Source organism: Sphingobacterium sp. ML3W (genome assembly GCF_029542085.1).
Classification (GTDB): domain Bacteria; phylum Bacteroidota; class Bacteroidia; order Sphingobacteriales; family Sphingobacteriaceae; genus Sphingobacterium.
Map to the genome: position 1 here is coordinate 287,625 of NZ_CP107036.1, position 57,671 is coordinate 345,295.

Below are 57,671 nucleotides of genomic sequence, written 5' to 3' on the forward strand. Positions count from 1 at the left end.
TTAGATGCTGCAGGAATATCTGTCACTCGGATAGGTAATCCGGTTAAAGTATCTGAACATCTACAGGAGTTGACCCTTGATAGCAGAATAGATCGCCATAGCGCGAATAAGGATATAAAGGCCTTGCAAAAGCAAGTTCGAACCTATACGGATATGGCCCAGAAATATAAACGCAATTTTGGCAAGGCCGAGCGCGAACAAAGGAAAGCATTGTTCGACGAAGCTTACAGAATTCGAAAAGATGTTGATAAGATTCAGGATTTTATCGTAGCGGATATTCTCGATTGCTCTCAGGTGATAACCGCGACGCTAGTAGGAGCAAATCAAGATGTTATACGAAACCGAAGATATGAGACGGTTGTTATTGACGAGGCTGCTCAAGCACTGGAGCCTGCCTGTTGGATTCCGATATTAAAGGCAGACAAATTGGTATTGGCTGGGGATCATTGTCAACTCTCACCAACAGTGAAATCAAATAAAGGTATATACAATAAACTTAGTAATACGCTGTTTGAAAAACTCATCGATCTTTATCCCGAAGCGGTTTCGTTGCTTGATATCCAATATCGAATGAACGAACAGATTATGAATTATCCTTCCTCAGCTTTATATGGAGGTCTCTTGAAAGCTGATCGTTCTGTTGCGCATTGGACAATAGCAAACGATACGGAACCGATTGTATATATTGACACAGCTGGGGCAGGTTTTGAGGAAACCGAAAGTGATGGTGCGATCTATAATCTCGGGGAGGCCAGTTTTCTGAAATCTCATTTAAAGACAGCCATCGCAACTTGGGTACGATCTTCTCCAATCGAACAATGGCCTAGTATTGGGATAATAGCACCTTACCGTAAACAAGTGTCTGTATTAAAGGAAATGTTGGAGCAGGATGAGGAATTACGGCCGTATGCTGCTATTATCAAAGTACAAACCATTGATAGTTTTCAGGGGCAGGAGAAAGATATTATTTATATCAGTTTGACGCGAAGTAATAACGAACAACAGATTGGGTTTTTATCCGATGTGCGACGGATGAATGTCGCCATGACAAGGGCCAAAAAGAAGTTGGTCGTCATTGGTGATAGTGCAACGATAGGGATTCATTCATTCTACCAGAAATTTATTGTTTACGCAGAAAATCTTGGTCACTACCATAGTGTTTGGGAATGGGATATTGCGGAGATGTAATCGGAAAAGGGACTGCGATGAAGTTCTTTACGCAGTCCCTCTCAATTTTTATAAAGAGGTGAAATTCATCCAATCGGCCTTTTCGTCATAGTGCATAAGCGGTTCGGCATTATTGTTATTGGAGAGTTGACCGACCAACATGTACAGATCCATACTAACATGCTGACGGGCAATTTCTGTCATTTTATTATTAAAACCAGCATTATTGATTTGAAGGACATATTGGAAGCAAACAACACGTGCAATTATTTTCCCTAAAGTGACCATCTCGCGTTGCTTAGGTTGAAGCGGGAAGTCGAAATTCAAAATAGAAGAGAAAAATGGAGCCGCAAGTTCGGTTGCCGGATTTATTTTCAGGAATGAAAGCAGATTGCTTTCTTTGCTTTTGCGCATCAGTTTAGCAATTGCCTCTGCTACTTGTGAATAGAGCATCTCGTTTGACCCTTCAAAAATTTGGAAGGGTCTACTATCTACTAAACCACGACCAGCAACATGATCCAATCTATAACCATTTGCTCCAGATAATTGTACGCAGATCTGTGCAGATTCATGCATCAGGTCAGTCACGAGTGCCTTGACACTATTGGCATCTACACTGTGGCCAGAAAGATCATTTTGAATTGAGCTGATTGAACTACTGTACGCACACATCGCTGAACATATCGTAAAAGCAGCCTGCAAACGCGATAACTGAAACTTAACCGAATCGAGTTCGTTTAATGGAATTCCACTAACACGTCTTTCGGTACAATGCTTCATGGCTTCATCCAACATACGTTTTATGAATCCCATTCCCATGCCCGGAAACTGAAGTCTGCTCCGGTGTAAGGTATCCAACATCAGTTTTATACCAGTGCTCTCTGGTGTTAACCTATTGTCAATGGGTACTTCGATGTCTATTTTATTGATACCATAAGGAATCGCATATAATCCTAAGCTATTGTATTTTTTTGTTACTTCAATCTTTTGTTCTTCGATGGAATTGTCAGTAACAAAGAAATCAATATCACGCACAAGTTCACCATTCTCATTTTTCTTTCGCGCAGTAACGAGCCAAAAGTCAGCAGCACCTGTTAAACCTTGCCAATGTTTTTCTCCGTTAATACGGTATTTATCTCCATCTTGTTGGTAGGAGGTACGCATATTGAGGGCATCACTACCATAGGCCTGCTCGGTAATCATCAGCCCACCCATGGCTTTATTTTCTAGAAATTGGTGGAAAACTTTTTCCTGAAGTAAGGTATTGCCGTATTTAGCAAAAGGCTCCAAGAATAAAGCGATATTGATCCCGAAGATCAAAGACAGTGACAGTGATTCATAAGATGCCGCGGCAAGCACTCCTAAACATTCTTTTACATGTAGGCCACGGCCACCGTGATGCTCGGGAATAGCAACAGACAATGGTCTCATTGCCATGATTTCGCTTAAAAACTGAGGGGGCAAACCACGTGTTAAACTCAGGTTATTATAGTCATATTCCGTATGGAATAAATTTGACAATCGCTCTTTGAATTTTCCGATATATAAATCGAAATCTTCGATCTGTTTTTTTTGTCCTAAAACGTTAGACATCGCTAGATATTGATTAAATGATAAAACATTTGCAATAGTAGATGTATACGATATATCCCTTATTTAAGATAGCTGTGATTTACTCCTAACATCCCATCGCTATACAAAAATAATTCATATAGCTGTGATTATTCTGTCCACTTCTGTATAAAAGATAGGACAAATCGTGCATGTCTGAAAATATTAAGTTGCCTTGTTTCGATAAGAAGTAGGGGAAATTCCTACGATTTTTTTGAATAAACGGGAGAAATAGGAAGGATCAGAAAAATCCAGCTCATAACAGATATCGGCAATACTTTTATTTGATTCAAAAAGAAGAAATTGACTATGCATGATAAGTACTTCTAATATTAGTTCTTTGGAAGACTTTTTGAACACCGAAAATACGCAGCGGTTTAGGTAATTGGTTGACACCGCGAGCCGGTCAGCATAAAAGCCGATATGTTTTTGTTTTTTGAAGTTTTTGTGCACAAGCTGTTTGAACATCATTGCAATTTCCTGCCTTCGGTTGAGTGCTTGATTGGAAGATGATAGTTTGATAATCTTTAGTAAGAGGGATTTTAGTAAACTTTCGAAGAGTTCTTTATAAGGTGATTCAGAAAGTAATTCATTGTACAGCAATTTGAATAGCTCGTTAAGGTCGGTACTATCCTGTGAAGCTAAGTTGAGCAGCGGTGAAATGTTAAAGATATTCAGGATTTCCTGTTCCCGAAATATCGAAGTCATCGCGTTATCGTTGATCAGTACACAATGTCCTTTTGCCGATTTGTCAACAGATTTGATCGTCGAAATATTACCATAGTTGCTAATCAGAATCGCTGGTGCTTTTACCACATATTCTTTTGCACCGATCTTGTGTTTAAAATGGCCCTCTGTTATATGTACAAGGAGATTGTATCCCAAGAAAATGGGCGGTGTAGGGAATTTAATATATGGAGCGATTTCACTGAGCTGAAAGATCTTGACGGGAGATTGCTGGTACCTCAGGTGTTCCAGACTACCCGTCATAAATCGATCTACAAATTCACCCGCATTTACCTGCTTTTCCATTATTGTCCATTATGTTTTTGCAAAACATCAAATTCTCCTATTTTCCGATTAATACTACGCGTTGCAAACCGATTTAACGTAATATCAGGATAATATTTCAAAGGTAATGGGATAAAATAGCTTTGTCAATATAAAATGTATGATGATTTTCAAAAATAGGTACGATATGCTGCCATTGTTGCCAATAGCTACACTCCATGATCATCTCTATGCAAGGGTAAAAAACTAATCGGATTTTCTAACCATTTAAGGCCTGGGCGATAGTTATGATCGATAAAAAATGATTTTGGAAAACGAAGGTTTATCATTAGCTTTAATCTTTAGTAAAATCTGAATCGTTTGTTTCTCAACGACTTTTTTATTATAAACCGAGCGAGTATGAAAATTGTATCTGTTTTTATTTTATTATTTTTTTCTTTTATAGCGGTATGGGCACAAGACCGGATAAAATACTGCAATGATTACATCCAAACCGGTGCAGAGCGAACAGAGCAATATATACCTTACCTCAATGGTAAGCGTGTCGCTATTTTGGGTAATCCATCTACCGTGATCAAGAAAAAACATCTTGTAGATAGTCTACTCGCCAGGGAAATTAAAATCGTAAAAATATTTGGACCTGAACATGGATTTCGCGGAAATGCCAGCAACGGAACGAAAGTGGGGGATGAAGTAGATCCAACAACCAAAATTCCGGTGATCTCACTCTATGGAAATAAAAAGAAGCCTTCGGCGAAAGATCTAAAAGATATTGATGTGTTTATCTTTGATGTGCAAGATATGGGGGTGAGGTTTTACACGAATATTAATACACTTCGGGACATCATGGAAGCCTGTGCCGAAAATGAGAAGGAACTCTTGATTTTAGATCGCCCAAATCCAAATGCGTATTTAGTTGATGGCCCTATATTGGATATGAAACATAAATCGGGTATTGGTCAGTTTCCGGTTCCGATTGCTCATGGGATGACAATCGCTGAGTTTGCCCAGATGATTAACGGCGAGGGCTGGATGGCAACGACAAAAAAATGTAAGCTAAAGATCATACCCGTAGCGGGATATAATCATCAAATGTTATACAAGCTTCCGGTTAATCCTTCTCCAAATTTAAACACCGAACAGAGTATTCTACTCTATCCAAGTACTTGTCTTTTTGAAGGTGTAAAGATCAATCATGGAAGGGGGACTGATTATCCCTTTACAGTTTTTGGGAGTCCAGTCTATAAAGGCGCATATCGTTTTTCGTTTACACCAGTGAGTAAAAAAGGAATGAGTGAAACACCACTTTTTATGGATGAAGAATGCTTTGGCTTAGATCTACGTGAATATGATTTGCAGAAGCTGGTGGACAGTAAGAAAATCAATCTCTCCTGGATGCAGGAGCTCTATCGGAATTCTCCTGAAAAAGATAAATTCTTTGATCAGTCATTTTCCAAGCAGATTGGCAGTATAGAAAAATTGGTTGGTGTTGATTCCTTTCGGCGACAGATAGCAGAAGGTATTTCAGAGGAAGAAATTCGAAAAAGCTGGGAGCCTGGATTAACGCATTATAAGGAAATGAGAAAGAAGTATCTTATTTATCCGTAATCTATTTATCCGCACCGGAAGCAGTTGCATGGAATTGCGATTATTCTTACAAATGTGATAGTTGCCAATAACTAGTTTATCGGAACCTTACTCTTTAACCTGAAAAGTAAATGATGTCTGATCGAAAATATTATTGTTGTTATGTAGCTTTTTTATGGGGGCTCATCGCAAATCTAAACCAACTCTATGGGCGACAGTTAGCGCGGAGCCCAGATCGACAGAATTATATCCCCGCTGCTGGTAGTATACTTTATTTTGGAGCTGCAGATGGCGCTGTTTATGCCATTGAATAGCAGCTGTGGGCTTTATTCGAACGTTGATTTATTTTCTTAAAATTTTTTCCATTGATTTGCCTTTCGCCAGTTCATCAATCAGTTTATCTAAATAACGGACTTTTTGAACGAGAGGATCTTCAATATCTTCTATACGATAGCCGCAAATGACACCGGTAATCTTTGTTGCATTGGTGTTGAAATGCGGTGCCTGGCTGAAAAAATGTTCAAAATCGGTTTTGTCGGCGATGATCTGTTGCAGGTCCCGGGTATTATAACCTGTTAACCAAAATATGATTTCATTGACTTCTTCTTTTGTGCGACCTTTTTTTTCTGCTTTTTGTATATAATGTGGATATACTCCAGCAAATGACATGCGATATATTCTAGTATTGTCCATTTTTCTACTGATGATGGTTTGTGGTTTTTGCTAATTTACCATTTTTTTGAATGTAAAATTTCTTTACAATATCATTTTACCTGTTGTTTTATCAAAAGTAATGGTTTTGTTGGCACCTCCATAAAAGAGTGTAATGCGAAGCGTTTTATCCGTTTCCGAACTGAAAATGATGTCTTTTGCACTCCCTATTCTTATGGTTGTCCCGTCATTATTTAATGCATTGTCGGTACAGCTAAAAACCCTTTTTTCAATTATTCCTTTTTTCTCAATTATTTCTAACCAAGGTGGGGATAAAACACTATATCCGACGATTTGTGCACGATAATTTTCGTTTAAATCTTTCGTCATCCGTAGACCGAAAGAAGACATGGACAATACCAATGTGTAAAAGGGTAGCATCATTGGCAAGATGCTACAAATTAACCCCAATATTAATCCAGACAACATAATCTTTGCCAGGATCTTTTTCCAGAAGATTACGATTACAATTATAGTCAGTCCTAGCCACATCCAGAAAAGTATGACGTCACTATAATAGCCGATTAAACTTATCTTTTCCAGGTAGTAAGCGAGCATATCTATACTCAGTAATAGCGTAATGATAATATATAGTATTTGTATTTTACTTTTCATTGTAGTGATTTGTCGTTTAAAATAGGATTTTTTTTGCATAGATTTTAATGGGCTTGTCAAATGATACCATCCGATTACGATACTAAATATCACAATCGGAGAGCTTATGGTCGCGCCTAGTTCTTGAACTGTTTTTGGACATAGTCTTTAAGATTAATCGGTAAAGACAACATAATAATTTTAAAATTATAGCCTTACCTTTATAGGATACAAAATTGTCTTAAAAAATGAGTTTGAGATACAAACGTAACATCATTCATGTAAAGGAAGAAGAGCAACAAGTTATAAAGGATTTTCCGATACTGATTGGGGGCTGCGGTATTGGTAGCTATATTGCTGAGTGTCTGTTGCGGATGGGATTTGAAAATTTGATCATTATCGATGGTGATCTTGTGGAACTGACCAATCTTAATCGCCAGAATTATGTAGCGGGAGATATCGGTGTAAATAAAGCTATCGCTTTAAAAGAACGATTGGTGGCCATTAATCCCGATGCAAAGATTACAGCTTATCCTGAATTTCTAAATAAGGGTAATTTGTATAGTCTTGATTTAAATTGTAAAGTGGCTATTAACGCCCTGGATTTTTCCTCCGATATCCCTTTTTTATTTGATGAATACATGGCACAGAAAAATATCCCTGTTATTCATCCTTACAATTTGGGTTGGGCGGGGTTTTTAACTGTCATTACACCTGATAGTCGTAATTTACGATCTTTAAATGTTGAACATCAAGCGTTTGATGTGAACGTTGGGAAATATATTGTTGATAGACTACAAGAAAAAAGTATTGATACAGAATGGCTTGAGGATTTTCTTTTAGAATATGGTAAAATAGCAATGGATTCGCCACCTCCACAGTTGTCATTGGGGTTATATCTATTATCTGGAATGGTCTGCCATATTGTGTTTAACATCGCTACAGATAAAGTAATAAAAGTATTTCCTGAATCCTACTATTTGTCTCTAAAATAATAACAGCAGACATATATAAATTCTTCTTATTTCACACTACATGTTGTTGATTTAATAATTTAAAATAAAAGTCCTTATTTTTATAATTCTTGATTTATATCTACATGAATTGGACGTCTGAAGATTATTACTTTACTAAACTTGAGAAAAAAGAGCTTTCAGAGTTTATTCATTTTTATCTAAGTACGACAAGAGAATACTTTAATCTGGATAGTTCTCCTGATGAAGAATACTTTCGCCAATATGAGAATCTGATTCGAGAAGACTTGATCTTTTTTGATAAATCAATTTATTACGTTTTACGCGACAAAGAAAAACATGCTATCCAAGCCTCCATTCGTATTACTTATTGGGATAGGGAAACTATATTGCCAATTCAACAGTTATTTGCAATAAAAAAAGAAGATCTATTGATTCCAGATATTGATCATTTTTGGCATATAGGTCGTTTCATTATTTCACAAAAAATTACTGGACAGCGCATCAGTGTGCTTAAAAAGATGCTTTTTGATGCATTTTTCCCTCCATTTTACTTTGAAAATGGATTAATTATTGCAGAATGTGATAAGAAATTGGTTCGTACATTATTTAATTTAGGTATACCTTCTTACCAACTAGGCATACCAATTATTTATTTATATTCGGAAACACTACCTATTTATATAAAAACAACATGGCTGGAGTCTTTTATAGAAAAGAACAAATTGGCACAGTATTGTTTTAGTAATACGATAGACGCTCACAAAATCCTTGACACAGGGAAAAAAATACCTATACATAAGAATACTAAAGATGAAGATATAGAGTCTTATTAAAATAAAGACTGCTCAATTGCTAAAGCTGTGGCCTCAGTGATACTTTTTACTTTTAGTTTGGAAAATATTTGTTTTTTGTGAAATTTTATCGTGTCTATAGAAACGTAAAGTTTATCTGCTATCTGATCCATAGTTAACCCTTGCGCAGAAAATAGAAGAATATCTTTTTCTCGGGGCTTAAGTTTAACATGCGGTGCTTCGACCCAACGATCTTTTTCCAAATTGTACTCAAATTGTTTTCCGTTCTCATCGGACTTGAATTTAATATTTCCTGCATTAGCGTGTGAAGAAATAGAAACAACACAAAGCGCTATCCAAGGATTTGAAGATTTATCTAAAAGTATTGGCTTAAGTTTGTGATTTATCAATAAGGGTTTTCCATTCGATTGTTTCAAATGGAAATCGTAGGATATGGAATGTTTTAATCTCTCTTCTTTCGAAAGATTTTCAAAAAAATCGAATCCGACATCGTTTATTTTTTTTAATAGATGTATGTCCTGTTCTGGTACATTATCAAAATAATGTTGATAACCTTTCTTTAAAACTTCGGCAGGGGAGTTTCCACATAGGAAGATGGGGTTGTCAGACACAAACAAAAAGCTCTTTTTAGAGTAGTCGATTAAATATATACTTTGATAGGTTAATCTGCTTAAAGATTTCGCGAAATTAATAAAAGCATCTATGATCTCATAATCATCTTTGCTAAAGGTATCTTTAACGTGTACAGGCTTAAAAAAATCTTCAATCTCAATCTTCATAGTATTAATGGCAAAAATGATCTATTATCGCTTTGAAATTTCCAATTAAACTAATATTATTTCTGCTCGCAAATTACAAAAATAACAATCCAGTCTAAAGTAATTAACGAAAAATAGGCTTTTCTGACCTTTCTACGTCTATTTAGAACGTTGGTTAAAAGAGCATCTAATTTTTTCATTAAACCCTTATGACATAATGGGATAATATCCTACACAAATGGGTAGAATATCATTCCCCTTGATAAAATGTAGTATTTTAGTTTCTATCTTTAATATTGTCAAAGCAATTTAAAATTATATAAATATAGTCTATTGGATTCAAAATACCCAATGGTATGTCTTGCTTTATGTAGGATTTTAGTAAAGATCGTAATGCAATGACACCTTCGAAAAAAACTTATTCCTAATATCTCTCCTAATTATTTCAATTTTTGATTCAACCTGACTGCGCTAAGTGATCCTTAATTCGATTGTGTTATGAAGTATTACAAATACTTTAAATAGAATTCTTGGGTATAATAATATGTATGTACATTTATATTCTATTGCTTGGTATTTATTGTTTTTTATAGTAATATTGTATGCTTAATCTAATTTTTTGTGCTTTTACTTCTGTCTTTAAGCTGCTTTATTGTTTTTTTATAATGTATATACAATATTGCAATTATTGATAGTTTGAATAATTTTGAGATGGTTTTTCTTTATGCATTTTAATTTGGATGTGGGATGATAAATTTAAACATGTAAAAGAACTGAATACTTGGATAGGCATTTATAGCATACTTTTTATTATAAAATCCATCAATTATGAAAATGCATTTCCCCATTTCCGTTTTCACCAGCTTATTGCTAATGACAGGACAGCTTGTTTCGGGGCAAGAAAATACCATTTGGCAACTGGGCAGTTCCGATGGCTCCAACAGAGAATTCGCCCTGGCTCCACATGATTACAAGAAATTTCTGGAACATGATTTTGGCTACGAAGACAATTACTTTGTAGTCGGGCAATCTTCGTTGTCAAGAGATTTGCCTTATGTGTTACCCGGACCTGCCAATGGATGGGGTGGGACTGGCGGAACCTCTGGCCTAAGAACCCATTTTTTGAATTTATACAGCGTATTAAGTGGTCAAGTTGAAAATGGGAAATGGGCTCTGGAAGTAAAATTAGCAAATAGTGATCCTCAAAATAAACCGACCTTACAAATCGCAATCAATGGTAGATCTTATAATTACGAACTGAAGAATGGGGACGGATCCGTTGATCCTGTAGGTACAGGTTCAAAGTCTGGGGCTTCTACGATACGGATAACATTACCCGAACATGTTATTGCAGAGGGGTTTAACCAGTTTACGCTTACTGTAATAAAGGGAGGGTGGGTTGAGTTTGACTCCTTTAAACTATTGGGTCCCCAACAGGTGAAATTGTTGAGAGATTACACTTCAATAATTAAAGGGGTACGGCAGTCGGATTTTGAATTGAAAAATGGAAACGAGCGCATACAGTATATGCTCGTTGATCTATTGAAATTGAAAGATGATGAACGTATAAAAGTGTTGCTGGATGGAAGAAAAATCTATGATAAAACTCATGAGAAGGGCTTATCTCGACTTGAGATTCCAATGCCTTATGCATCGAAAGAGGTACGGAGTAAATATGCAATATATATCAACGATAAACTAATTCAAACATCTTCTATAAAACGATCTCCAAAAAGATTGGGTGGGGTTTCGGATTATGTCAACACCATGATAGGGGCTGCGCATTCTAGATGGATGCTGGCACCGGGACCGTGGATGCCATTTGGAATGGTAAAGATTAGTCCCGATAATCAGAATATTGGCTGGCAGGCTGGTTATGAACCTTCAATAGAATCTATTGGTACATTTAGCCATATACACGAATGGACAATGGCTGGACTGGGCACATTTCCAACAGCAGGCCAATTGAAGACTAGTGTCGGAGACCAATATAGTACGCATTCAGGTTACCGTTCGGCAATAGATAAGGCAAGTGAACAGGCTCCATTGGGGTACTATTCCGTTCATCTTCTTGACCAGGATATTGACGCAAAGCTAACCGCAGGAACACGGTCCAGTTTCCAGAAATATACTTATCATAAATCAGATACTGGACGTATTATGATTGATCTTAAAGTGAACGGAGAATATGATTATAAGATCAAAGATCTCTCACTCAAAAAGGTCTCTGATTATAAGGTTATTGGCTACAGTAACCAATTGTCCGAAAATGTCTGGTCTACCGATGCGAAACAAGATTATGTTGTCTATTTTGTCATGGAATTTGATAAGCCGATTATCAATTTCGGAACTTGGCATAATGGTCGCATAACAGATCAGTCTGATCTGGTTGCCGATAGTGCTCAATCCGCTGGTATGTATGTAGAATTCGATGTTCGTAAAAACAAGGAAGTGCAGCTGCGGACTGGGATTTCCTATGTCAGTATAGCCAATGCTGCAGAAAATTTGAAAACAGAACTTTCAGATCCATTTGGATGGTCTTTTGAACGTGTGGTCGCCAACCAACATCGGGTGTGGAATGAATTATTGGGGCGCCTGGAGATAAAGAGTAATGACTATTTGGAAAAAGAGAAGTTTTATACAAATATGTATCGTACCCTGGCCAGCCGTAATACTTTTAGCGACGTCAATGGGCAATGGCGGTCTTCTGATGAGACGATCAGAACGATGAAACATCCGGGGGACCTTGCCCTTGGCTGTGATGCATTTTGGAATACCTTCTGGAATTTAAATCAATTCTGGAATCTGGTTACACCGGAATGGTCGAATAAATGGGTGCGGTCGCAATTGGCTATGTATGATGCCGACGGTTGGTTGGCAAAAGGTCCTGCTGGGATGGAATATATTCCAGTGATGGTTGCTGAACACGAGATTCCTTTGATTGTAGGGGCCTATCAGATGGGAATACGTGATTACGATGTCACAAAGGCATTTGAAGCGATCAAGAAAATGCAGACAACAAGTCCGCTGAAATTTGAAGGTGGCTTTGCCGGTAACCGGGATCTGGATGTTTATCTGAAGTATAAGTATGTGCCTTATGACCTTGGTCGTTTCTCAAATTCCCTGGAGTATAGTTTTGATGATTGGACTGTAGGACAATTTGCAAAGTCCTTGGGAAAGGAAAAGGAATACAATTATTTTAATGATAGAGGTAGCTGGTGGAAGAATGCGATAGATGTTAAAAGTGGTTATGCGAGGATGAAAGATGCCAAGGGGGAATGGTACCGGGACTTTGATCCATTTAAATCTGGAGCCAATCATCATTATGTTGAAGGAAATGCATGGCAGTTGACATTCTTTGTACCTCAGGATATCCCAGCATTAGCTAAAATGATTGGTGAGGATGTGTTTCTAAAGCGTTTGGAATGGGGATTCGGAGAAAGTGAAAAATGGCGGTATAATGGACCAAATGATCAATACTGGGATTATCCGGTTGTTCAGGGAAATCAACAGTCTATGCATTTTGCTTATATTTTTAACTGGTTGAACAAACCATGGCTTACACAAAAATGGAGCCGGTCTATCGGTGAACGCTATTACGGACAGGGTATTTCTAACGCTTACCTGGGTGATGAGGATCAAGGACAGATGAGCGCTTGGTATATCATGAATGCAATAGGATTATTTCAGCTAGACGGAGGGACGCGAACAAAGCCAATTTATGAAATTGGTAGTCCATCTTTTGAAGAAATTAAAATTAAGTTGGGACGGCAATATGGTCGAGGAGATCAATTCACTATTAAAGCTAAAAATGCGAGCAAAAAGAATATGTATGTGCAGGGCGCAACTTTAAACGGTAAACCTCTGCAGACATTCTATTTTGACGCTGCGGAATTGCTAAAAGGAGGTGAATTAGTTTTGGAAATGGGGGATAAGCCGAATATGCAATGGGGCGTGTCGCATTAATCATGTATCACTGAGATGGACTTTAATGGGATATGATATCTTCAGATTGCAGCTTTCCGCATCGAACAGTACTGTTTGTTAAAGTTTGGTTAAACATAGAAGGACAGAATAACAAAGCTCGGGGAATGGCGTTATCAATGTAGTTTTCATAATTTAGGTTAATAATTGGTTAGTTAGTAAAAATCCTGAAGTTCCCCGCTTCAGGATTTTTTGTTGAATGATCTTTCTTCTTGGATATAACAAGCATTAGCGGCTGTATTTTGATATTATTACCTTACTTTAAGATACCTAGGGGCCTGATGAATTTGCGTCTGTTTTTAGTCTTGCTAAATCCTATTAACATTGTAAAATGATAGATATAACTGCTGTCGATATTTGTAAATCTTTGGTATTATCTGTAGTATTGTGACTACACTTAAAAATGTGCAATCTACTGCTCACTGTATCAGAAAAAAGTAGATTGTCTTTATCAAGATGATATGATCAAGTTTATCCGTTATTTTATTTTGGGATTATTTGTTTGGGAGCAAGCGTCTGCGCAAAAACTACCGACCGACTATGTCAATCCTTTTATTGGTACCAGTAACTATGGTACGACCAATCCCGGTGCTCAGGTACCCCATGGTTTAATGAATGTGTCTCCCTTTAATGTGATGGGGTCATCACTTAATGCCTTCGATAAGGATGCACGTTGGTGGTCTACACCTTACGAACATAGCAATAGCTATTTTACCGGTTTTTCACATGTCAATCTGAGTGGTGTGGGCTGTCCTGATATGGGAAGCTTGTTACTGATGCCAACCGCTGGGAAACTAGAAGTTGACTACCACCAATATGGAAGTACTTATACACAGGAAGAGGCTCATCCGGGTTATTATAGTAATGTGTTAAAAAAATACGGTATCAAAACAGAGACATCCGCAACTGCTCGTGTGGGTGTATCTAAATTTACTTTCCCTAAAGGGCAGGCTAATATTCTACTCAATTTAGGCGAGGGGTTGACGAATGAAACTGGTGCCACAGTTCGTTATGTCAGTGATACGGAACTTGAAGGTTCGAAATTATTAGGTTCGTTCTGTTATACCAACAATCAGGCTGTATATCCGATTTTCTTCGTGATGCGAGTGAATAAAAAGCCCGCAAAGAAAGGTTATTGGAAATTTCAGCGTGCCGGTGAAAAATGGGAGAATGATTGGAATAAAGATGCTGGCAAATACAAGATTTTTACCGATTATTCGAGCCAATTGTCTGGAGACGATCTTGGGGCATTCTTGAGTTTCGACGTTCAGGAAAATGAGAGCTTAGAAGTACAGTTGGCGGTATCTTTCGTAAGCGTTGAAAATGCACGAAAAAATCTGGAGGCCGAGCAACCTAGTTTTGGATTTGAGCGGATCAGAACGCAAGCTTCATCTTTGTGGAATAATGAATTATCAAGAATTCAGGTTGAAGGAGGTACCGAAGATCAAAAAACGGTATTTTATACGGCTATGTATCATGCCATGATTCATCCAAATATTTTACAGGATGTTAACGGCGAATATCCGGCTATGGGAAATAGAAAGACCCTTGTCGCGGATCATAATCGTTATACCGTATTCTCTTTATGGGATACGTACAGAAATGTACAGCCGCTCATGTCGTTGGTCTATCCAGATAAACAGATTGGAATGATTCGTTCCATGATTGATATTTATAAAGAAAATGGATGGATGCCTAAGTGGGAGCTTTATAGCCGTGAAAGTTATACCATGGACGGTGATCCAGCAGTACCTGTGATCGTAGATGCTTGGATGAAAGGCATTCGGGACTATGATATCAATACGGCTTATGAGGCTTTTTTGAAGTCGGCGACAACGACGGATTCTACGAATCGAATCCGTCCGGACAATGCCGATTATGTCAAGTACGGTTATGTTCCTCTTCGCGATTCTTTTGACAATTCAGTTTCCCATGCGATTGAGTACTATGTTGCTGATTGGAATTTAGCGCAGTTGGCCAACTCGTTGGGAAAAACTAAAGATGCACAAACTTTTGGTAAGAGAGCACAAGGGTACAAGCATTATTATTCTCCAGAATATGGAACATTTAGACCTATTCTTCCCAATGGATCGTTTTTGACACCTTTCAATCCATTGATGGGGGCTAATTTTGAACCTAACCATGGATTCCATGAAGGGAATGCCTGGAATTATAGTTTTGCGATACCATTTGATATCCCTGGTTTAGTTCAACTGATGGGCGGTAAGAAAAAATTTGTGGACAAATTGCAGGCCACCTTTGATAAGGGTTATTTTGATGTTACCAACGAACCTGACATGCTTTATCCACATGTTTTTTCGGAAATAAAAGGTGAGGAATGGCGTACACAAAAATTGGTTAAGCAAATTCTGGATAAACATTTTACGAATAGTCCCGGTGGGATCCCAGGCAATGATGATACGGGAACAATGTCGACTTGGGCTTTAATGAATATGATGGGGATTTATCCTTTTTGTCCCGGCAGACCAGATTATACGATCGTGACTCCGGTATTTGACAAGGTAACTATTCAACTTGATAAAAAGTATTATCCTAAGTCTGATCGTGTGACCATTAGACGCCAAAAAGAGGGCAATGGAGAATTTATCAAAAAAATTATCGTCGATGGAAAGCCATTAGGAGGTTTTAAGATAAGCCATCAAGTTTTGGTCAATAGTAAAGATATACTGATTGTTACCGGAGACAGATAAATCACACAGATTAAAAGAAGCTATCTACACTATGAAATATATGAAATACCTGGCATGCGCAGGTTTATTGGGAATACTGAGCTGTGCCTCACAGCAGGATTCGGCTGAAGGTTCCTATGCAAAATCGGTCAATCCTTTTATAGGGACAGATTTTACGGGTAACACCTATCCCGGAGCACAATCGCCCTTTGGTATGGTACAATTGAGTCCGGATAATGGATTGCCCGGTTGGGATCGTATTTCGGGTTATTTTTATCCCGATAGCACGATTTCGGGCTTTAGTCATACCCATTTAAGTGGGACGGGAGCTGGGGATCTATATGATATATCGTTTATGCCAGTTACATTGCCTTATCATGAAGCCGCGGCACCTTTGGGTATTCATTCCAAGTTTTCGCATCAAAACGAACAGGCATATGCGGGGTACTATAAAGTAAAGCTGACAGACTATAATATCGATGTAGAACTAACGGCAACCCCACGTTGTGGTATCCAACGTTATACATTCCCTGACGCTCAATCGGCTATTTTTTTGGATTTAAAAAAAGCAATGAACTGGGATGCCACGACAGATTCATACATCGAGGTGGTCGATTCAGTCACTGTACGCGGCTACCGGTTTTCAGAAGGTTGGGCCAGAGGGCAACGTGTCTATTTTGAAACCCGATTTTCAAAGCCGTTTACTGCAGTTCATATAGACAGCTCGGCAATACAGTCAAGTGTTGATAGCATAACAAAAACGACCAAACGTATTGGTACGGCTTTTAAAGCACGTTTTGATTTTAAAACATCTACTGGTGAACAAGTAACGCTCAGTACAGCCCTTTCGGGGGTAAGTATGGATGGCGCTTCCAAAAACCTGAAAGCTGAGGTGCCAACAGATGATTTTGATCACTATTTAAAACAAGCTGAAAGTAGCTGGAATAAAGAGCTTGGTAAGATTGCTATTCAGACTGTAGATAAAGAAGCTAAAGTAAAGTTCTATACAGCATTGTACCATTCGATGTTGGCTCCAACTATATTTGGAGATGTAGATGGCGCTTATTTTGGCGCGGATAGAAAAATACATCAGGCCGAAGGTTGGACCAATTACAGTACTTTTTCGCTTTGGGATACCTACCGTGCTTCACATCCTCTATTTACTTATCTTGATCCAAATCGGGTAAATGATATGGTGAAATCATTTATTGCATTTTACGAACAGCATGGTCGCTTGCCGGTATGGAATATCTATGGCAGTGAAACCGATATGATGATTGGCAATCATGCAATCCCAGTTATTGTGGATGCTTATCTGAAAGGAATAGGTGATTTTGATGTCAATAAAGCACTGGAAGCTTGTGTAGCAACAGCAAACATAGACAACTACAGAGGTATTGGATTGTATAAAAAGCTGGGTTATGTACCTTATGATGTTGCGGATAAACACAATGCAGAGAACTGGTCTTTGTCACGCACACTCGAATATGCATTTGATGATCATTGTATTGCGGTTATGGCGGATAAGATGGGGAACAAGGCGGTGGCAACTACGTTTTTTGCAAGAGCAAAAAATTATAAAAATGTCTATAATTCCGCAACATCATTTATGCAACCCCGTGACAGTCATGGTGCTTTTGTAAAGCCATTTGATCCAGAAGAATACAGTGCACATATCTGTGAAAGCAATGCTTGGCAATACTTCTGGTCTGTTCAACATGATATCCCGGGATTGATTGATCTCGTTGGCGGAAATGAGCGCTTTGGGCAGAAATTGGATAGTATGTTTACCTTCCATCCATCAGACACCAGTAAACTGCCTATCTTCAGTACGGGCATGATCGGACAATATGCGCATGGAAATGAACCAAGTCATCACGCTATATATTTGTTTAATGCGATTGGGCAACCATGGAAAACACAGCAATATGCTGCTGAAGTGATGGAAAAACTCTATCTAAATAATCCGTCAGGGTTAAGTGGGAATGACGATTGCGGACAGATGTCTGCTTGGTATGTATTCAGTGCGCTGGGTTTTTATCCAGTAGATCCAGTGAGCGGAAGGTATGAAATCGGTACACCATTGTTTGAACATAGCGAATTTAAACTTGCGAATGGGAAAAAATTTACTATTAAGGCAAATCACGTAAATAAAACCAATATTTACATACAGTCGGTTACTTTGGATGGAAAGCCTCTTGAAACAAGTTATATCACACATGAGCAGATCATGTCTGGAGCTACCCTTGTTTTCCAAATGGGAAGCAAACCTGGTCCGGTGTGGTACAAAAAATAGTCAGAAGCGATATCATTGTTTTTGTCGAGAGAACCTCCAATAAGTTAACAGTTATTGGAGGTTTTTAGCGAATAGCAATACTATTCAAGGTTTTTATAAAAGTAGGTTGTACTACAGGGGGCACCATTAGGAAAAAGTGCATAATTTGGAATGTTTCCCACGACCTTCCAGCCACGTTTTAAATACAAAGCATAAGCAGGGCTATCTGTTACAGTATCTAACACCAGTAGTGATTTTCTCATTTTTTTCGCAATTAATTCAAGATGTTGCAATAGATTTTCCGCTATACCAAGACGTCGAAAAGCGGAATGCACCAACATTTTTGCCACGTCCGCCCGATGAGGCTGATTTTGTGGAAGGTCTATTTGTAATTGCACGGTTCCAACGATCTGGTCCGACGAGGCGTCTTTTGCAACAAGAAGCACTGTTTTTTCTTGCTGGACCTTTGCCAGGACATTGTTCCAGAATTCACTTGCTTTTTCTTCGCTTAAGGCCTGCATAAATCCCACTGAGGCCCCTCCTTGGACAACATCCAATGTTAATGCCACCAAGTCAGAAACGACTGTGTTATTTACTTCCTTTAATTCTTCAATGTGGATACTTCTCTTATCAGAGATATGCATAGTTATTTTATGGTTTTTATTGGCGTGAAATAATTGCTTTTTAATTGAGAAATAGGATTACTGCTTCATGATGCAGGGCGGCCATCTGATAAAATGTTTTTAGGTCTTCGAAGTATTGAAGAAGATAATCTAATGCATTTTCATCATCCCAGATATCTGGGTATATATCTTTTTCAAGCATGGTGGCCGAGTCAAAACGTTGCGTTAATTCATATATAGAAATTTCCTGTAACGCTAAATCAATCTGTCTAGTTTGTTCTATATCTGTATAGGTTGCTGGACCATATCCCATGTCCTGATTGCGATCGATGTCATTGGGACCAACTAATAGCCAGCATAACGGTGGAGCGGCTTGATCGTATGTGCCGATTGATTCTCCTGTCAATAAAAAGAAAATACCTTCCCAAGCTTTATCAATATCTATTAAATTGTCCAAATGTATAGCTTCTTTGCTATATACCATTTTTCTTAATGAATGACTATCAGTGAGAAAACTATTCAATGTTTCCAAATTGACCCGCAGGAAATTTTGTATCATGCTCATGATCTTTCGATTTTGGTTGACTGCTTTTTATTTTCTGTTTTACAGAAGGATGTAACACTGTTGATTGTATTGAAAATATGACCTGGAGAAATATTAATTATTGCTCCGTGTAAATGCAAAATAAATAACATATAGCCAGCCTAAGATGCCATGAATCAGCGCCCAGAGAATAGACTTGTTGCGATCCCAAGAAGTAACGACGGCAATTACAGAACCAAGTCCAATTCCGGATTGCGTAATTGTTTGGGTCGTTGAACGGCTAATTTCTTGTCCGAAAACCATGCTCGACATTCCGACGAACATGATCAATAAAGCTAGTTGTTTCATAGTGTTTTATTCAGTTCTTTTCGTTTTTGATTCCTCATCGATTTTCTTGATTCGTCTAAAATTAACGGTCTTCTAATCTAGTCTATATTCTTTTTCTAAGTTCCGTAATTCTTCCTTAAGAAACAAGCTGTTGCCCTTGACTAGTTTTACAGTATTTGCTAATCGGGTAATTATCGGTGCTATTGTTTGGGGTAAAATTGTACCCAAATGATAGCGAATCTTAAAAAACATGCAACGAATATTAACTGTCTTAAAGAGCCTGTTTTGAAAATACGTTATTTGTTAAAAAATAGAGATATGAGAATTATTATTTTGACATTAATCATCAGTACATTCGCATTGACATCCTGTGGTGGTAATTTGGACTTCGGATATAATGAGAAGATTGCCGGTCTTTTCTATAGTTGTAAAGAAAAGTTGGATGAAAGCTACAATAAATTGTTGGAAGGAGAATATGATGCGGATAAAACGGATGAATTATCCTACGAAATGAAGCTAAAAGAGGTACAGGCGCTGAGCAGCTATGTCAAAGGAATAAAGAGTGAAGTCAATGCATTAAAGCCTAGTGAAGCGGCTACAGGCTTCCATTTGACTACAATAGCTTACATGACGAGAATTGCGGATGGTTATGGTACGTTGTTGGTCAAATATGTGGATGAGCAGAAAAAAGGTGCTAGACAGGCCTTATTACGAGATATTACGGATGAAAAAGCTAAAATAGCAGTCTTGGCAGATACTTGTTTGGAGAAACAGGTTGAGTTTTTAAATAAGGTGGGGATAAAGGCTGCTGCTGCGCAATAAGATAATCAATGAAACATAATTTTTAGCCAATGAGAACGTGCTTAACAATTGATAAGTTTTATTTAATGTTGGTTTTACTTTTACTTGTTGTATCCTGTAAAAGTAAAGCCATAAAACAAGCTATCAAGCATCCCAATCAACAGGAAACTGTACGACCCGATTGGCTAGCGCATAAGTATGATCGAGTAATGAAGATTGAGGATCGTCAGGTGACACGATTAGAAGGCAATTATCTATTGGATCTGCCATTGCAGTTTAACGCAGATTCAATAGATGTGTTTTATTTGAGCGCAAAGATCCCAATAGAACTTTTCAAGAAGTCTTCGGCGTTTTATCCTGAATTGCAAAAATTCATTCTTATTGTCCCTGATTGGAATTTTTACAGTGAAGTCAGTAAAATGGCTTCAAAAAGTGGAATGTGCGTGGAAGCAGAAACGACAAATTTTTATTACTATATCAGACGGGAAGAGGATAATGTAAAAGTTGATAGCGTCCGGCTTGGGGGACTAGAAAATCCAACGATTGATTTTGCTAAACCTATAGTGCCTGAAAACCTATTAACAGTATATTGGAAGGAAAGCTATGGTTCTGTCTGCTGCCCTCGTGATCCGATGTGGGATGTCGCCGATCAGGATAGCTCTTTTATCCGAGGTTTTGAGGAAAGAAATAAATTCAAGGTAACTATAGGGCGATATATTCAAATGCAAGGAAAAGAGGGTGAAAATAGTATATATTATACATTGCCGGGATTGACAACAGCACAGCGATTGCAATTTTTGCTTGAGAAGCGTGCACAATGGAGATTAAATAGAGAAGCCAAGAAAATGCCACTTTCAACCAAATTGTTTACACCTCAATTGCAGCAGATGATAACAACAGGTTTTAACAAGCTTGAGGAAATGCCGTAGCAGATAAGAAAATAATGTTGAGTCGAAGATTTCCGTTTTTAAAATGTATCTGTTCAAAGTATAGGGTTTATATAACATTTGATAAATAAGCATAATTTTGAAATAGTATGAGAATAAACAATCCATATAAAATTGTAGGCTTAGTGGCAACAATTGTACTTATAGGCGGCTCTTGTCAGGGACAGGAGGCAACCAAAGCTGCTAAAGGAGGTGTTGAAGACACTGTTTTACCTATCGGTCAATTACAGGGAAAGTATAATGCGATAGAAGACATTTGGGAAAATCCAGATACTGCTTACGAACAATTTATACGATTTGATGGCGAAATTCTTGCGACTTTCCATCGGACGGATGCTAATGGAGATTTAGGAACTATTGGCATCATTGATAAGACAGGAAAGGTTATTGTACAACCCAACTATTTCAGTACTACAACAAAACCACATTTTGGCTTTTTTGAAGTACAAGATAGTAAACAACGTGTAGGGTTGGTCAATGAGAAAGGTGTGGTGATCGTTTCGCCAGAATATGAGTCTATCTTTCTGGATGACACTCTTATGGCGATTGATAGTACGATCATCAAAGTAGCGAAAGATGGAAAGCAAGGATTTATTGATTATAACGGCGCTATTGTGGTTCCTTTTAAATATCAGGTTTTGGATGTTGTGGGTAAAAATAGAATCATGTATATGGAATCACCACAGCATTGGGGATTGATGGATTACAACAGCAAAATATTAACCGATCCTGTTTTTACCTTTAGTAATATTTTTGTCGACGGAAAAACGGTGTTGCCACAGGCCGATGGCGAAGAGTATACACTTTATGAAGATGGGAAAATCGTTAAGAAATAATTGTTGTCCTGAAGTAAGAAAGTGCTATTTCCAGAGCGGGAATAGCACTTTAATGAATAAACTGTCTTTATGATTGTGTACATCATAAGCTAACGAGAGATTAATTAATCCAGTAGCTGTATTTCAAATATTTTGTCCCAATTTTTTCCTGTGAGAAAAAAGGTGTTTGATTTTTTATTGTAGGCAATTCCGTTTAATACATCCAGATCAACATGTTGTGTCACATTTTCTCGTAATTTGGAAAGATTTACTAACCCCTCTATAGCACCTGTTTTTGGGTCTATGATACCCATGACATCTTCCATAAAGAAATTAACATAAATCTTTCCTTTTACCCATTCCATTTCGTTTATCTGGTTAACGATTTTCTCATTTGTGGCAACACGGATATAACCAATTTTGGAAAAATCATTAGGATTGAGTATATAGATATTTTCTGAACCATCTGACATATACAAATTTTTACCATCCGAGGTCAACCCCCATCCTTCCATGTTTTTGAAATATGGTAGTGTTTTTATTGTCTTTAATGTTGCCACATCATAGACATAGGCAAGATTGCTTTTGTAGGTCAATTGATATAATTTCCCATTTAATATGGTGGCACCTTCGCCAAATATTGAATCGGCTAATTCGATCTTTTTGATTGGCTTTCCTGTGGTGGGATTGACAATGCGGATACTTGACTTACCTTTATTTCCACTTAACCCAACGCCATTGCCCGTACTTTCCATCAAGTTTTCTCCAAAGAACTCTAACCCTTGTGTGAAAGCTTTGATATCATGTGGGTAAGTATTAACAATTCGGTACTTTAAAATTCGAGGTGGGTTTGATGGCAAATAGTCTATGTTTACTGTGTTTTCTTCGGATTTTCCAGCATTAAATACAACCGCCTTAATGATTTGCTTGCCAAATTTCTCTCGTGATAATCTATATGTTACTTTATTGTTTTCTGTGACTTTAGCAATCGGGTAATCATTGATATAATAAAGGATGGAATCAATTTTTACATTAGGTGTATTTGTAATCTGAAACGATAATTCTTCATTTGTTGTATAATCTTGTTTAATCCCCTCGAAGCTAAAGCTTGGATTATTTTTTGGTAAGTTATCTGGAGACGGCAATGTTGTTTTTTTACCGTTTTCTCCGCATCCTATAAAAAGAGATGCTACTGTTAGCAAAAATAGTGAAGAAGTTGTTTTCATTTTTGTAGAGCTTGAAGATAGTGGGATTTGTTTTATACTTAAAGAAAGATAAAAATAATTTCAAAAGAAACCTAAATCATTGCTGAAAAAGATTCATTGCGAAAAACAATTAAGCTGTTTTGCTCTAAAATAGTCTTGAAGACCTTGTTGCTGGAATTAGCTATACCAAATATGTGGGGAATAGAATCTGGAGCAGCAGTATTTTGGTAATTAGGTTTGAGCGACACGAAATTATTTCGTGTGCTCAAACCTTTATTGTTGTTTTTATTGTTTTTTATCCCACCATACTTTGGACAAAAAGGAATCTCCGTTCTGCATTCTAGAAACAGCGTCTTTGAGATTTGTTTGATTTAATTCAGCCTCCTCGCTGGAGTAAATAGCTCGACGCGGTATCTGTCCATTGGTGGATCCCGGATTTGGACCAGGTGTCAATTTTGGATAACCAGTACGTCGCCATTCGGCAAATGCTTCCATATCTCTGCCAAATAAGCTAATCCATTTTTGAGTAGCGATTTTCTCCATCTTTTGTTCGTCTGTCAATCCATTTAGGTTGATGACATTTTGCTCATAAGATGAAGGGATGGAAGTTAAATTGTACGGAGGAAGGGCAAAGGCAGCTTTGACACCATCTGTAAAGAATGATTGCGCATTTGTACTTGTCGCACCCCAACCTAATAATGCTGCCTCGGCTTTGTAAAAACATATGTCTGAGTAGGTCATTGCATAACTTGGTATTGGAGCAAAATTCAAGCTAAACCATGTTGACTTGTTGGCCGTAGAGTAATTTGCTCTGATCAGTTGAGAAAGTTCGTTATCGGTTAATGCTACTCCAATTCCTTGGTAGGTGATAGCACCGCCTATAGTGACTGGTTCTGCAAGTAGACCTAAACGGGGATCATTATAATCCTTCAATTTATTTACCAATGTGTTGGCTAAGTATCGTAAGTCTGCGCTTCCAGTAGTCATCTGCCGTAATATAGGGTTTTGATTCTCGGCTTGGGCGTTATTGAATGTAGGAACTGCAGCATTATCGCTGTTACTTGAGATTAGCCCAACTGGAGAAGTCATTGCTTCTGTAACGGTTTTTTGCGCTAATGAGAGGTTAGCATAACGCATTCTCATGCCCAATTTTAGTTTTAAGGAGTTTCCGAATTTTTTCCATTTATCAATATTACCGCCATAGAAAAAATCGGAGGAGCCATAAGATTGATCGCCAACGGTGAGACGTGCTAAAGCTGCATCAACTTTTATGACCAGTGCGGGATAGATATCCTCTTGTTTGTCAAACTTAGGGGTTCGGTTGATCTCTCTGCTGTCTTTTGTAATTTCCGAATAGGGGATGTCTCCAAATAGATCGGTTAACCGTTGGTATAGGTAAACTTCATAAAGTTCGGTTATTGCCAGTTTACTTCTACCTTCGGGACTTTCTTCTTTGCCACTGAGCTCCTTTTTTATCTGAATGATGTTTCTGAGCAGAGTAAAATGCTGCGACCATATCAAGTTTTCTGGTCCTTCAAAATAACGCGATACAGGTACTACAGGTCCACCCGCCCAATGCTGGATCCAAGAGCCAAATTTATTGTTTGGAAGTTCTCCCGACTCCTGAAACGTACCATCCCGGAGGATTCTAGCCATAAGCAATGCGGGATCTATTGCTGTCACTGATGTTGGTGGTGTATTTATTTTTTCAAAGTCTTTCGTGCATGCGCTAAATGCTGCAATGGAGACAAGAGCGATAACAAATCTGTTTTTTATCATTTTCGTTTTCATAATTCAGTGTTTTAAAGACCAACGGTAAGGTTAATGCCAAAGGTTCTCATCATAGGTAGGGAAGTGGATTCAATCCCTATGGAGCTATTGTTTACATTGAAAGCAGAAGCTTCTGGAGAAAAACCATCTGTTTTTCGTTGGAAATAGAATAAGTTTCTACCGTATAGACCCAATTTCAATGAATTGATCACGCGATGTGGCATCAGATTTTTCGGGAATGAATAGGAGAGACTGATTTCGCGCATTGCAATATAACTCATATCATTAATCATTTCCTCAGATACCATGACTTCTTTGTCACTAGCTACCATATTCCAATAATCCTGAGCATTCACCTGTTTGCTGTTTTTTGTTCCTGTGCTTGTCCAATTGCCTGCGCCATCTTGTTGTGCAACCATCCCATCAGCGACATAACTACCCTCACGTCCCTGTAACGTTTTTTTGCTCGTACCATAAATTATTTGTTCTCGATTGGACTGTGAGAAGATCACTCCCCCTTGACGAATATCAACAAGCGCGTATAAGTTGAACCCTTTGTATTTTAATGTGTTGCCGAAACCGCCTATCCAATTTGGCTGCGCATTTCCAAGATCTGTTTCCACCCTTCCGGCGGTACGTAAAGGGAGCCCTGTAGTTGGATCAATTAATCGATTTCCATTTTCATCCTTAATCCATGCAAATTGGGTCCCAATAAGCTGACCGAATGGCTTTCCTACTTCGGCGACAACGTTGATTCCTCTATCCGTTGCCAAAAGGAAACTTTCTACACCGGGGTAAAGCGATTCAACCTTGTTGCGGTTTCTATTAAAGTTAAACGTTGTATTCCATTCAAATCCTGATTCGGTTTTGAAGGGAGTGGCCCCTAGTACAAATTCGATCCCTCTGTTACTGATTTCTCCGGCATTGATGCGATTTTTCACGTAAAGACTTGATGGCGCAATCGGTACATCTAGAATCTGATTTTTTGTTTTCGCCTGATAGTAAGTAAAGGATAGCGAAAGTCTATTCTTTAAAAACCTGAGATCTGCACCAGCCTCTATAGACGTGGTCAATTCATTCTTTAAGTTGGGATCAGGGATAATTTCAGTATATGAAGCCATCGGTACACCGCCGTGTGTATATTGATTAAGACTATACGCACCCGTTAATTGGTAGGGGTTTCCGGAGCTACCTGCCTGTGCCCAAGAAGCTCGGATCTTGGCGAAAGACAGCGCATCTGACTGCCATTTGAATGCATCAGATAGCACAAAACTGGAACTTATCGAAGGGTAGAAAAACGAATTGTTATTTTTGGATAATGTAGAAGACCAGTCATTGCGCGCCGAAAAGTCGACAAACCAATAATTTTTATAGCTAAATTGGCCTGAGAGGTATACCGAATTGATTTTTGACTCGATAAGATCGAATATATAGGTATTCGTAGTGGTATTATTGATGACAAAGAGATTAGGTACGATAAACTGATTACCAGCGTTTCCTGTCATTCGCAGATATCGACTTTGATGACTTGCCCCCATATTGGCGCTGAGCTTAATGTTATCCGATAAAGTGAAATTAGAGCTGGCAAGGATATCAAAATTATCTTCACGGGATCGGATAACTTCTTCTCTGATATCGCCTTTTCTGTTTAAGCTCTGATAGGTATTGATCGGTCTATATCGGAATCGCTGATCGGTATAGAAATCAGTTCCTCCTGTCGCTGCTACTTTGAGCCAGGGAGCGAAGTCATAGCTTAGGCGGAGTAATCCAATGATGCGATCGCGGCGATCTTCGTTGTGATTTTCGTGGATTGTCCAAAATGGATTGGCCGTGGAACTATTCGTTGCGTAAGTTTTTTCCAGACCCTCCGTTAAGCCGGAAAAACCAAGCTGCCTGCTTATTTCCTGTGCCGTCCACTTATATTGGGACATGATATCATTCCCTAGGCTTCGTGGTTGACTAATAAATAAATAGGCAGGATTATCGGCTGCATCAGCTAATGTTGGTCTATTGTTTCCTTTTTGAGCGATGTAATTTGCTTTTACATCAATATGAAGTTTGTCCGTAATTTTTGCCTGTGTGCGTAAACCAAAATTATTCCTTTTTAAAGTATTGGTGGGGATATATCCGTTCACATCTGTATTGGCAAAAGAAAAACGATAGTTTATTTTTTCATTTCCGCCGTCTATGCTTAAGTTATTGACAAATTGTTTTTCGGTTTGAAAAAAAGATGCATAGGTATCAGGTTTAGGTGTTAGTTGCAGTACATTTCCATAGGCATCTTCATACGTTTGCCCCTCCATTTTGGCTCCCCAGCTGGAACGTGTTGTACGGTCCCGGCCTGCACTCATTTTTGGGATACCACTGTAACCATTTTTTATGGCATCACTCATGGAAACGATGGTTCCGTCGTCTTTTCGGAAGTGAGTAAATGTGCCGTTAAGTCCTTGACCATATTCATTTTGAAAATCGGGGAGTACTAAACCATTTCCAAAGGAATAGTCTGTACCATAGCTGAAACGTGTTTTACCGGCTTTTCCCGATTTTGTTGTAATCAGAATGACACCGTTGCTGCCTCTTTGACCGTATAGTGCTGCGGCATTGGGCCCTTTTAGGACGGACATGGTCTCAATATCTTCGGGGTTAATATTACCAATACCGTCGCCATAATCTGTTCCACCGGATTGGTTTGGTGCTGAAATGTTTTGATTATCAATCGGTACACCATCGACTACGTAAAGCGGTTGACTATTACCAACAAGTGAGTTGTTACCACGAATAACGACTTTTGAAGATCCTCCAGCACCGGAAGCGGCACGGCTTACTTGCACACCTGCAACCTTTCCCGAAAGTGCATTCGCAACATTTGTTTCTTTACCTTGTGTCAATTCATCTCCTTTTAACTCCGCAACAGTATAGCCAAGGGCTTTTTTCTCCTTTTTAATACCTAGTGCAGTCACAACTACTTCCTGTAGGTTTTCCGATACCGATTCCAGACTGACATTGATGGCAAGCTTATCTCTTTCAGAGATGTTGTAGTCTGTCAGTTCCTTGGTTTTAAATCCGATGGAGGAAATGGTAATCTGGTATCCTTGACCAGCTGGGATCTGATCAAAAGAAAAGGTACCATCTGCAGCGCTAGTCGTTGCCCTTTTGAATTTGTTACCCGCATTCTGGATAGTAACTGTTGCGGAGTATATGGGCTTACCCGCTTCGTCGCGAATGACGCCGTTGATCGCTGCCTGCTGTTGTGCATTAACGATTTGATAACTAGTTGCCAAAAGGCCCATTAGTCCAAGACGTAAACCCCAGTTTACATCAGCACGGATATTGGTTCTTAGCATAAACATGGTTAGTAGGCCATGTTTGGAAGGTAAATAATTGTGCATAATTTATGGATTAAATAAGTAATATATATTTTAATTCTGTACAGTTATAGTAATGTGGTGGAGTTCTTGTATATCTGATAGTATTTTTCGGAAGACGGATGGATCATTTTCATAGGTGCCACTGTAATATTTGTCTTCGATAGCTTCGGAATCAAATTCAAGTTTGATATTATAGTTTTGACTTATAATATGTAGTAGATCTTTAAGGGCTAAATTTTTGAAGATTAGTGTGTTTTGTTTTTCGGAATAAAAACCTCTTCTGTTGAATTTGGAAAAATTCATCCGTTCTTCGGCGATAATTTGAAGTTGTCTATGATCGATGGTTATTTCTTCATTTGGTATAAATTCAAGGAGCAGAGGAGGGGATCCTGTTTTATTTTTTAGACTCTTTAATTGGATACGTCCTTCAAATAATTTGACTTTTGTTTGTGAAGATTTTAGCTCATCTACGCTGAATATTGTACCTAATGCGGTTGTTGTTAAACCAGCGGTATGCACACTAAACGGTCTTGACTTATCTTTGGCAACAACAAACTTTGCCTTTCCTTTTAAATGAATATCACGGGTAGACAGCGAAGAAAAATTATCTGCAAATTTAACTTCCGAATTAGGATAAAGTTCAATTTCTGATCCATCAGGAACATCTATCTGCATCGGCGAATTGCCAGAATTAATATAATAGAAGTTGCTTGGGGATTCCAATTTCGGAGTTTGTTTTTTTGGGGCAGAAGTAATCGTAGGGATATTTGTTGTTGTCTTCCAATATTGAAAAGATTCCCAGCCTAGTGTTCCGACAAGTAAAAGTATCGCAGCATACTTCAGTAGGGCATAGATTTGTTGTTTTGTATCCCTTATCATAATTTTTTTGATCAGGGATTGTTTGATTGAGTCATGCTGTTCAAAAGCTGCATGTTCTTCTATATTGTGCCATTCACTTGCTGGAAGCCAATCATCCAAATTTAGTTGGTTATTATCCAGTGCATTTTGAACCGCTTTAACTTCTTCGGTATTTGCTTCTCCGCGGAGATATTTTTCAACGAGTTCTTTCGTAATCTTCATACATATTGATTACGATTGAAAATAGGATATCCCCCAAAGGAAAATTAAAAAAGATTTAGCATCAGTATGGAGAGCAATAATGCTTTTCTGATCGCTTTTAAGGCAAGGGTAATTTGGTTTTCTACTGTCTTGGATGATATCGAGAGTTTATCCGCTATTTGTTTATGGGATAGATTGGAATAGCGGCTCAACATAAAGATCTGTTTTCGCTTTTCGGGGAATTGATTAATTATATGTTGTAATGTAGTTTCAAGCTGTTTGGCATAGTAATCATCTTGTGGGGAATAGCGCTGAATGAGCTCATTTTCTGTTTGAAGAAGTTTCTTTCTATTATATTCTTCTTTGATTAGATCCAAAATTGTTGTCCTTGCAATACAAAAGATCTGAGATTCTACAGTAGCGTCAATATTCTTTTCATTTAAGTTTTTCCAAAGCTTAATAAATACACGCTGTACAGTTTCTTCGGCTAAATAAGAGGATCTGGTTTTATTGAACGCATATTGGTATACTTTGGTACTCCATTGATCATAGTATCCTTCAAATGTTTGGATATGTAGCAAATAATTGATTCCCATAGTGTAGACTTGGAATCTCTAATATAGCTAAACTAAATGATTTAAGATAAATTTGGACAGCGTTTTTCTAATAGCCAAAACGTTAGTGTGATGAGACTTGTTTCTAAAGAAATCTGCAGTATAACATTTTTACATTTCTCATCATGTTGAAATATTATTTGAAGGCTGAACTATTGCCCTAGTTTCAATTGTTATAGCGTTATGAAGGTTCTATATTTTTCAGGTACAAGCGGAATTCTGTTGCCCTACAGGAACAAAAGCTATTATCCCAAAGATTTAAAGGATAGGAGCAGGCTTGCTGTATATAGTCTGTTGTTCAATTCTTTGGAGGTAAATAGCACGTTTTACAAGATACCCCGCAAGGAGACTGTCGAACGATGGTCTCAGGAAACAAACGATAGCTTTCGTTTTACTTTTAAGCTTTGGAAGGGAATTACTCATCAAAAGGATTTAATTTTTGAACCAAGCGATGTTATTAAATTTTTGGATATTATTAATAGTGTTGATAAGAAGAAGGGGTGTTTGTTGATACAATTACCTCCATCAACCAAATTTTCCTCATTGACCAATTTAGATAAGCTTTTAAGATGTATGGCAACTGATAAACGAAGTTTGGATTGGCAAGTATGCATTGAGTTTCGTCATCAGTCCTGGTATCGCATGGAAACAATGACACTGTTAAATTCTTATGGTATGAATTTGGTATTACACGATAAAGATGGTGGCGGAATAAACATACAGTACACCGGTAGTGATATGATTTATATACGTTTTCATGGACCAAAAGGTGATTATAAGGGGAGCTATGAAGATGCCGTATTATATGAATATAGTGGTTATATCAAAGAATGGCTAGCTGAAGGAAAAGAAGTTTATGTTTATTTTAACAATACCATCGGCGCTGCTATTGCCAATCTCAGAACATTAGAAGAATATATTAAAAGATTATAATATATGGATTGTTTAAAAGATACTCCCACGAATATATTCTTTCCCCATATAACCATCCCAGTTTTCATGGTCACGCATAATGTGGTGATAGACTGTGGCTAGAGCCTGCATCTTAGTGAATAAAGGAATGCCTTTTCGGATACAGTCATAGTCTGTGTAAATCCCGTTGCAATCATTCCATTGAAGCCACTGGAGCAATTCTTGTCGTTCCATAAGTGAGAGTCTATCAAAAAGTGTTTTATCTTTTAAATCTAGCAGCTGATAGCGCCAATCCTTTCGTTGCGACTCCATTGCGATGATTTTGGGTAATTGATAACCGATAATCTGTTTGATGAAAGATTCCATAGTTTGAGCAATTAATTGTTAAACATAAGTTGTATTGGACCATTCGAAATGCTATTAAACTGCTTTTTTGTATGATTGCGCAATATCTCTCTATAGGTATACTCTACGGCTTTTGATTTGCAAAGAGGTTTTACACTATTTTCCATACATTTACTGTCAGTGTAGTTGCCTTTTGGGTTATGCCATTGCAGCCAATCAACGAGTACCTCCCGATCCATCACTTCAAGTCGTTGAAGTAAACCATTTATTTCACTTTCTTTAAGTTGTTCACGCCAATCGGACCATATAGATCGTGATGTGAATTCTCTGTTTGCTTTGAATTTATTTTCCATCGTGTTTTTATACCTTTTTGTCGGACTTTATGTAGACTATCAACTTTATTTAAACTACCAGCTTACTTATAATCGCGTTACCAAGTTTACTTTTCATAAATAACGCAATCTGTTGAAGTAGTTCAGGGCTAACTTCGGGGACTCTTTCCAAGTCTCGAATAAACCATTTTTGAATCACAGGATAATGCTTAAGAACTGGATCAAATTTTACGACTTCAGCCCTAGATGATTTACCTTCAGGATCGTAATATGACCAAAGTACAATAAAGATTGTATGGGGATCCTCATCCGGATAGGGGGTGTGGAAGCGAACAATATCGCCAACATGTAATTCCTTATTGTCAAATCCTTTTGCCTGTTCCATAAAGACCTTGTCTAAAATTGATATTCAAATATACTAAAAATATTAGTTTTATAAAATTTTGTTGAAATTTTTTGCTAAATATATTGTTGGTTAGGGTTAGAGCGATCTAGCTTTATTTCTATTGGCGGGAAACTTAATGATAAAAAAAGAATTTTCTTATCTATTTGATCGGTAGTTGTTTGTGTTTTTAAATGGACAATAAGCAGTTTTTGCAACTGCTTGTCTTTCGTAGAACGTATGACATCTTGTAGCAAAAGTGTTTGAAATGATAATGTTTGGCGGGAATACTTCTCATTATTCAACAAGAATATACAGAAGATTTTTTTGTTGAGTCCCCTTAGACGGAGGAAATGATGCTATCAGTCTTTCAGAAATGAAACAAGGGGTGTGATAAATCGGTCGAAAGCTTCAATATGGGGCAGATGTCCAACGTTGTCGAGTTCGACGAGTTTTGAACCTTTGATTTTTTGTCGTGTTTCCTTTCCTAAATATTGATACAGTCCCATTTTTGCGGCTACTTTAGGATCTTTTACGTTGGCTTTACCGATCGCAGTTCTATCTCGCGTACCGATGATGAGCAGGGTGGGTGTTTTTATATACTGAAATTCATAAACAACAGGTTGAGTAAAGATCATGTCTGATGTTTTGGCATTTACCATGGCAACGATGGAATAATCCTTAGCTTTTGTCCAGCCTGTAAGTAGGTACACCCATTCATCGTATTCCGGCTTCCATTTGTTGTCGTAATAGAATCCGCTTTGGTACTTTTTTGCAGATTCATATCCCGTTTTTAATTCCGTTTGAAAATTTTGGTCGATGGAAGTATAAGGTGCGACAAGTTTCCAGTCTTCCAGCCCAATGGGATTTTCTAAAACAAGTTTTTCCACAGTTTCGGGATACATTAATGTAAATCTCGTTGCAAGCATCCCGCCCATAGAGTGCCCAAGTAAGGCGACCTTATCAAGTCCCAACTTGTCTAAAAGCAATTTTGTATTTTGCGCTAGCTGCTGAAAAGTAAACTGATAAGCTGTGGGTTTCGAAGATTTACCAAATCCAATCTGATCAGGTATTATAACGCGATACCCAGCCGAATTTAGCGCCTGAATGGTTGTTTTCCAGTATGCTCCGTTGAAATTTTTGCCGTGGAGTAGTAACACGGTGTGACCATTCGGTTGTTGCGAGCTGACATCCATATAGGCCATTTTTATTTCTTCACCCTGACTCTTTAAATTTAAGTAATGTACTTCATAAGGGTATTGATAATTATTGAGCATAATATCCAGTACAGGGCGATCTGTCTGTGCGTTTGATAACGAATAGACGAGACTGAGCAGTACAAGAGCAAGCTGTTTTATCAATGATTTCATTTATGTGTTTTTTTAAGTATACATCATCACTTTGGCAACTTTATTTTATAAACCTGATAGGGTAATTCAACTCGGTCTATGCCATTGTTCCATTGCGGATCTCTGGATAGTTGTGCGCATGAAAAGTAAAGATAACCATTACCATCTATACCCAAAGAATCTGGCCATAACAATCTGGGGTCCTGTGTCAATAAATGAATTTGTCCATCTGGACTCAAGTATTTAATACTGTAATCCATTGAGGTCGTCAGATAAATATTACCGTTCCGATCGGCAAGTAAGCCATGTGTGACGCCTACATTTCCCATGTCTTCTACTTTGCCTTGCAGGGCTGATTGGGATAGTGTATCATCAGCAAGGTACTTTGTAGCAATGCGGTATAAGTTCTTTTTATTAATTGGTTTAAAATAGAAATAATTAAAGTCATGACTTAGCGCTATCCCGTTAACGTGAGAGAGAAAGGGGTTACCGTCCTTATAGCGCATGTCTATGCCGGAATAGGAAATGACAACTTGCGGATCAGCTAATGTGAAGGAGCTTTTTTCCAGTACTTTTCTACTATTTCCTGATTGAAGATCAAGAACAATTATTGCGGCCTGACCAGGATCGGAAAGATAAGCTAGATTTTTTTCGAGGTCAATGCGTACATCGTTCAAACCTGATTTCGCTTTGTCAAGATCTTCAAATGTATAGATACGTGCTATTTGATTAATTTTTGTATCGATTTTAAGGAGTTTGAATTGTCCGGTAGGAGATGCACCATCTGGGCCGAAAATAGACCCAGAGGTTGATGGTTTAGAGTCTAATACCCATAAGTTGTCCTGTGCATCCACAAAGATGTCCTGAACGTTTACAAAATGTGAGCGCTCGTCTCCTTGACTATTCCAAGCTTCATTAGGATAGGGGGTGCTTTTACCATCAATGATTTCAGTAAGGGCGTACCGGTAATCTTTGTTTTGTTTAGGAAATGATACGAATAATCTATTTGTCGAAGTTGCGCTGACGCCTATGGGACGGTGGGCCCCAAAAGATGCCGCGACTTCTAGTTTCGGATCTAGAGCGAGTTTTTCTTGTGCTTGCATTGTAGAGCATAATAGATGAGCGAATAGGAAATAAAATAAAAGTCTTTTGAACATATTTGGTATTTATTTGAGATCTGATGACGGTGCTGAATGAATTGTGAAAACCAGTATTCTATTTTATAACTTCTTTTTTACTGTTATTGTTTTATAAGATATTATTATATAAGGGGAGGATAGTCCCGTTAGTTCAGATAGAATGGATCAGATTTTTCATCCTGATCAGGCGTTAACAGTTGGGTATTGGAAAGACGAGGGTATCGGTTCGCCGCGAGGGATAAGGAAAGGCGCGAATTCTATTGCGGGGATAGCTATTGGTGAAAATGGTATTGCTACGTTGGGATCCTCTGCTAGTTACGGTCTCTTGGTAAAAGAAATACTTGATTTTTTTAATACGGGGAGAAGGCCGGTGCAAGCGGCGGCATTAGAGATATTCCGCTTTATGGCGGCTGTACAATGTAGTAAGAAGTCAAATCAGTACGAATCCTCAATGATATATAGTTTTTAACATGCCCCGCTATTTTCTACAGCGGGGCATATTTTCATTATTTGGTTAATTTGACGCCAAATACGGATTCAAGTTTTTCCTCCATCGGTCCACCGCCATTTTCGTCGGATCCTACGCTACTAAACACAATTTTTCCGTCCGGATCAATTAGATATGCGGTAGGAATTCCGCTGACAAAAAAAGCCGATTTTGATAAATTTGTTTTGTCGTGTAGTTGTGGCCATGGATTATTTTCTTCTTTTACCGCTTTCTTCCAGTCGTCAAGCTTTGCGTCAATGGAGATATTGATAATTTCGAAGTTCTGACCCTTTAGCTGTTGATAAACCGATCTGAGCCTAGGAAATGAGATTCGACATGGACCGCACCAAGAAGCCCAAAAGTCAATCAATACATATTTTCCTTTGAGCTTATTGAACGAAAAATCATTTCCGGTGGTATCGGGAAGAACGAAGTTCGCTACAGTAGATCCTATACTGGATCTTTTTTTACTATTGATTTTTTCCTCTACCTGTTTGGCTGCTTTAGTTTCTTTGATCGGAGGAGATAATTTGGAAAAATAGCTTTCTAATTGTGGGAGAGAGAGACTGCTGACCACTCCTAACAGCATAAAGGGCGCATCGGATCCATTAGGATCAAAATATTTTGTAAATAGCGAGTCATTTAATTGTGTTTGACGCTTATAATAATAGTCAATTGCATTATCATAATTGGTAGCTCCTTCTTTCAGTGCATCTTCACCAAATTTAGCTGTTATTTCTTCTCCGATCTTATCAGTAGCGGATTTTTTAGCTTTGGAATAATTAAAATATGCAACTGAACGAGCGGGGCCATTTATTTGAGCTGAAAAGAGATCTTTGCCAAGTTCAAAATCAAGATTCAATGTTCCTGATTTTTCGATAAACAATGGAAATGGGGAATAACCACCTTTTGTTTTGATGTCATATTGAAGGTAAATATATCTTATGTCAGGAAAATCGGATTTAATAAGCATTTGATACTCGCCATTTGAACTGATTTCTGCAGAATCTTGAGACTGATGGCTGTATACATATATTTTATTCAATCCTTTTGTGTCGCCAGTCACTTTTCCTTTTATTTTCAGATCGATCTGAGCAAATAGGGTATTAAATGAGAAGAAAAATAGTGCCACAAGGACTGTTATTATTATATTTTTAGATTTCATGATAAAGTTTAAATTTTAATGTACGATTGATAGACCTATTAATTTAATCCAGCAGGTAGATATGGATCGCTATTGGGCTGTAAATTCCAGCTTGGATTGGCAAGTATGGTCGGATTATTGATCTGTAATGTAAAAAATTTACTGATGATATCCGCTTTGTAGGATTTGTTACCTATGGTATGGATGACCTGCGTTTTCGACCAAGGTTTTCCTTTATCTAGTGCCAATCTCTTGATGTCGAATGTCCGTTGATAGGTGCCAAGCTGCATTTCCCGTCTACGTTCTTTCAGAATTTCCTCTAGTAATTGATCCTGACTAAAAGCCCCGCCATTTGGAAGATCTGTATTTGCGCCTGAATAGCGATATTTGCGCAGGATATTAAGATCGATTAACGCTTGTCCCAATTGGCTTAACCTTGCATTTGCTTCCGCTTTTATCAATAGCAGCTCGGGATAAGTCATTCCCTGTGAAGCGATCATTTTGTTGTCTCTATAATACTTAAGGCGTACACCATCATCATGTTTCACACCGCCTTCAACCACTGAATAGCCCAGCGTTTTGAGCATAAATAGCTTGTATCTCCGATCTGCATTTTTATCAAATAGCTTGATAAATTCTTCCGAAGGATAGGGAGAATAGCTGTAGGGGGTAGGGCGATAAAATAGTTGTTCCCTATTGTAAGTCTGTTTCAGTAAATTATCTTCGCCTAGTAACTCAAGACCAACTTCGGCATCGGTACCAGCTGGTGGAGATGCATTTGGATCTTGTCTATAACTGAATTTATTTAGGTTATAGATAAGATTGTCAGTATTACCTTTGGCTGCAATGGCTTGCGCCCATGCATCATTTGCATATTTGGACATTTTGGTCCAATCTCTTTTGAACATGTATAGCTGTGCTAACAAGGCATTAACTGCTGGCTTACTTGCACGGGTTGGGTTTCCAACGGTATTTGGAGCGCCGGTCAATGCATCGAGCAAATCTTTTTCTGCCAGATTTATAATTTCATTTGTGCTGGCGAGATCGGGATTGGGAATATTAGGTGAACCTGTTGTCCGGTAAGGAAGCACTTTTTGATCATTTTTACCTTCTGGATCGTACATTGGACCATACCCAAGTCCTCCGACAAGATAGGACCAGGCTCTTCCAGCTTTTGCCTGTGCAACAATTATTTTACCCAGATCTGAATTTTCCCCCTTAAGATTTGAAACTTCATCAATGGCAATATTGAATATGCCCGCAGCACGATAGATAGCCCACTCCCATGTGTATTGGGGATCTATCGGATTCGTATAGGGGTAATAAAATTTAAATGCAGCCCAACGATCTACATTCGGGTGCGTACTTTTGTATAGATATATAGCCTGATTTTCACTGATCGTTAGGTTGTCACCCATAAAAGCATAGAAGCAACCTCTGTTGTTGTCTGCATAAAATGAGCTAATGGTATTTGTATTATTCAATAGATTCTCCAGATCTTCGACTTTTGAAGGAATCAACTGTCCAATAGGTTTAACATCCAGGTATTTGTTGCAGGAGAAGGTCGATATGGAGACCAGGCCCAGAGCAAGGTATATTATTTTTTTCATTTCAATTAATTTTTAGGTTAGAGTCCGAATCGTAAACCAATAAATATCTCGCGTGGTAAAGGCAGTGAGGTAAATCCTTGATCTGTTCCTGCCCCAGTACCACCACTTACATTGAATTCTGTAGTTTCGGGGTCTATGTCCACACCTTTGGCCGTAATACGAAATAGGTTTCTGCCCTGGACAAATATTCTTGCGTTGGTAAGACCAATTCTTTTGCTCAGTTTCTCGAGATTATAGGAAAGTGTGATGTCCCTTAATTTGGCATAACTGGCATTACCTACATTGACATCCGCAAAAGGGAAGGAGAACATATCCATATTCCATTCTTCCAAAACGGGATATATTGTATTCTTTTCGTCTCCCGGTTTCCGCCATCTTTCGGCTACATGTCGGTTTTGATAGTTGGATCCACTAAACGTATCCTTCCTATATTTATGGCCTAGCTTTGCTATAAACATAAAAGATAGGTCCCAATTTTGATAGCTGAAGCGATTTGTTAAAGCAAGATCCCATTTTGGTCTAAAGGTCCCCTGATAGACCAAGTCGGTAACTTCAGCATTGCTTGCCAATACAACCTGATTGTCTCTGGTATAAACTTGCGTTTGACCGAGTTCATTAAGACCTGCAAAACGATAGCCCCACAAACCGTCTGAAGGATATCCAGCAACCATGATTCCTCCTGGAGTAGTATAACTACCTGTGTACGGGCGGCTTACATTGTAGTGTTTTACTTTGTTTGCGTTAAAGGAGATATTGGGCAAAATATCCCAGCTAAATTTACTATTTTTGATAGCGTGGACGTTGAGCCCAAGCTCAAATCCATGATTGGTCATTTTCCCTACATTTTTTGTTAGGGAGCTAAAACCTAGAGTCGGATCTGCGGCGTCGGCAGCTAAGAGGTCAGAACTGTTCTTGTTGTAATAATCAAAGCTACCTTCTATCGTATTGTTGAATAAACCGAAGTCTATTCCCGCATTGGCAATATTCGTTTTTTCCCAGCGCAATTGCTTATTGGGAGGCGAGGAGATTCCATAGGAAACTCCACCTGTTGTAGGACTGTAGCTGCCCACGCTCAAAATCAAAAACGGACCATTTCTCAGGGAAATATTTCCATTGATACCATAGGAACCTCTGATATTAAGTTTACTGAAAACAGCTTTATCCCACCATTTCTCGTTACTTAATTTATAAGTTCCTCCAAGCGACCACATCGGTTTGTAGCGGTACTTTTTATCTGTACCAAAGAAATTGGTAAGATCTAGTCGGATACTTCCGCTTAGGATAAATCTATTGTCATATTCGTATGATCCATTGGCATACCAGGATACAAAGCGATTATCTCCATAAGTTAGTGAACCATCGGTCAGCGATACGCCACCATTCGGAAATAGCATATCTGCGTTGTAAATTCCAGCAGTAAAATCTTTGATGTTGACAGGGATAAATGAGCCTGCATTTTCATTATAGCCAGCTCGGGTAGCCAATCTATTGTTGTCAGAGGTGATTTTTCTGATTTCGTTTCCGATTAAGGCGTGCAACAGATGTTTGTTATCGGAGAAGTTTTTGCTATAATTGAGCTGTGTACGAAGCGTCCAGGTTTCATTGATATTTTTGAATTCGTCCAAGATGCTTCCATCGGGAATATAATGATTAGCGGGATTTGATTTGGAGGTACCATCGTTATAGGCGATACGAGCGTTATAGGAGTCTGCCCGTTGGATATTTTTGACATTTGCCGTTCCTTTGACCCAATTACCTCCGACTTCTGCTGTAAGTCCTTCTACGATATTGGCTCTTAGAAACCCGCTCATCCTAAAATTATAGATATTGCTGTAACTGGGCATTTTTCCCATGTCTTCTAAAGGAACATAATCCCAGGACTTCATGCCGGGGGTGTTTTTGTAGGTATTTACCTTATATTGACTGATACCCCATATTGCTGCCGGATTGCCATTGTCGTCCAATAGATTGGTATACGGCATAATCATTGATCCTCCTGAAAAACCAGCTAAAGATTGATAATTGTCACCTGCCAATTCTGGACCGTAAATGGTAGAATATGTAAATGAAGTGCTATTCCCTTTATTATACGTGAAATTGGCAGCAGCTCCAGCGGTTAAGAATGGAAAAAGCTGCCATTCGTTTTTAAAATCGGTGATTAATCGTTTTGAATCATTGTTAATGAGATTGTCCTTGGTCTGTTGATAGTTGACGGAAAAATTATAACTGCTTTTAGGCGATCCGCCAGCGATATTAATGTTATGCTGATGGGTTACTTTATTTCTGAAAAACAGATCCTGGATTTGATCTAAAGCATTGATACCGCGAAGTCCATTGATCTCAGCCATTGCATCTTGATGGCTAATCTTCCCTTCACGCTCTTGCATCAACAGATAGGTCACCCGGCTCATGTTATATGGATCCATCGTTGAGGGACCATTTGGATTTAGGTTGAAAAGGTCTATCTCTGCGTCAATATAGTCCGATGTTGTCGCTTTATTCAGATACTTTAGCTGTGGTTTCTGAATAATATTTACAAAACCTGAATAGCTTATTTTAGGTTCACTATTTTGTCCAGACTTTGTAGTAACAACAATGACCCCATTGGCTGCTCTAGAACCATAGATTGATGCGGCCACGCCATCTTTTAACACCGTTATGCTCGCTATATTCATTGGATTGATATCATCTATTGTTGTTTCGACGGGATAACCGTCAATTACAATCAAAGGTGTTTTTTGTGCATTAAAGGTCGAGACTCCTCTAATTTCTATTTTTCCCGCCTTATCAATTGTTAAACCTGTTGTTTGGCCTTCAAGAGCACTTTTGAGATCTGTCGCTAGTTTTCTTTCCAGTTTTTCACCACTCACATAACTGAAAGATCCAGTGACGCGATCTTTGGGGAGTTTCTGATATCCAGTATTGACTTCCACTGTAGCCTCATTTAATGTCCCCGTTTTTAATGCCAATGTGATGACTCCGAGATTGTTTGTAACTGGGATAGTGATGCTTTCATACCCTATATAGGATATGATGATATTTGTTCCTACGGAAGAATTATCTAAAGTGAATTCTCCATTACTATTAGTGATGGTACCTTTTTTTCTTCCTTGTATCATTACGTTGGCGCCGACAAGTACATTGCCATTTTCGTCAACAACTTTTCCTCTTATTTTGGACTGGTTTTTAAGATTAAGTAGTAGTATTGTTTCTTTTAATTGAATACCACCAATTTCAGACTGACGCTGTTTAACCATGATCATATCTTTCTCCAGTTCGAAAAAAATAGGCGTATTCTTTTCAAGGGTTTTTAATGCCTCTTGTAAAGGGAGATTGTTAAATGAGACAGAGGTACAGGTCAATGGATCAATATTTGGTGCTGCCCATAAATAATGGTAACCCGTCTGAATGTTAATTTCTTGCAGTATCTTTCGGAGACTAACATTTTTTTTATTGATATTGACTCTTTGTGCCATGGTATTGGCCTGGACCCCCATCATCCCTAAAAGTAGTAGTGATGATAAAGAGATTTTCATAAGCGCATTGGTAAATATACGCGATACAGATTTTTCACCTGTACTTTGTTCATCTGTCGGGACTACACAAAAGAAGTCTCCAACATCTTTTTTGGTAAAAAAATGATACATTTGTTACGGTTAATTGATTTTAAATAATGGTAGTTTACGATCCTTTAACTTTATTAAGGGGACGTTGGCGCGTCTCCTTAATCGATCTGACATAAATTTGCGGGTGTGTTCTCCTTTCTTTTAGTGATATTAGATTAATAATATTAGTTTATTTTAATTTTTGATTTTTCTATAATAAAATTGGCGTTACTGGCTTTTGATAATAACTTAAATAAATCTTCAGCACTAGCATAACGCGGAATAATTCCTTCAATTTTTACTTTCCTTAGTTTTTGATCTATAAATTCAAAATCGAAATCATACCAACGCGCAAGTTTAACCATGACGCTTTCCAAGGGCTCAGCGACAAACTCGAATTGATCTTTAGTCCAGGCAATATCGGATTGGTTATCTACTTCGCGTTTATAAGTGTTTTGACCAGCGGTCGATATGGCCTGTTCGTTTGGTTTTAAAATGATAGCTTCTTTTGTGGCGGTACTATTATAATTGATTTTTACCGATCCCTCCATGAGTGTTGTGATTGTGGATTTGTCTTCACTATAGCTACTTACATTAAATTTTGTGCCCAGTACCTGAATTTCCTGCTCATTACATTGTACAAAAAATGGAACAGCGGTGCCATCTCCATTTTTAATTTTGCTGATTTCAAAAAAAGCCTCCCCGATAAGCTTTACCGTCCTTTGTTTATGATCAAATTCCTCCGGAAATATCAACGTGGAAGCCGCGTTTAACCTAACTGCACTGCCATCGGGAAGCAATATATGATATTGACCTCCTTTGGGAGTGCTTATAATCAATGTTTTTTCCTGTTTTAAAGGATTATTTGACGTGATTTTTTTTAATTCTTCAGAAATGTTGAAATATTTTTTTTCGACAGGTAGTTGTAGTGATTTTCCATCTTCAAGTTGAATGGAAGCGCGAAAACTACCTGGAACAATATTCCGTGAGGTACGATCGAGCTTAAAATTCCAAAGGAGGATAAATAGCGCGGCAATTGTACAGGCAGCAATAGCAATCCCATATTTTTTAATAAAAAGATGAAAGAGATTAGGTCGTTCAAATGTAATCTTACTTTTTGCTTTTTCAATTACCTCATGAACGGGTAAAGAAAAAGCCCAATCAACATCCTGTTCATAGGGATTATTTGAAATCAGGGTTTGAAATAACTCTTCATGCTGTGCTGAGGAGGAGCGCCAATGATTCAATTTTGTCTCACCCTCATCGGATAGGATCCCAAGCTTTTTTGCAGATATTAATTCACTTACTTCGAAAGGGCTCAGCTCCATAAATTCTTTGGTTAGTATTTATGATTATAACAGAATTCGAAGCTAGAATTGCTATTCCTTTTTTTGTTTTATTTTTAATTAGCTGATTGTTAGTGTTTTTATTTTTTGAATGTGTCGATTAATAATAACACTAGAAGATAATCGCCATTGTCCAATAACTGTTTTAGCAAAGCCAACCCCTTTGTTTTCTGTGTGTAAACAGTGCTGCTAGTTATATTTAATTTTTGTGCAATTTCTTTCGTATCTAGACCATCTATGATATTTAATTTCATAATGGTAGCACATTGAGTAGGTAGTTTTTCTAATACATTTTTGATCAGTTGTAATGTTTCTGCATAAATAATCCACCTGCTATCGTCTTCAACAATACTGCTTATTTGATTGGCATAATTGTCATAATTAGTCAAGCGTCTTTTTCGCTTGTCCAGGTAATTAATAGTCGCATTCTTTGTACTCAGGTAAAGAAATGACTTTAGCTTGTCGTAAGAATCAAAATGAAAGTCTGTTGACCAAATTTTTAAAAGAACATCTTGGACAAGCTCCTCCGCACTTTCTTTTTCTATATCGAACTTGATCGCATATAGGCATAAGGGCGAATAAAACCTATGAAATAGGAATTCAAAAGCTTTTTCATCTTTTCTTAGAAAAGCTAGGAATAATTTGGATTCGTTTAATGCGTCTTCCATGTACTGGTAGAACAAATTAATGAATTTTTAGACATAAATGAAAGGATAAGAAAAGATTTTGGATGATAGTAGAGTATATATAATTTTTTTCCTGACATTAAAATAATTGGTGGTGACAATTTTCAATCGTTGAAAGATAACATGAAAATATAAGCTACCATTAAATGGAAGGAAAATTAACCTGTTTTTGTTTCTAATATTTATCCAAAGTTAGTCGTTAAACTTCTTTATCGTAGTTGTTCGGCTGATAGATCGTTGAAGATTAGATATAGCTATTAATGGCTCAGATCTTTATATAATATCTCCTGTATGAGTGTTTCAATTTCTTTTGCATGAGTGACTGTCATAAAATGACCAGCCCTTCGAATGATAAAAGTGGGGATTACATTTCTAATTGGGATAATGCGGTCTTTGCTGCCATGGATATGGATTAAGTTGTTAGGAATAGTCTTGTTTTTCCATTTTACGATTTGACTGATCGCCCAAAACAGAAATTCAGCATCAGTATCTTGTAGTATTTGTTTAAGCATCATTTTATCTTCTTTTAAGGTTATGCTAAAGAAATAATTTGATAAAATATGATGTGATTTTAGAACTGAAGTAGGAATAAATCTGTGGATTCTAAGTGTTCCGATAAGTTTATAAAGTTTAGGAAGTTCGTTTTCATGTTTTGCAGATGCGAGTAAAATAACTTGTTTTACATCAATAATTTTAGCTATTTCCATGGCAACCATACCTCCGAAAGATAATCCAATAAGAACGGGACATTTAGTCGTAATTTTAGTGGATAATCGTCGTGCATAGCATGAAATTGATTCTGTTGAAATTGGAGGGATCCATTCCAAGTGTATGACTTTTAAGCCCCCAAAATTTATTTTGTCAAATACCCTTCGGTCAACACCTAATCCACTAAGTATATAAATATGGGTATCGGACATAATGATAGGTTAAATTCATTTTAACAGCAATTTATTAATAATGTGTCGATATCCAAAATCAGAAAAAATTAAGCTGAGGAAGTTCATATGATTTTAAAAAAAACAAGATACCCAAACACAAATGGATATCTTGTTTTATCCATAAAAGTGAATGCTCGTCTTTTACGGATTTTTATCATATAACTGTTAATATGAATTATTAGAATACTTGGCGCATTGATCTAGCTAAGACAATGTTGCTAAGCTTTTGGCCTCAAAGATAGATAAGTCTTCGAATTGTTCTGCTTGAACTTTTTTTACCCAATTTGGATCTTGCAAAATTGCCCGACCCACTGCAACCAAATCGAAGTCTCCTCTTTCATATCGACGTACCAGTTCATCCAGTGAAGCTGGAGACGATTTAAATTCTGAATTTGTAAATACTTCACCAAAATCTTTGTCGAGTCCTACCGAACCTACCGTTATTGTCGGTTGACCAGAGACCTTTTTCAGCCATCCGGCGAAATTTAAATCACTACCCTCAAATTCTGGTTCCCAATAACGTCTTTGACTTCCATGGAAAATATCCACGCCCGCATCAACTAATGGTAAGATCCAGTCTTCCATCAGCTTTGGGGTAGGGGCTAATCTCGCAGTATAATCTTGCTGTTTCCATTGTGATAGCCTGATGATAATTACAAAGTCAGGTCCAACGGCTTTTCGCATTGCTTTCACTACTTCGACAGCAAATCTGGAACGCTGCTTTATTGTTTCACCACCGAATTCATCTGATCTGTGGTTCATTCCCTCCCAAAAGAATTGATCAATCAAATAACCATGTGCGGCATGTATTTCAAAGGCATCGAAACCTAGCTCTTTGGCAGCTTTTGCAGCATCAGCATACGCTTGGATAGTATTTTCTATATCCGCCAAAGTCATTGTGTCAGGACTTTCAAAAGCTGCCGGCGGAGTCCACTGCATTGGCGTATACCCTACATGCCAAATTTGAGGTGCTATTTTACCTCCTTTTGCGTGGACAGCATCAAGAATGTTTTTCCAACCATTTAGTGCTTGGTCTCCATAAAAATTTGGAATATCCTTTAAGTTTTTTGAGGCTGGTCTCTCGATCACAGTTCCTTCGGTTAGAATCAAACCAACGTCTCCAGCTGCCCGCCGTTCATAATAACCCGTAACGACATCTCCAGGGATCCCGTCAATAGAAAATGCCCGTGTCATGGGGGCCATGACGAAACGGTTTTTTAATACAAGATTTTTGTATTGGAATGGACTGAAAAGTGTTTGTATGCTCATTTTTTTATATCATTTACGAATTTCTTTACAAAGATATTTTAAATAGTGTATTTTTGTAACTATTGATAGTATAAAGTAGTTACCTTTGTGTAACTATCAAATGTTTTTGCAATGAAGAGAACTGATTTTAAGAATTGTTCATGCGCGATGCAACGCTCTATGGGAATTTTGGGAACAAGGTGGAAGCCCATTATTATATACACCCTAAGAGATCGAAAAGCCCGATTTGGACAACTCGATGCATTGATCGAAAATATTTCAAGAAAAGTACTGACGTCCTCTTTAAAAGAATTGGAGGAAGATGGCATTATTTTGAGAGAAGAATTTAAAGAGTTACCTCCTCGGGTGGAATACGCTCTGACTGAAAAAGGAAAGGCACTTATTCCGATTATGTGTCAGTTAGCAAAATGGAATGAGGAGTATTATGAGGAGCCTGCGCCGTTGATATTATAAGAAATAACAAGTACTTTACTTTTTTTGGATTATATATACTGTTTTTTACTGAAATGTAATAGCAAGAATATCTATAACTAACAGAATATGAAATTTTAAACCCAGACGGTTCATATTTATTTAAAATTTAGGTAATATTGAATTGTGAAAAACAAGGTAAATCAAGAACACAATAAACAAGATTTCATCGAATCTTTTCGTGAAGGTGAAAGAGAAGGGTTGAAGTTCTTGTATAGAACCTTTTATAGTCCAATGTGTTATTTTCTCGAAAAAATGAACTTGGATAAAGTTATTATTGAGGAAATTGTCCAGGATGTGTTTTTAAAGCTATGGGAAAGACGGAGCGATTTTAATCATTTTGAGTCGATCCGGAGTTTTTTATACACAAGTTGCAGAAACGCGGCACTTAATCGGATTCAACAACATAAGAGATCACAACAGCTTGCTGATAACTATATCACACAGGTTGATCTGATAGATTTGCCTGTCAGCCATCAAATGATCTATCTAGAAACGCTACGTGAGGTTCACGACGCTATAGATACCTTGCCAGAACAGTGTCGACATGTAATATACAAGCTGGTCGTCGAAGATTTAAGTCCACAAGAAGTTGCGATTTCCTTAGGTATTACCACAAGTACCGTATACAATCAAAAGAAAAGAGGAATTGAACTTCTCAGGCAAAGGCTTAGGCCTGATCAGTTTTTTTGTCTACTGTTACTCCTTTTGTATTATTAGGTTGTAAATTATAAATTTGATTTTCAGTTGGTTATAAGAAAATCCCCCATCTCTTTAGAGAAACGAAATCAAAATATTGTTTTAAGTATATAAAGCAATATGGAGCATACAACCGAACATATCATCTATTTATTGAGTAAGTCAAAACTTGAGGGATTAAGTTATGAGGAGCAATTGCAACTAGATTCTTGGCGACTCAATGCGGCTTCGAACCGAGAAGTATGTGATATGTTGGATAACAAGGAGATGTTGGCCAGAGATTTGAAGGGCTTATATGCTTACGATTGGGAAGCATCCTTTGAAACTTTTGAACAGGAGCATCTGAGTGCTCCAAAAACTATTTTCCCTTTCAGAAGGATTTGGTCGTATGGAATCGCTGCAGTATTAATCGGTACGTTAACATTATTTTTTGTTCGTTACCTGATGGATGCTGGATATCAGGCAAATCCAGACGTAAAAATCCTCCCCGCTCAAACCGCAGGTACAATCTACCTGAAAAATGGAGATTCGATCGCCATTTCACCTAAAGATACTGTATTATCTTTCGCTACTCTACCCAATAACCTGACTAAAGGGAATGATAGCTTACTTATTTCTACCCCCAAAGGTGGTAAAATGGCCGTTCTCTTACCGGATGGTACTAAGGTCTGGATGAATGCTGAGACCCAATTGGATTATTATGAAACAGATAGTCTCAGACTGGTTCGATTGGTCGGCGAAGCTTATTTTGAAGTAGCAAAGAAATACTTCCCCTCAGGAGAATTATCACAAGTGAAACCATTTAATGTTCAAACCGGAAATATTCACGTGACGGTATTAGGTACGCATTTTAATGTTAAGGCAAATAAAAGTCTAAGTGACTTTAGGGTTACCTTATATGAAGGAAAAGTGAGGGTTCAGCAGGGAGAAAGGCAGATTGTTTTATCTCCTGGAGAGGAGGCATATATCAATACTGGTCATATCCAACGTAGAACCATAGATACTGAAATCGGTAATGCATTGAAAGATGGTTATTTTATATTCAACTCTGAACCGCTGTCTGTTATTATGGAGGATATTTCTGTTTGGTATAACGTCAATGTGGTTTACCTTGATAACGAGATAAAGTCAGAAAAATTTGAAGGGATGTTGTCCCGTAATAGCCGCTTAAAAGATATTATCAATGTACTAGAGAGTACAGGAAAAGTCAATTTCAAATTTAAAGAAAACACAATTTATGTAGATAAAAAGCAATCTAAATGAAAAGACGAAGCCCTAAACGCTTGCAACAAATAGGGCTTCTGGTCAAGCAATTCTAACTGTAACTGAATTTTAATTCTTAACCTAAAACAAATGTATAAAAATTATGCAGAAGTTTGTCGTGCCCTACACGGACAAGCGGAAATTATGAAAAACAGCGATCGGACAGACTTTTGGGGAAGGTCGCATTGGAGGGGAAACATTATGCGTATATCGCTTACTACCATTATGATGTCCTGTTGTTTGCTTCATGTAGGAGCTAAAACTTACGGACAAAGTGTATCTATTCATGAAAAATCTGTTTCGTTGAGAAAAGTCTTTTTGACCATCAATAAACAGACGGGCTACTCCTACGTATGGGCAGCAAAGACTATTGATCCAAATACGAGGGTTCAGCTCAATGTTGAAAAAGGAACACTGAATGGAACACTTGAAAAATTATTGAATGATCTGAATCTTAGTTTTGAAATTAAGGGAAAGATAATCGTTGTACGTGAAAAAGTCGAACAAGGGGGAATTGTTTCGAATTACAATAGTTTATCAGATCAAAAGATGCTGATCAAGGGCTTTGTTGTTGATGATAATAATCGTCCATTACAAGGTGCGACCATTCGTGTCAAAGGTGTACCACAAGGTACGACTACAGATCAAAATGGGTATTTTGAAATCAATAGCGTCAGTGCAAACAATTTGTTGGAGATTACAATGGTTGGATTTTCACCACTTTCACTTCCGGTAAAATCTAATCTTGGAACTATTAGGCTGTATGCAATAGATGCACAATTGCAGGAGGTAAATGTAACCGTAAATACAGGGTATCAAAAGATCAGTAAAGAGCGAGCTGCTGGTTCCATCGCGCAAGTCACTGCGAAAGATATGGAGGGACGATTGCAACCAAACCTATTAGATCGAATTGATGGATTGCTTCCTGGCCTGAATTTGGTTCGTAACACCGCTAGTCCGCAAAATAACAAAAATAATTTAGGCATTGAGATACGCGGTCGTTCAACAATCAACGCGCAGGCTGCACCTTTAATTGTCGTTGATGGAATGCCTTATGAGGGAGATCTCACTGCTATTAATCCCAATGAAATCGCTTCGTTTACTGTTCTAAAAGATGCATCTGCGGCCTCAATCTATGGTGTACGATCATCCAATGGAGTTATCGTCATTACAACAAAGATTGGTACAGCAGGTAAAACTAAGGTCGACTATAGCAATACATTGTCTTTTCGCGGGCTGCCAAGTCGCAATTATCTGAATAAGATGAGTAGTGCTGAATTGGTGAACTTTCAAAAAGAAATGTTTGATTATCGTTCTGGCGATTACGCTGCGATAGACCCCAGAAAGGCTATGAATGACGTTTACCGAATTCTCTATAACAAGAAAGGAGGTGTAATCTCAGGGGAGGAAATGGAGAAGCAGTTGGATGTTTATCGAAATAGGGATCGTTTTAGTCAGATGGATGAATTCTTAAATACGATTCGATTTGACCAGCAGCATAATTTAGCGGTTTCTGGAGGATCAGATCGATATACTTATCATTATTCGTTGAATTATAACCAGCCTGGAGATTATAACAAAGGAAAGCCTACCAATAAAGAACTGGGATTTAGCTTGAAAAATAACTTTAAGTTTACGGATTGGTTTAACTTAAGAGCGAATATTCTAGGGAAAAATCAAAATAGAGAAGGAGACATTGGTTTCAATTTTTACGACAATTATATTGGCGGAAAAGCTTCATATTATCTTCTCCGTAATGAAGACGGTTCCGCTTCCCAGTGGTTTAATTCAAAATCTCAATATGAGATAGATCGCTTAAATGGATTAGGCCTGGAGGATGAGACTTATATCCCTGTAAATCATGTTTCTGCTGTACATGAAAAGTTTTATAATAAATATCTCAATTTAAATTTTGCAGCAAACTTTAAGATTACTAGAGGGTTGGATTTCGACTTATCCTATCAGAGTGAAAGAACCGAAGGTTATAATGGAACATTAAATAGAAAGGCCTCACAGTTGGTCAGTGCTATGGTTAATGATGCTACACAGATCGGAAAAGATGGATTAATAAAACGCAATATTCCTCAGGGAGGGCAATTTGCAGAACAACGCAATGATGTCAATAGTTATACCTTACGTGGTCAGTTCAACTATCAGAACACCATCCATGATAAACATGAAATCGTTGCTATAGCAGGTGCTGAACGTAGGCAAATTAATAATCGATATACCAATATCTATAAATATGGCTATGATGAAAGCAGTTTAGTTTATAAAGGAATTAACGAAGAGTTGTTCGGAATTCAAATTCAAAATACACAGGCACTGTTTAATAGTTATTCTATCTCGAAAAGAGAAACCGGTTTTCAGGATTTAGTTGATAGATTTGTCTCTTTTTATGCGAACGGATCTTATACATACAACAAAAAGCTGACATTAAGTGGAAGTATACGGATGGATCAATCTAACCTATTCGGTACGGATATCAAAAATCAATATAAACCTTTATGGTCTATAGGAACGTTGTATCATTTGCCAAAAATAGATTGGCGGCCATTAGATCGCTGGTCTCTAAGAATGACCTATGGCGTGAATGGGAATGTACCGAAGGACAATGGGCCTTATTTGATTTCGCGGGTCAGTAATAGTTTAAACTATTTTAATGGTGAAATGCAGGCCTATATCGCTTCGCCTCCTAACCCCCTGTTAAGGTGGGAGCGGACAAGTGTATTCAACTTTGGACTTGATCTTTCCCTATTCAATAATAGACTTTCCTCTTCTATAGATATTTATAGCAAAAAGACCACAGATCTTTTGGGAAATACTCCATTAGATCCAACATTGGGATGGGATATGGTGTTGCTTAATTATGGTGATATGCGCAATAAGGGGATCGAGTTGGGGCTTAATGGCAAAATTATCCAACACGAAAAGTTCAGCTGGAACGGTACTTTGAATTTTAGTTACAATAAAAATGAGATCACGAATCTATTTGTAGAACAAAATACGCCTTACTATTATTATTATACGCCTCAAAATCGAGTAGGTATCCCGATGGGTAGTTTATATAGCATCGATTATGCTGGCTTGAACGATAAAGGAAGGCCTTTGGCAAGAAAAGCTGACGGTAGTTTGGTTGAGAATACACAGCAACTGACGGTTGACGATCTCATTTATGAAGGAACGACAATTCCGCCGTATAATATTTCTTTCAGAAATGGATTTAGATATAAAGACTTTACCCTTTCCTTTATGTTTATTTTCAATGGGGGTCATGTGATGCGAGGTGTTCGCCCCGAGTTCTTGAGCAAATACGCCGAACTGAACTATAACAGTAACTTCGATAAGCTTTGGTTGAATTATTGGAAAAAACCGGGAGATGAAAATAACCCTGATATTGCTCCTGCTTTCATTTCAGCGGCCTCCGGAAATATCTCAGATATCTATAATGCAGCACATAAGTTTGTTCAAAAGGCTGATTATATTAAGTTGAGAGATGTTTCACTATCCTATAATTTTCCAGGTAAATGGATTGCACCAACAAAGCTGAGTTATATACGTCTGACTGGGCAGATATTAAACGCTTGGCGCTGGGCCGCAAATAAGGATAATCTCGATCCTGAAGTCTGGACTGGATTTAGTTCGGTAAGTAGCCCAAGTAGGGGAGTATTGGCTCCAGTGGTATATAATTTAGGCGTATCTGTAGGATTTTAAAAAAGGAAAACATAATGAGAAAAATATATATTGGATTGTTATTTGGCTTATTGACTTTGAACAGCTGCAATAAGTACTTAGATATAAAACCCAAGGGGTTCACGATTCCGGAAGCTCTTAACGATTACAAGTTATTATTAAATGACCAGTCGTTGGTACGTGCCTCTCCCGTTTATCCAAACTATCTGGCGGATAATCTCCAATCGGGTGATCCACAGGATGTGCAGTCCGCAGCTAGTTTTGATTACTATGATTATGTCAAAAAGCAGCTATACAGTCTTGCTCATGGCGCAATATTCGAAGATGGTCAGTATGACCCCTACTGGGAAACGGCATATAGTCATATCTTTACTTACAACGTAATTATAAATAATGTATTGACTTCATCCGATGGCTCGGAGGGTGAGAAAAAAAGGGTATGGGCCGAAGCAAAAATTGGCCGGGCATTTGAGTACCTAAGCCTGGTCAATATCTATGCTGCCCATTATAACCCAACTAGTGCGGATAAGGACTTAGGTGTACCGCTGGTTTTGCAAGAAGATATAAATCAAAAATATGAGCGTGTGTCAGTACAGGTTATCTATGACCAAGTATTAAAAGATCTTAATGAGGCACTTCCTAATTTAAGCACAACACAATCCAATAAATTTCAGGCAGTACGCTTTGTGGGATATTCTTTTTTGAGTCGTGTTTATCTGTATCAGGGGAAATTCAAAGAGGCTTTAGAGAATGTCAAGCAGGCGCTAGCCACCAATAGAAATTTGATCGACTATAGCTTATATACAAATAAGGACAAAACAACATGGGGAAGGGTTTGCTTAAAGACGGATAATACAGTACAATTCCCAGATTCAAGAACCAATATTGAAGCCGTATGGTCAAGATTAGGTACAAGTTCATTGGGGACACAAAATGCTGAATTTTATGCATCGAAGGAACTGATTGATACTTATGCCAAAGATCTTCCAGCTGGAGCGAATGACAAGCGCTACGAATTATTTTTCTGTCGCGATCAAGCCTCCTTTGGCCCTAATTTAGTCAAATTTCCTGGACGTGTGCTTTATGCCCCATATGTTGAATTCAGCACAGGATTTAATACGCCAGAATTATTCTTGATCGCAGCGGAAGCAGCAGCGCGTAGTGGAAACACTGTAGAAGCTTTAGATTTCTTGAATACGCTAAGAAATAGTCGTATTGAAAATAATAGGGCATTGACAGCTAGTGATCCGAAAGTGGTGCTACAGTTGGTTCTAGAAGAAAGACGCCGTGAGATGCCTTTTACGGCTTCTGATAGATTGATCGACCTGAAGCGTTTGGTTATTGCGGACAATTATAAGAAATCAATTAAGCATCCACTGGCCGATAAAGTATTTGAGATGGAATCAACAGACCTTAGGATGGTACTTCCTGTTCCGCCAAAAGTACTTTCCTTAAATCCAGGAATTCCACAATACGAACGATAAAAAATATAAATGCTTTTACCTAACCAATCTTTGCCGATCATACGCAAAGATTGGTTCGAAGTTTTAAAAAATACTTTCATGAAGAAACTACTATTGACATCGCTGGCCTTTGTACAGTCTGTAATATTGCTGGCACAAGAACATATACAATTCCAAAAGCTAACTTTTAGCGAGGCGAAGGAATTGGCAAAAAAAGAAAATAAACTGATCTTTTTAGATGGTTTTACCTCTTGGTGCGCACCCTGTAAATGGATGGAAGGCAATGTGTTTTCACAGCCCGAAGTTGCGGAATACTTTAATTCGAAATTTATTAATACCAAGTTCGATTGTGAGGTAGGTGAGGGAGTGGACATTGCAAAAAAATATCAGATAAAAAGCTTTCCTACCTATTTGTTTCTGGACGGACAGGGGACATTGATCTATAGAACACAGTCCCGTATGGAGGCTGATCTTTTCCTAAAGCAGGCGCAACAAGCGAATGATCCTAATTATCAGATTCCGAATCTACGCAGGCAGTATGATCAGGGAACTCGTGAATCTAACTTTCTATTGCGCTACATAAAAGTTATGGAACAAACGGACAATAAGGCTACAGATAATGCTAAAAAAGCGTTGGACAGTGTTGCCTCTGATGAGTTCTTGCGAAGTCCAAATGGTTGGGAAACGATTAAAATGATGGCACAGCGTCTAGATGACCGTTACGGTAAATTTTTCGAATCAAACAAGGCGTATTTTAAAAGCATAGCCTTGGCAACAGAATTTGAAAATAAGGAAATACAGCTCTTGAGGTATGCGATGTATGGTTACATCCGTGATAACAAAGCCGACGAATTTAGAAAGGGGCTGGCCTATTTTGAACAGTCAAATAAACCGGAGCACAAGATTGAGGCCGCAATGTATCAGGTTGAATGGGTCGCAGCTCATGGTACAGAAAATGAGTTTGTTTCGTTGACTGACAACTTGCGGAAAGGGCTCCTAAAAGACGAGGATGAGAAGCTTAGTTTTATCGCCCGACGTAATGCCAATGCAAAAGGAGATGTCGCTAAACCTGCTATCCTTAAACAATGTTATATCTTGGCAAAACAGGCGGCAGAGTTGAATCCATCGAGCTATTCCAATCAGGGTACCTTGGCAGATATCTGCATTGCATTGAAGAAAAAGAAAGAAGCGATCAAAGCGGCAGAAGCCGCGAGAGGTTTAGCCGAGCTGGAAACTTCAAAAATCATTAAACTGGCAGATGCGCTATTGGAGCGTGCCAAAGCACTTTAACAATCAACATGAAAAAAATATTTACATCAGCTCTTTTGAGCTTATCTATGATTGGAATTGTCGTTGGACAAAAACAAGATTTTCCGCTGGATTTCAACGGACAGACCCATTCTTCAGAGGCTAAGGTATTTGTGCGCTATTTTGTCGTGCAGAAAACCCACATTTAGTTGAAATCTATAAGCAATTTAAAGGACCTGCTTTTGAGATTTTGGGGATCTCACTTGATAAACCAGGAAAGAAAGATAATTGGACAAAAGCCATCGAACAAGATGGTTTGAAATGGCCACAGGTATCCGATCTAAATGGTTGGCAAAATAATGCTGCCCAGCTATATGGTATTCAGGCTATTCCGCAAAATTATCTAATATCCCCTGAGGGTAAGATTGTCGGCATTAATTTAAAAGGTGAGCAACTAGCTGATAAACTTAGAGAATTAACTAGATAAGGTTAAAAAGGGGGATTGCAATTTGCAGTGCCCCTTTTTTAACTCAAAAAAGCGGATTCTCTGTGTCAACATCCACCCAATTGAAAAATGATTAGAATAGTTGTTTCTTAAAGTTGTCTATTCTTTCGTTGAGTGTGCTGAGATGCTCGGGGTTAATGACACCATTGTTCAGGTCAAAATTTTCATAGAATTTTGGCAGTGAAAAGCTTTCTTTGATTATAGCGCCAAATTGCGGGAAGAATTTTTGAGCCTCGGCCATTACATTCCCACCACCATAGCCACCAGGAGAGGTAGTCATTAACAACATGGGTTTGTCTTGAAATACCTTTACGTTTATCCGGGAAGCCCAATCGAAAACGTTTTTAAAGGCAACACTATACGAACGATTATTCTCCGCCAATGAACAGATAATGATATCGCTTTCGGTAATATTATCCAGAAAACGATGAGCTTCCTCTGGAAAACCATTTTTTTCCAGGTCGACAGAAAAAACAGGCATATTATAATCGTTGAGATCAATCAAGTTTATTTCATGGTCACTAAAACTTTTCAGAACAAACTTGACTAATTGTTTATTGATTGAGGTGGAAGAATTGCTTCCAGCAAATGCAAATACTTTCATGTTGTGCTTTGTGTGTTTGTCTATACCGTGAATTTACCGAATTTTTCGATAAAAATGGTCCCTCCATTTCATTATTGGGTTATAGTAGGGTAGTATTATTTTATATGGTGACAGGTCGATATCTGCTTGAAAAGATGAGTCTAGTACCATTACCAATATTTTATCCGCTTGAATAGGCCTGATGAAAGTAAAAACAAAACTAATTATAGTGAGATCGAACAAAAACTGGATTGTTGTTTTCTTGAGCGCGTAAAATATTATCTCCTATTTTCTTTAAAAATAGAATACATTGGGATATCATAATATTTTCCATTTTTCTTCAGATGTTGTTTCAGTAGGGCCTCTTTTTTCATACCTATTTTATCCATGACTTTCCCTGAAGCTGGATTGTGAGGAAAATAAGTGGCATAGATCTTATTGAAATTCAATTCTCTGAACCCATAATCGATAATAGCTTTTGCCGCTTCAGTGACATAGCCATTATTCCAGTTTGGAATGCCTATCCAATAGCCTAACTCCGCTTTATCCGAACCTTCATCGTGAAGACCTATAGCCCCAAGAAATTTCCTTGTTTTATCCCGAATTGCAAATGTAAAACCCTTTCGATTTTTAAAGGCCTCGGCCGATAGTTTAAGCCAAAACTCAGCATCTTCCTTCCGATAGGGGTATGGAATATTTGACGTATAATCAGAAAAGATCTTGTCCTGAAGGTAAATTACTATCTGCGGAATATCTTCCTCAGTTATTTTGTCGAGAATAAGTCTTTCTGTTTCTAATCTAGGAAATTCATTCATCTTATCGGTGTTATAAAATGGTTGTAAACAATTGAATTAATGTTACCGTGTATTTAAGACAAATTTACATATCATTTTAAAATGATATATGCTTTTACAATTATCTTTATTCTTCCACTTTTTTGAATAAGTTCGAATTTCATAAATATCAGCTTTTACTCATTTTGTAGATGTATACTCAGGTGATAGTTAATGTACATACCAATGTAATATAGGGCTAAACATTAATTGCGTAGATTATTTAAAATTGATGGTCTAAAATAATAATGGCTAATAATTAAGATGGAGATTCACTTTTCCCATGCTGATTGTTCTCTATTAATTCAATGTGTCCTTCAATAATCAATAAATAGAAGTTTTCGAAACAATCCTGATATATTTTGTGCTCAAGAAGTTTTATCTCTTCGGTAATTCGTTCTTTGGGTATGCCGGTATAACATAATTCCGGATTAGCTTCCATGATTTCTTCCCGGCAGGAGAAATTATGGAGTTGTTTATATAACTCGTTCAGATCGGCAATATCTTCACTGCGATGGTATGAAGGATGAAACCATACCCAAAACTCTGACTGATTTTTATAGGGGTGTGGTAGTAATTGAACAGAAGTGTCCCTAAATAAATCTCCGGGATGCTTTTTATAGCGAAAATGGGTTGCAGTGGTCTTTATACTATTCATACGGTTAATTTGAGTAAAGATCTACAAAATATATTCGAGAATGAAGAGTATCAGGTTAAATATCGTTAAATTTATTTAATAATAAAAACTTATAATTATTTGTATACGTTCTGTCCTTTTCACGTCCATCAGCCACTGCTTTAAAAACACCAAAAACCTGACGGAATCCTTAACAATATAGACATTTAACTCCTCAAGTATTTCTCTCTTTAAACATGCTAAATCAGTTTTACCATGTTCTCTTTTTCCACCGGGAAAATATAGTTTGTCTTTAGACTTGGAGCGAGTACTTAAGATTTTTTATTGGAGATATGAATTAACGCGACCTTATCAATGATGTTATTGTCCATTTGTGTTATTTAATTGTCGAATATAACAAAAATGTAGATAGCAAATTTTTCCATATTTACACTATCCAAGATTCTCGAGTGCGAATTTTTATGTGATCATCACCCTCG

At 37.8% G+C, this 57,671-nt stretch carries 49 protein-coding genes (1 of these 49 only partly in view); 21 read left to right on the forward strand and 28 right to left on the reverse strand.

The window, feature by feature from the left end:
* Window positions 1–1,188: the 3' portion of an AAA domain-containing protein gene (locus OGI71_RS01260; RefSeq protein WP_335996018.1), read on the forward strand. It extends 753 nt beyond the left edge of the window; the window shows 1,188 of its 1,941 coding nt (coding positions 754–1,941); its start codon lies beyond the left edge, outside the window; the stop codon is at window positions 1,186–1,188.
* Between the two features lie 48 nt (window positions 1,189–1,236).
* Here the strand turns inward: OGI71_RS01260 and OGI71_RS01265 are convergent, their stop codons facing one another.
* Window positions 1,237–2,760: an acyl-CoA dehydrogenase family protein gene (locus tag OGI71_RS01265; protein ID WP_282253491.1), complete on the reverse strand. Its 1,524-nt coding sequence runs from the start codon at window positions 2,758–2,760 to the stop codon at window positions 1,237–1,239.
* 183 nt (window positions 2,761–2,943) lie between these two features.
* Entirely contained in the window at window positions 2,944–3,810 is an 867-nt protein-coding gene (locus tag OGI71_RS01270) for a helix-turn-helix domain-containing protein (RefSeq protein WP_077432563.1), read from the reverse strand.
* A 378-nt stretch (window positions 3,811–4,188) separates the two neighbouring features.
* Between OGI71_RS01270 and OGI71_RS01275 the strand changes: the two genes are divergently transcribed.
* The gene (locus OGI71_RS01275; protein WP_282253492.1) at window positions 4,189–5,397 is read left to right on the forward strand and encodes a DUF1343 domain-containing protein; all 1,209 of its coding nucleotides are present in this window, start codon (window positions 4,189–4,191) and stop codon (window positions 5,395–5,397) included.
* A 110-nt stretch (window positions 5,398–5,507) separates the two neighbouring features.
* A complete protein-coding gene (locus tag OGI71_RS01280) occupies window positions 5,508–5,690 on the forward strand; it encodes a hypothetical protein (RefSeq protein WP_282253493.1) in 183 nt (60 codons plus the stop codon).
* Window positions 5,691–5,718: 28 nt separating this feature from the next.
* On the opposite strand, the gene OGI71_RS01285 is transcribed toward OGI71_RS01280, so the two are convergent.
* Window positions 5,719–6,069 carry a DUF2200 domain-containing protein gene (locus OGI71_RS01285; RefSeq protein ID WP_282253494.1) on the reverse strand — a complete coding sequence of 117 codons (351 nt, stop codon included), beginning with the start codon at window positions 6,067–6,069 and terminating at the stop codon, window positions 5,719–5,721.
* A gap of 63 nt (window positions 6,070–6,132) precedes the next feature.
* A complete protein-coding gene (locus tag OGI71_RS01290; RefSeq protein WP_282253495.1) occupies window positions 6,133–6,702 on the reverse strand; it encodes a hypothetical protein in 570 nt (189 codons plus the stop codon).
* A gap of 227 nt (window positions 6,703–6,929) precedes the next feature.
* Between OGI71_RS01290 and OGI71_RS01295 the strand changes: the two genes are divergently transcribed.
* Both OGI71_RS01295 and OGI71_RS01300 read left to right on the forward strand, forming a co-directional pair.
* Window positions 6,930–7,676: a ThiF family adenylyltransferase gene (locus OGI71_RS01295; protein ID WP_282253496.1), complete on the forward strand. Its 747-nt coding sequence runs from the start codon at window positions 6,930–6,932 to the stop codon at window positions 7,674–7,676.
* A 104-nt stretch (window positions 7,677–7,780) separates the two neighbouring features.
* Window positions 7,781–8,491, forward strand: coding sequence for a hypothetical protein (locus OGI71_RS01300; RefSeq protein ID WP_282253497.1), 711 nt, complete (start codon window positions 7,781–7,783; stop codon window positions 8,489–8,491).
* On the opposite strand, the gene OGI71_RS01305 is transcribed toward OGI71_RS01300, so the two are convergent.
* Window positions 8,488–9,249 carry a LuxR C-terminal-related transcriptional regulator gene (locus OGI71_RS01305; RefSeq protein WP_282253498.1) on the reverse strand — a complete coding sequence of 254 codons (762 nt, stop codon included), beginning with the start codon at window positions 9,247–9,249 and terminating at the stop codon, window positions 8,488–8,490. The genes OGI71_RS01300 and OGI71_RS01305 overlap by 4 nt on opposite strands.
* 807 nt (window positions 9,250–10,056) lie before the next feature.
* Between OGI71_RS01305 and OGI71_RS01310 the strand changes: the two genes are divergently transcribed.
* From OGI71_RS01310 to OGI71_RS01320, 3 genes are all read left to right on the forward strand, one after another.
* The gene (locus OGI71_RS01310; RefSeq protein ID WP_282253499.1) at window positions 10,057–13,194 is read left to right on the forward strand and encodes a GH92 family glycosyl hydrolase; all 3,138 of its coding nucleotides are present in this window, start codon (window positions 10,057–10,059) and stop codon (window positions 13,192–13,194) included.
* Between the two features lie 479 nt (window positions 13,195–13,673).
* Window positions 13,674–15,923 (forward strand): GH92 family glycosyl hydrolase, encoded by a 2,250-nt coding sequence (locus OGI71_RS01315; RefSeq protein ID WP_282253500.1) that lies wholly within the window; start codon window positions 13,674–13,676, stop codon window positions 15,921–15,923.
* Window positions 15,924–15,954: 31 nt separating this feature from the next.
* Entirely contained in the window at window positions 15,955–18,198 is a 2,244-nt protein-coding gene (locus OGI71_RS01320) for a GH92 family glycosyl hydrolase (protein ID WP_282253501.1), read from the forward strand.
* An 80-nt stretch (window positions 18,199–18,278) separates the two neighbouring features.
* On the opposite strand, the gene OGI71_RS01325 is transcribed toward OGI71_RS01320, so the two are convergent.
* The 3 genes from OGI71_RS01325 to OGI71_RS01335 form a co-directional block, all read right to left on the reverse strand.
* Window positions 18,279–18,821: a GNAT family N-acetyltransferase gene (locus OGI71_RS01325; protein WP_282253502.1), complete on the reverse strand. Its 543-nt coding sequence runs from the start codon at window positions 18,819–18,821 to the stop codon at window positions 18,279–18,281.
* A gap of 40 nt (window positions 18,822–18,861) precedes the next feature.
* Window positions 18,862–19,365 (reverse strand): YfbM family protein, encoded by a 504-nt coding sequence (locus tag OGI71_RS01330; RefSeq protein WP_282253503.1) that lies wholly within the window; start codon window positions 19,363–19,365, stop codon window positions 18,862–18,864.
* 93 nt (window positions 19,366–19,458) lie between these two features.
* Window positions 19,459–19,692 carry a hypothetical protein gene (locus OGI71_RS01335; protein WP_282253504.1) on the reverse strand — a complete coding sequence of 78 codons (234 nt, stop codon included), beginning with the start codon at window positions 19,690–19,692 and terminating at the stop codon, window positions 19,459–19,461.
* A 297-nt stretch (window positions 19,693–19,989) separates the two neighbouring features.
* On the opposite strand from OGI71_RS01335, the gene OGI71_RS01340 reads away from it, so the two are divergent.
* The 3 genes from OGI71_RS01340 (at window position 19,990) to OGI71_RS01350 (ending at window position 22,255) form a co-directional block, all read left to right on the forward strand.
* A complete protein-coding gene (locus tag OGI71_RS01340; RefSeq protein WP_282253505.1) occupies window positions 19,990–20,493 on the forward strand; it encodes a hypothetical protein in 504 nt (167 codons plus the stop codon).
* Window positions 20,494–20,522: 29 nt separating this feature from the next.
* Window positions 20,523–21,401, forward strand: a complete 879-nt coding sequence (locus OGI71_RS01345) for a hypothetical protein (protein WP_282253506.1) — start codon at window positions 20,523–20,525, stop codon at window positions 21,399–21,401.
* A 107-nt stretch (window positions 21,402–21,508) separates the two neighbouring features.
* Window positions 21,509–22,255, forward strand: coding sequence for a WG repeat-containing protein (locus OGI71_RS01350; RefSeq protein WP_282253507.1), 747 nt, complete (start codon window positions 21,509–21,511; stop codon window positions 22,253–22,255).
* Between the two features lie 104 nt (window positions 22,256–22,359).
* On the opposite strand, the gene OGI71_RS01355 is transcribed toward OGI71_RS01350, so the two are convergent.
* The 5 genes from OGI71_RS01355 to OGI71_RS01375 all read right to left on the reverse strand — a co-directional run bounded on the left by OGI71_RS01355 (window position 22,360) and on the right by OGI71_RS01375 (window position 30,232).
* On the reverse strand, window positions 22,360–23,460 hold the full coding sequence (locus OGI71_RS01355) for a glutaminyl-peptide cyclotransferase (protein ID WP_282253508.1): 1,101 nt from the start codon (window positions 23,458–23,460) through the stop codon (window positions 22,360–22,362).
* A 264-nt stretch (window positions 23,461–23,724) separates the two neighbouring features.
* Complete coding sequence (locus OGI71_RS01360; protein ID WP_282253509.1) at window positions 23,725–25,230, reverse strand: SusD/RagB family nutrient-binding outer membrane lipoprotein; 1,506 nt, start codon at window positions 25,228–25,230, stop codon at window positions 23,725–23,727.
* A gap of 11 nt (window positions 25,231–25,241) precedes the next feature.
* Window positions 25,242–28,598, reverse strand: a complete 3,357-nt coding sequence (locus OGI71_RS01365) for a SusC/RagA family TonB-linked outer membrane protein (RefSeq protein WP_282253510.1) — start codon at window positions 28,596–28,598, stop codon at window positions 25,242–25,244.
* A 30-nt stretch (window positions 28,599–28,628) separates the two neighbouring features.
* On the reverse strand, window positions 28,629–29,657 hold the full coding sequence (locus OGI71_RS01370; RefSeq protein WP_282253511.1) for a FecR family protein: 1,029 nt from the start codon (window positions 29,655–29,657) through the stop codon (window positions 28,629–28,631).
* Window positions 29,658–29,701: 44 nt separating this feature from the next.
* Complete coding sequence (locus OGI71_RS01375) at window positions 29,702–30,232, reverse strand: sigma-70 family RNA polymerase sigma factor (protein WP_282253512.1); 531 nt, start codon at window positions 30,230–30,232, stop codon at window positions 29,702–29,704.
* 201 nt (window positions 30,233–30,433) lie between these two features.
* Here OGI71_RS01375 and OGI71_RS01380 point away from each other — a divergent pair, with 201 nt between their 5' ends.
* A complete protein-coding gene (locus tag OGI71_RS01380) occupies window positions 30,434–31,183 on the forward strand; it encodes a DUF72 domain-containing protein (protein ID WP_282253513.1) in 750 nt (249 codons plus the stop codon).
* A 12-nt stretch (window positions 31,184–31,195) separates the two neighbouring features.
* Here OGI71_RS01380 and OGI71_RS01385 read toward each other — a convergent pair whose 3' ends face one another.
* From OGI71_RS01385 to OGI71_RS01405, 5 genes are all read right to left on the reverse strand, one after another.
* The gene (locus tag OGI71_RS01385) at window positions 31,196–31,528 is read right to left on the reverse strand and encodes a hypothetical protein (protein WP_282253514.1); all 333 of its coding nucleotides are present in this window, start codon (window positions 31,526–31,528) and stop codon (window positions 31,196–31,198) included.
* A gap of 11 nt (window positions 31,529–31,539) precedes the next feature.
* Window positions 31,540–31,860, reverse strand: coding sequence for a hypothetical protein (locus OGI71_RS01390; protein WP_282253515.1), 321 nt, complete (start codon window positions 31,858–31,860; stop codon window positions 31,540–31,542).
* Between the two features lie 49 nt (window positions 31,861–31,909).
* The gene (locus tag OGI71_RS01395) at window positions 31,910–32,224 is read right to left on the reverse strand and encodes a hypothetical protein (RefSeq protein ID WP_223582393.1); all 315 of its coding nucleotides are present in this window, start codon (window positions 32,222–32,224) and stop codon (window positions 31,910–31,912) included.
* A gap of 359 nt (window positions 32,225–32,583) precedes the next feature.
* Window positions 32,584–33,591 carry an alpha/beta hydrolase gene (locus OGI71_RS01400; RefSeq protein ID WP_282253516.1) on the reverse strand — a complete coding sequence of 336 codons (1,008 nt, stop codon included), beginning with the start codon at window positions 33,589–33,591 and terminating at the stop codon, window positions 32,584–32,586.
* A 26-nt stretch (window positions 33,592–33,617) separates the two neighbouring features.
* Window positions 33,618–34,673, reverse strand: coding sequence for an L-dopachrome tautomerase-related protein (locus OGI71_RS01405; protein WP_282253517.1), 1,056 nt, complete (start codon window positions 34,671–34,673; stop codon window positions 33,618–33,620).
* Window positions 34,674–34,869: 196 nt separating this feature from the next.
* Here OGI71_RS01405 and OGI71_RS01410 point away from each other — a divergent pair, with 196 nt between their 5' ends.
* Window positions 34,870–35,178, forward strand: coding sequence for a hypothetical protein (locus OGI71_RS01410; protein WP_282253518.1), 309 nt, complete (start codon window positions 34,870–34,872; stop codon window positions 35,176–35,178).
* A 37-nt stretch (window positions 35,179–35,215) separates the two neighbouring features.
* On the opposite strand, the gene OGI71_RS01415 is transcribed toward OGI71_RS01410, so the two are convergent.
* From OGI71_RS01415 to OGI71_RS01445, 7 genes are all read right to left on the reverse strand, one after another.
* Complete coding sequence (locus OGI71_RS01415) at window positions 35,216–36,361, reverse strand: TlpA disulfide reductase family protein (RefSeq protein WP_282253519.1); 1,146 nt, start codon at window positions 36,359–36,361, stop codon at window positions 35,216–35,218.
* Between the two features lie 38 nt (window positions 36,362–36,399).
* The gene (locus OGI71_RS01420) at window positions 36,400–37,950 is read right to left on the reverse strand and encodes a RagB/SusD family nutrient uptake outer membrane protein (RefSeq protein ID WP_282253520.1); all 1,551 of its coding nucleotides are present in this window, start codon (window positions 37,948–37,950) and stop codon (window positions 36,400–36,402) included.
* A gap of 17 nt (window positions 37,951–37,967) precedes the next feature.
* Window positions 37,968–41,597, reverse strand: a complete 3,630-nt coding sequence (locus tag OGI71_RS01425) for a SusC/RagA family TonB-linked outer membrane protein (protein WP_282253521.1) — start codon at window positions 41,595–41,597, stop codon at window positions 37,968–37,970.
* 143 nt (window positions 41,598–41,740) lie between these two features.
* Window positions 41,741–42,883, reverse strand: coding sequence for a FecR domain-containing protein (locus OGI71_RS01430; RefSeq protein ID WP_282253522.1), 1,143 nt, complete (start codon window positions 42,881–42,883; stop codon window positions 41,741–41,743).
* A gap of 98 nt (window positions 42,884–42,981) precedes the next feature.
* On the reverse strand, window positions 42,982–43,569 hold the full coding sequence (locus OGI71_RS01435) for a sigma-70 family RNA polymerase sigma factor (RefSeq protein WP_282253523.1): 588 nt from the start codon (window positions 43,567–43,569) through the stop codon (window positions 42,982–42,984).
* Window positions 43,570–43,844: 275 nt separating this feature from the next.
* A complete protein-coding gene (locus OGI71_RS01440; RefSeq protein ID WP_282253524.1) occupies window positions 43,845–44,507 on the reverse strand; it encodes an alpha/beta hydrolase in 663 nt (220 codons plus the stop codon).
* Between the two features lie 225 nt (window positions 44,508–44,732).
* Window positions 44,733–45,797 carry an NADH:flavin oxidoreductase gene (locus tag OGI71_RS01445; protein WP_282253525.1) on the reverse strand — a complete coding sequence of 355 codons (1,065 nt, stop codon included), beginning with the start codon at window positions 45,795–45,797 and terminating at the stop codon, window positions 44,733–44,735.
* A 111-nt stretch (window positions 45,798–45,908) separates the two neighbouring features.
* Between OGI71_RS01445 and OGI71_RS01450 the strand changes: the two genes are divergently transcribed.
* The 8 genes from OGI71_RS01450 (at window position 45,909) to OGI71_RS01485 (ending at window position 55,121) form a co-directional block, all read left to right on the forward strand.
* The gene (locus OGI71_RS01450) at window positions 45,909–46,250 is read left to right on the forward strand and encodes a helix-turn-helix domain-containing protein (protein WP_244211796.1); all 342 of its coding nucleotides are present in this window, start codon (window positions 45,909–45,911) and stop codon (window positions 46,248–46,250) included.
* A 144-nt stretch (window positions 46,251–46,394) separates the two neighbouring features.
* On the forward strand, window positions 46,395–46,988 hold the full coding sequence (locus OGI71_RS01455; protein ID WP_282253526.1) for a sigma-70 family RNA polymerase sigma factor: 594 nt from the start codon (window positions 46,395–46,397) through the stop codon (window positions 46,986–46,988).
* A gap of 99 nt (window positions 46,989–47,087) precedes the next feature.
* Window positions 47,088–48,230: a FecR family protein gene (locus tag OGI71_RS01460; protein ID WP_282253527.1), complete on the forward strand. Its 1,143-nt coding sequence runs from the start codon at window positions 47,088–47,090 to the stop codon at window positions 48,228–48,230.
* Window positions 48,231–48,320: 90 nt separating this feature from the next.
* Window positions 48,321–51,944 (forward strand): SusC/RagA family TonB-linked outer membrane protein, encoded by a 3,624-nt coding sequence (locus OGI71_RS01465; protein ID WP_282253528.1) that lies wholly within the window; start codon window positions 48,321–48,323, stop codon window positions 51,942–51,944.
* Window positions 51,945–51,958: 14 nt separating this feature from the next.
* On the forward strand, window positions 51,959–53,407 hold the full coding sequence (locus tag OGI71_RS01470) for a RagB/SusD family nutrient uptake outer membrane protein (RefSeq protein ID WP_282253529.1): 1,449 nt from the start codon (window positions 51,959–51,961) through the stop codon (window positions 53,405–53,407).
* A 78-nt stretch (window positions 53,408–53,485) separates the two neighbouring features.
* A complete protein-coding gene (locus tag OGI71_RS01475; protein ID WP_282253530.1) occupies window positions 53,486–54,676 on the forward strand; it encodes a thioredoxin fold domain-containing protein in 1,191 nt (396 codons plus the stop codon).
* Between the two features lie 8 nt (window positions 54,677–54,684).
* On the forward strand, window positions 54,685–54,843 hold the full coding sequence (locus tag OGI71_RS01480) for a hypothetical protein (protein ID WP_282253531.1): 159 nt from the start codon (window positions 54,685–54,687) through the stop codon (window positions 54,841–54,843).
* Window positions 54,844–54,848: 5 nt separating this feature from the next.
* Window positions 54,849–55,121: a TlpA disulfide reductase family protein gene (locus OGI71_RS01485; protein ID WP_282256122.1), complete on the forward strand. Its 273-nt coding sequence runs from the start codon at window positions 54,849–54,851 to the stop codon at window positions 55,119–55,121.
* Between the two features lie 91 nt (window positions 55,122–55,212).
* Here OGI71_RS01485 and OGI71_RS01490 read toward each other — a convergent pair whose 3' ends face one another.
* From OGI71_RS01490 to OGI71_RS01500, 3 genes are all read right to left on the reverse strand, one after another.
* Window positions 55,213–55,743 (reverse strand): NADPH-dependent FMN reductase, encoded by a 531-nt coding sequence (locus tag OGI71_RS01490; protein WP_120260739.1) that lies wholly within the window; start codon window positions 55,741–55,743, stop codon window positions 55,213–55,215.
* Window positions 55,744–56,000: 257 nt separating this feature from the next.
* A complete protein-coding gene (locus tag OGI71_RS01495) occupies window positions 56,001–56,537 on the reverse strand; it encodes a GNAT family protein (RefSeq protein ID WP_282253532.1) in 537 nt (178 codons plus the stop codon).
* 277 nt (window positions 56,538–56,814) lie between these two features.
* Window positions 56,815–57,213, reverse strand: a complete 399-nt coding sequence (locus OGI71_RS01500; RefSeq protein ID WP_282253533.1) for a hypothetical protein — start codon at window positions 57,211–57,213, stop codon at window positions 56,815–56,817.
* Window positions 57,214–57,671: the final 458 nt, after the last annotated feature.

Coding starts and splice junctions, on each gene's coding strand:
- OGI71_RS01400 (WP_282253516.1), bottom strand. CDS start 33,591: ATGAAATCATTGATAAAACAGCTTGCTCTTGTACTGCTCAGTCTCGTC.
- OGI71_RS01365 (WP_282253510.1), bottom strand. CDS start 28,598: ATGCACAATTATTTACCTTCCAAACATGGCCTACTAACCATGTTTATG.
- OGI71_RS01380 (WP_282253513.1), top strand. CDS start 30,434: ATGAAGGTTCTATATTTTTCAGGTACAAGCGGAATTCTGTTGCCCTAC.
- OGI71_RS01330 (WP_282253503.1), bottom strand. CDS start 19,365: ATGAGCATGATACAAAATTTCCTGCGGGTCAATTTGGAAACATTGAAT.
- OGI71_RS01265 (WP_282253491.1), bottom strand. CDS start 2,760: ATGTCTAACGTTTTAGGACAAAAAAAACAGATCGAAGATTTCGATTTA.
- OGI71_RS01275 (WP_282253492.1), top strand. CDS start 4,189: ATGAAAATTGTATCTGTTTTTATTTTATTATTTTTTTCTTTTATAGCG.
- OGI71_RS01420 (WP_282253520.1), bottom strand. CDS start 37,950: ATGAAAAAAATAATATACCTTGCTCTGGGCCTGGTCTCCATATCGACC.
- OGI71_RS01435 (WP_282253523.1), bottom strand. CDS start 43,569: ATGGAAGACGCATTAAACGAATCCAAATTATTCCTAGCTTTTCTAAGA.
- OGI71_RS01320 (WP_282253501.1), top strand. CDS start 15,955: ATGAAATATATGAAATACCTGGCATGCGCAGGTTTATTGGGAATACTG.
- OGI71_RS01325 (WP_282253502.1), bottom strand. CDS start 18,821: ATGCATATCTCTGATAAGAGAAGTATCCACATTGAAGAATTAAAGGAA.
- OGI71_RS01425 (WP_282253521.1), bottom strand. CDS start 41,597: ATGTATCATTTTTTTACCAAAAAAGATGTTGGAGACTTCTTTTGTGTA.
- OGI71_RS01490 (WP_120260739.1), bottom strand. CDS start 55,743: ATGAAAGTATTTGCATTTGCTGGAAGCAATTCTTCCACCTCAATCAAT.
- OGI71_RS01475 (WP_282253530.1), top strand. CDS start 53,486: ATGAAGAAACTACTATTGACATCGCTGGCCTTTGTACAGTCTGTAATA.
- OGI71_RS01315 (WP_282253500.1), top strand. CDS start 13,674: ATGATCAAGTTTATCCGTTATTTTATTTTGGGATTATTTGTTTGGGAG.
- OGI71_RS01345 (WP_282253506.1), top strand. CDS start 20,523: ATGAGAACGTGCTTAACAATTGATAAGTTTTATTTAATGTTGGTTTTA.
- OGI71_RS01290 (WP_282253495.1), bottom strand. CDS start 6,702: ATGAAAAGTAAAATACAAATACTATATATTATCATTACGCTATTACTG.
- OGI71_RS01450 (WP_244211796.1), top strand. CDS start 45,909: ATGAAGAGAACTGATTTTAAGAATTGTTCATGCGCGATGCAACGCTCT.
- OGI71_RS01470 (WP_282253529.1), top strand. CDS start 51,959: ATGAGAAAAATATATATTGGATTGTTATTTGGCTTATTGACTTTGAAC.
- OGI71_RS01300 (WP_282253497.1), top strand. CDS start 7,781: ATGAATTGGACGTCTGAAGATTATTACTTTACTAAACTTGAGAAAAAA.
- OGI71_RS01340 (WP_282253505.1), top strand. CDS start 19,990: ATGAGAATTATTATTTTGACATTAATCATCAGTACATTCGCATTGACA.
- OGI71_RS01480 (WP_282253531.1), top strand. CDS start 54,685: ATGAAAAAAATATTTACATCAGCTCTTTTGAGCTTATCTATGATTGGA.
- OGI71_RS01350 (WP_282253507.1), top strand. CDS start 21,509: ATGAGAATAAACAATCCATATAAAATTGTAGGCTTAGTGGCAACAATT.
- OGI71_RS01410 (WP_282253518.1), top strand. CDS start 34,870: ATGGATCAGATTTTTCATCCTGATCAGGCGTTAACAGTTGGGTATTGG.
- OGI71_RS01305 (WP_282253498.1), bottom strand. CDS start 9,249: ATGAAGATTGAGATTGAAGATTTTTTTAAGCCTGTACACGTTAAAGAT.
- OGI71_RS01440 (WP_282253524.1), bottom strand. CDS start 44,507: ATGTCCGATACCCATATTTATATACTTAGTGGATTAGGTGTTGACCGA.
- OGI71_RS01375 (WP_282253512.1), bottom strand. CDS start 30,232: ATGGGAATCAATTATTTGCTACATATCCAAACATTTGAAGGATACTAT.
- OGI71_RS01310 (WP_282253499.1), top strand. CDS start 10,057: ATGAAAATGCATTTCCCCATTTCCGTTTTCACCAGCTTATTGCTAATG.
- OGI71_RS01370 (WP_282253511.1), bottom strand. CDS start 29,657: ATGAAGATTACGAAAGAACTCGTTGAAAAATATCTCCGCGGAGAAGCA.
- OGI71_RS01405 (WP_282253517.1), bottom strand. CDS start 34,673: ATGCAAGCACAAGAAAAACTCGCTCTAGATCCGAAACTAGAAGTCGCG.
- OGI71_RS01430 (WP_282253522.1), bottom strand. CDS start 42,883: ATGGAGCTGAGCCCTTTCGAAGTAAGTGAATTAATATCTGCAAAAAAG.
- OGI71_RS01270 (WP_077432563.1), bottom strand. CDS start 3,810: ATGGAAAAGCAGGTAAATGCGGGTGAATTTGTAGATCGATTTATGACG.
- OGI71_RS01285 (WP_282253494.1), bottom strand. CDS start 6,069: ATGGACAATACTAGAATATATCGCATGTCATTTGCTGGAGTATATCCA.
- OGI71_RS01385 (WP_282253514.1), bottom strand. CDS start 31,528: ATGGAATCTTTCATCAAACAGATTATCGGTTATCAATTACCCAAAATC.
- OGI71_RS01395 (WP_223582393.1), bottom strand. CDS start 32,224: ATGGAACAGGCAAAAGGATTTGACAATAAGGAATTACATGTTGGCGAT.
- OGI71_RS01295 (WP_282253496.1), top strand. CDS start 6,930: ATGAGTTTGAGATACAAACGTAACATCATTCATGTAAAGGAAGAAGAG.
- OGI71_RS01415 (WP_282253519.1), bottom strand. CDS start 36,361: ATGAAATCTAAAAATATAATAATAACAGTCCTTGTGGCACTATTTTTC.
- OGI71_RS01280 (WP_282253493.1), top strand. CDS start 5,508: ATGATGTCTGATCGAAAATATTATTGTTGTTATGTAGCTTTTTTATGG.
- OGI71_RS01495 (WP_282253532.1), bottom strand. CDS start 56,537: ATGAATGAATTTCCTAGATTAGAAACAGAAAGACTTATTCTCGACAAA.
- OGI71_RS01465 (WP_282253528.1), top strand. CDS start 48,321: ATGTATAAAAATTATGCAGAAGTTTGTCGTGCCCTACACGGACAAGCG.
- OGI71_RS01355 (WP_282253508.1), bottom strand. CDS start 23,460: ATGAAAACAACTTCTTCACTATTTTTGCTAACAGTAGCATCTCTTTTT.
- OGI71_RS01360 (WP_282253509.1), bottom strand. CDS start 25,230: ATGAAAACGAAAATGATAAAAAACAGATTTGTTATCGCTCTTGTCTCC.
- OGI71_RS01500 (WP_282253533.1), bottom strand. CDS start 57,213: ATGAATAGTATAAAGACCACTGCAACCCATTTTCGCTATAAAAAGCAT.
- OGI71_RS01390 (WP_282253515.1), bottom strand. CDS start 31,860: ATGGAAAATAAATTCAAAGCAAACAGAGAATTCACATCACGATCTATA.
- OGI71_RS01335 (WP_282253504.1), bottom strand. CDS start 19,692: ATGAAACAACTAGCTTTATTGATCATGTTCGTCGGAATGTCGAGCATG.
- OGI71_RS01445 (WP_282253525.1), bottom strand. CDS start 45,797: ATGAGCATACAAACACTTTTCAGTCCATTCCAATACAAAAATCTTGTA.
- OGI71_RS01460 (WP_282253527.1), top strand. CDS start 47,088: ATGGAGCATACAACCGAACATATCATCTATTTATTGAGTAAGTCAAAA.